This window comes from Grimontia marina, assembly GCF_900060185.1.
Taxonomy (GTDB): Bacteria; Pseudomonadota; Gammaproteobacteria; order Enterobacterales; family Vibrionaceae; genus Enterovibrio; species Enterovibrio marinus.
Window position 1 is genome coordinate 1 of the sequence record NZ_FIZY01000036.1, and the last position, 54,844, is coordinate 54,844.

Genomic DNA, 54,844 nt, shown 5'->3' on the forward strand with positions numbered 1-54,844 from the left:
ACAAAGCACACAAGGTTTATCCCTACCTGCTGCGTGATATCGATGTCACTTATCCAAACCAAGCTTGGGCGATTGACATCACGTACATCCCCATGGCGAAGGGGTTCCTGTATCTGGTGGCCATTATCGACTGGTATAGCCGCAAAGTACTGGCTTGGCGCTTGTCGAATACGATGGATACAAGCTTTTGCATTGAGGCTCTCGAAGACGCACTGCAACACTACGGGCCGCCCGATATCTTCAATTCAGATCAAGGCAGCCAGTTTACTAGCGCTGAGTTTACTCAGAGATTAATCGACCATGATGTACGGATAAGCATGGATGGGAAAGGACGCTGGGTCGACAACGTGTTCATCGAGCGATTATGGCGTAGCTTGAAATATGAGGAGGTTTACTTAAAAGCCTATACCACCCCCCGAGAAGCTGAACTTGAAATCGGCCACTACATGGTGTTCTATAACGAAGAGCGTAACCATCAGGGACTCAATGACCTTACTCCTGATGAAGCCTACTTCGGCAGGCAAAGATACGCAGCATGAGCGGGATCAAACACTTAAAAAATTAGCTTGTGTGTCCAACCAATGGGGTCCACTTCTCTAACGTTTCCGCAGTGACACTTTAATTCCATTCGATGATTCCCTGTATTCACCTTTCCATTCAAAAAGGTCGGTGATACATAACGAATACCGCACTAGTACGGCTCTTCGGTTACTGTCCAACAACTTTGCATACACTGTATGTATCAATAATGTTAATTTCTACAAATTGGCCCTTTCACACGATACTCCCAAAAGAGAAGGGGACTTTCAGCAATGTGGCTGAGCGCAAACTCTCAGCTCGCGGTTTTCTGGTAAAAATCGAATACCTTGAATGTGGGCTTATACCTATCTATTCGATTGAAAGGCAGCGCTTTTTCGAAGTAGAAGCCTTGGATATATCTCACGCCCATGCTTTTTAATTTAAGGTACTGGATATCTTTTTCTACGCCTTCAGCCACGCAGGTTAGTCCGAGGTCATTACACATGGTAAAGATGTTTTTGCAGATGTGATATCCCTTTTCTGATTCAATATTGTCGATCAGTGATTTATCAATCTTAACGGTGTTCATTGGAAGGAAAGTAAGCGTTTCAAAGGAGCTGTAGCCAACGCCGAAATCATCAAGTGAAATATCAAATCCACTATCGTGGAGTCGCATAATGTTAGAAATAGAACTTGGGCTTTTTACTGATTCACGCTCAATAATTTCGAACTCTACATTTAGCCCTTTTAGTTCATTGATAATTAATCCTATGGCTTTGTTATCAGTCATGGTGTCAGGGTGAATATTGATAGCAACCTTAGGGTTGAAACCGCTGAGTTGCCATATTTGATAGTGCTTTTTCAATTCTCTACATACCCAAAGATCAATGATGCTTGCTAAGCCTGCGAGTTCAAGTGACTCAAGGAAGAACGGGCCAGAGATTGTTCCGTCGTCCTTTCGAATTCTGAGCAGTGCTTCATAGGAACTGCAATGTTGATCAATGATATCGATTTTGGGTTGGTAGTGGACGGCGAGCTTATTTGAGCTTATGAAGTTGATAATTTTATCGACTTCCAGATTGGATTTGATGATTTTGGATTCTGAAATATTTGATTTAATCCCCTCGGTTGACTCCATCAGCTCTATCATTTCCAGATTATTTTTAAGGTTTTCAACGTGGTTTGAAGAAGACTGTGCCAATGAATATCGCTTGATAAACGGTGTGTAAACAATGATACCAACGACAACGAGCACCACTTGAAGGAGGAGGGCGCTTCCGTTACCTCCTGTGGCGATGAATGCATTGATAAATATCGGTGTAATCCAGGAAACCTGGTTGTTGACGAAAGTAATGCCGAAGAAGTCTAGAAAGAAGAAAGCGATAGCAATATTAAGCAGTGGAATGGTGATGAAGGGGATAAGTAGAAACCTGTTAAGGACAATGGGAAGTCCATAAATGAGTGTCTCATTGATATTGAAAATAGCAAATGGGAGCGAGATTTTGGATATTTGGGTGATATGTTTGCTCTTTGAATATATCAGTGCCGCAAGAATGAGTGATAGCCCTGCCCCTGAACCGCCGAATACGATGAATACATCATAAAAAGCTTGATACGAAACATTGTTAATAAGGATGTTATTGATGCTGTCGTTAGGCTCGATGATGGAGGGTGTGTTGGGACCGTGAGCCCCGAAAAACCAGAGAATTTGTGAGCCTAGTGTTCTTAGTGCCATAACCGACAAAAGGTCAAGATCCAAAAAGCTGAAGTTGATACTGCTTGCAATAGTTTCTAGCCCTTTCAACACGATTAAATAAGTCACAATCGAGAAAAAATAGATGATGACAAATGGTTTTAGGTGGAAAAAGACGTGACTAAGCTGACCGTTTGACAACTTCAGGTCTTTTTCAAATTTAGGGATGATATTGAACAGTACGATAGAGACGATAGGAATGATAAGCATAAAGAAAGAAACGCCAGCTTCATTCAGTAGCGATTGAGAGTTGTGAGCATTTATTATGGACTCAATGGTGATAAAAATAGCGAATGATAACGTGATGATAAATATATTGTTTATGTTATTGCGTTTTGAAAAGTGGAACGCGATTGATGTCATTAAAATGACGGGAAAGAAATTGCTCATGTAGCCTATGATTTTCGAGAGCAGTGCGTTATTGATAAATGACGAACTCAAGCCTGTTAAGAGTAATAGTTGGTTTATCAGAACGATAATGGAGGATATAACTAAATAGGGGACTGTGCTGATAAACGACTCTTTTATCGCCATGAAAAACACGTCTCTTCTTAATCTCTTGATTTTATCCACGATGCTTTCCCCAAACGATTGTCCTAGGTTGACCCTCCCTTAAGCTCAACAACTATCAAGCGGTTGGTCACTGATAGTTTTAGCTTTGATTGTTATGTTTCATATTTGAAGTTAAAATAAATTAACAATATGCATTTAAAAAGAGACAAAATTGTCATTTAATTTTACACATCGTCTTTGTTTGTACTTATTGTAGGTTTTGTCTTTTGGGGTTCGTATGGACGTGATGAGAGTGTAGTATGTGGTGCAGATGACAGAGCTCCATGACCGCATTCCAACGAGTGAGTTCACGACAGAGGAATAAGCATTGCTCACCCCTAATTTTTGTTCTCGCCGTTTGGAGATTCGTGTCTGTATTTGAGCTTAAACTATCTCAAAAAATACAGACTAAAGCTTTTATAGGGGCGGGAAAACAGTGGAATGTGCGTGAGTGGTAAGGGCCTTCATAACGAATAAAAAAGAATTGGAAGGCCCTGTCCGTTGTTAAGGTCATCGCGTTATATCGCGATCTTTCAAATACAGCGTAATTGCTTAGTGAACCGTTACCTTAACGAGTGAGTCCGGTTCCAACTCAATGTAGAAATTACCTTTCTTTAGTCCGTCAAGATACTTAACATATACCGACCCTTTTACCGGGCATTTCTTGTGGTACTGCAGTTGGATAAGCTCACCGTGTTTGTTCATGCAAATCATACAAAGCTCCTCAACTCACTTCTCTAAATTGTTTTTCTGCACGCTACCAGTATCCATTCGTTGTCGCTCGTCACTCCTTGTTACGCTACGTTGTACCGTTTTGTCTGAAGCAACGTACAGGCCAACTTTTCTAAGAGATTCCTAAAAAACAGATATATCAATAGGTTAATGTTCATCTGTTGACATATTTTAGTAGTGCCTAGGTTTACCGTCTTATTGCAAAATGATTTTCATAATGCAATTGCAAAATAGGCCTATAAGTGTGGTTAATTTCATTTAATTCAATCATTTGTGAAATTTATATTTGTGCGTGTATTTTCCTACATGAATAAAAAACGCCACCTTACATTATAGTAAGATGGCGTCAAGTAGAGAGATGGATGGTTAGAATCGATATGTGACGCCGACTGAGCCAAAGAGTTCACTGGCGTTGTAAAAATCGATGTTTGAATCTGTATTGTTGTAGCCTGCCAGAGTCACGAATGAAAGCGGCTGAACTTCAAATAAGTGTGCGTATTCGTAGGCTAGAAAAGCGCTGTATTCTCTGTCATGGCGGACTGCACCAAAGATAGGATGAGGTGCATCGTAATCGCGGGAATGGTATTTACCCGTTAGTACGATTTTATTGCGACCTGCGAAGCTGAAGTAGCTTAGTTCTCCACCGTAAGATTGGTGAGACATGGCGTCCCCGTCAGATTCATTATTCATATATATGAATGCTGGCGTAATGCCCAATCCTTTACCCAGGAATTGTCGGTAACTCAATTTGGAGTAGAAGGTGTCACCACTGCGTTTAAGGCTCTGCTGGTCATTAGTTGAAAGCCCAAGCGAGCGACCACTTTGTTCGTGTTCGATATCGGTTTGAGCGTAAGCGATATCCAGAGAAAGCATGGAACCGCCAATACGATCCAGTTGCAGACGGTATGCGTCGCCGGATTTTTCTGTCTTACTTCTAGGTGTTCCAACCGCAAATGGGTCTTTCCAGACATCTGTGGCTAATACAGTTGGTAGGTAAGAAACGGATACTCTTGTTCCTGAATCCAACGCTTGGCGGTAGCCCAATTCCATTGCAATGGTACCCACGGCGATATCGTCGCGGGAGGTACCCACGAAAATTTGCTTATCAAGTCCTTGCCCGAAGGTATATGACAAACCGCCAAGCACACCAAAGATAGAATCGGTTTCTTGGCTTCCCTCAGAATTGAGGGGAGCGTCCTTTTTAGCATGACCTTTGGTTGATAAATTGGAGTCAGTAGATGTCATCCCCCCGATAAAGGAAATTTCACCACTGAGCCCACCTTTATCGGCCAGTCCAGCATGTGCAGCAAAAGGGATAAGCGAAATACTGACGATAAGGGGCTTAGTTATTTTCATTCGTACTCTGTCCCTAACAGAATGTGTAGAAGTGCATATGTTAACAGAGTGAACGATACAAAAAACACCCAAAACCTTTCGTGTTATTGCAACTTTTACTCATGCTCCGATAATGTTTTGGTTGCGATCTCTGGTGAGTCGGGTTTGTCACGGTTGAATGCGTTCATGGGGCCATCAAGAGAGGTCTATCTTGCGGACGAGGTTCACTAATACGTCAATTTTGTTATTTGATAGCTGTCTGTAATCGAAATACGGACAGATAAATATAGGCAGCGACGGATGTTTGGCGAACTCATTGTTCAACCAGACGCATTTTTCTGAGAGGCCGAGATTTAGGGCATGAGTGCGTCCGGCAATGACGTGAATACCCCCATTTTTTGTTCTTTCTTCTACATCCCACTCACCAAATAAGAGCGCAGTTTTACTTTCGTTTTGTAATAAGGCCTGGTCCCTATAGCTTTGCCAGCTTGAAAAGCCTCTTGGCCTTAATGGCGATTGCTCTGGGAAAGCACATAACAATTTGGCGAAAACGTTGAAGACTTTTCGCCAGCCATTTCCGCCGATTTCTCCAAGTAATTTGATATCTCCAGCATCCAATATTTTGATACTGCCGCTTGAGGGCAGGTCTCCCCACAATGCTTCAGATGGCGGTGCTTTTTCTACATAGACGTTAATGCGGGCTGTTTTGTCGCCAAAGGCATAGTGATTCACATGATTTCCTATTTATTGTTTTGCACGAAATCGATAAAGGCTCGGTCGGCTAGAGATAGGTAACCATGTTTACGCCAAGCTATGGCAATGTCTAGTGTCACAGGCTGTTCGAAAGGAATGGGCGTTAATCCTGGCTCGTGATCGGTCACTAATTCAAGCAGCGCGGTGATGGCAAATCCGTGTCGGACAATATTCAGAATCATGGCTAACAGGTTCGTTTCAAATGAGAGTTGTGGAGAGATTTTGTGAATGGCACAAATCTGGTCGATGAACTCCCGGTGAAAATAGCCTTTCTTGAACATGACCAATTCTTCATTGAAGAACTCCTGAAAACTAATTGATTGTCTCTCAGCAAGTGGATGGTCTGTTGAAGTGACTGCCACCATTTGGGATGAAATCAGGTATGTCGTTTCAAGTGCTGGCGGAACATCCTGGTTGTGTATCACGCCAATATCCAACTCACCATCCAACAGCATTTGGCGAATCGACTGTGTCCCTGCCTCGACGACACTCAGTTTGAGATCGGGGTAACGGCTTTTAAAGCCCATTAGAATAGAAGGAAAGAAGTAAGAGCCAAGCATGCCAGGTACACCGACACGGACTTCGCCTTTTTGTAATCCCCGAAGTTCTGCCATGGCGGTATTGGCGTCTTCGACCTGTTGGAGTACGCGGTGGGCATGGGTTAACAGAACTTCGCCTTCATGCGTTAGGTGAACCTGGCGTTCATTGCGGTCAAACAGTGGAAGGCCAATGCTCTGTTCTAGCTTTTTAATTGCAATACTGAGCGCGGGCTGGGCGATGTTCAATTGTCTCGCGGCACGGGTGAAGTTCTTCTGCTCAGCCACGCAGGTGAAGTAGCGCAATTGGCGAATGTCCATTCCGACTCCTCATATTCGTCCTCTTGGAAGCTGTGCGCTCGTGAGGTAGCGACAAATCTAATGACTTGGTTATATATAAAAGATCTTACCTCTATATACTTAATATACTTCTTTTATCATAGGTGTATTGATAAGTTCACTGTGTATTGAGAAAAAACAGCGAAAAATATCATGATTGAATTACAGACTCCCGCATACAGAAGAGCTGCCTTCGCATTGTCATTTGGCTCTTTTCTTGTGTTCTGTAATCTCTATCTTTTCCAGCCATTACTGCCGGTATTTGCAGGCGCATTTGAAGTGACAGCAACCAAAGCCAACTGGCTTTTAGCCTCTTCAACATTGGGATTGTCTGTCAGCTTAATTCCCTGGGCAGTCATTTCTGAAAAAGTCGGGCGACGTCCGGTAATGCTATTCAGCTTGGTGTTAATGCCACTTGTTGGCGTGCTATCACTTTTTATTGATTCATTTTGGGGCTTGGTGGCGGTTCGAGGTTTAATGGGTATCGCGCTGGCAGGTTATGCTGCGGTTGCGGTGGCCTATATGGCGGATGAATTTAGTCCAAGAGCTTTGGTTGTTGCTGTTGGGGGATACATCAGCGCAAACTCACTGGGCGGAATCTTCGGTAGGCTTTCTGGCGGTACGTTAGCAGACTTTTTCGGCTGGGAAGGTGCGGTCGCTGCTATGGCTACATTCACTGCGTTAGGTATGGCTTTGGTTTATTACCTGCTGCCACCTCAAAGTCAATTTACGGCCTCACAAGACTCTGTCTTCAAGCAATTCCGCTGTATCGGGCGACACATTAAAACTCTGATTCTTTGGGTGGCGATGGTTGTCGGTGGGATCAACTTTGCGCTATTCGTGAACATCTATTCTGTTACTACCTTCCGCTTGCTTGAGGCTCCATTTGATCTGCCTGTTAGTATCGCTTCTGCCATTTTCATCTGTTATCTGGCCGGTACGTTAACTTCAACGTTGAGCGGCCGTTGGGCGAACCGTTACTCACCAATTACGGGTATGACTATCGGCACGTTGGTTACGCTAACGGGCGTACTCATTGCCAGTATTGAGCACTCGGCGGCAGTGGTCATTGGTCTTCTGGTTGTGAGCGGTGGTGCATTCTTCACTCACTCTCTTGCTTACGGGTGGGTCAGTCGGCGTGCTGTGCAGGGAAAAGCGACAGCGACTGCTTTGTATCTGGTTCACTATTACGTGGGTGGCAGTCTTGGGGGGTTCTATCTCATCGGATGCTGGGAGATGGGGGGCTGGCATGCCGTTACATTTGGTGCGTTGTCACTGGCTGCAGCAAACATTGTGTTGATTCAGTTGCTTGGTGCGAAAAACAAAAAGGTCTCTTTGCAGGAGCCTTGTTAATACCCCGCAAGACTTCGGATGGCTCAGTTCACCAATTCCAGCCAAGGACGCTTCTGGCCTTCTTCTATTAACTCATCAACTCGGTCATAGGTACTGCTTTGATCTCGGCCCGAATTTTTGGCTTTAAAGAGAGCTTGATCTGCTTGTTCAAGAATCACAGATAGGTCGTCGTCCTTGCAAAGGCTGGTGCTAATTCCAATAGAGATTGTCACTTTCAGGGGCTCTGACAAGCCTTCCACTTCGATCCGCATATCTCGAATAAGAGCCATAATCCGATTGGCAACATGTTGGGCGTTATCTGCGCTGCATTTTGGCAGAAAGAGAATAAATTCTTCTCCGCCAAACCGTCCGAAAATGTCACTTTTACGCTGCGTTTCCTGAACCGCCTGAGTGAATGCTTGAAGCACAATATCCCCGGCATGATGGCCGTATCTGTCATTGACGCGTTTGAATCTATCTAGATCCATCAATAGTACAGAATAAGGACGCGACTTGGTTCGTGTATTTTCAAAATCCCGTTTGGCCAGCGTGAGAAGCATCCGGCGGTTGTAGATACCTGTGAGAGGATCTAGCGTCGCGTGTCGATAAAGTCTGAGCATCATGTGTAACTTGGAAGTCTGCGTCCAAATGACCAGAAAGCCGATCACGGTCTGCAGCCAGTAAAGAGTAAACGTTTCGAAGGACAACAAAGCACCGCTCTGCGCATCAACATAAATTTGGGACACGGCGATAATTAGCATGACGCAAACTGACTCTTTCACTGTCAGGGGGAGAATGGTCAGGATCACCACATAAACAAAGGGAAGCAAGTTGTAGCAGTAACTGAAGGCATCAATACTGTGCGGATAACCTAGTGCATGGTTGGTCAGCATATAAAACAAATTTAGGCTGACAACAAGGGCAAAAATGGCATTTCGACAGGCATTGAGTGTGCTGCGTTGGCTTGTCAACCAACCAATGAAAAACAATACGGCAGAAAGCTTGAGACGGAGAATGGCAAGGGGAGCCGATGCTTGATCGAGAAGCAGGGCGTCAACAGGGATCCACAGAATGCACAATGCTGCCCACAGGTAGCAAAGGGCAACAATGCGGATACGCAAATAGGTTGCTCGGGTCGTACTAAAGGCTGATGCATGATGCTTGGCCGTTAGCAGTTCTCCCAACTGGGCTTTGTAATATGATAAGGACAATTCCATATCCCGGACGTGACTTCCTGCCTGTTGAAGTTTTAGGGTTTCTCAGAAAACTAACTGTTTTAGGGCAATATCTTGAACCACGTTCATATTTGCAGCTCCTATATAAAAACAGTTACATATTCATGCGGGTGAAAGCAAAATAATGGTCAATTTCTGTGAGCGTCTCAACATTTTAACGCACAAAAGGTATGGTTTTTATTCCCGAAAAATCTGAAAATTAAGAATTCAGAACGTTTGGGTATATAATCGGTGCTCATTTGATCTGGGTGATAGTAGATGTACGAGATTTTTAGCGCCGTAACGCTTGCTGGTGTGTTGGGGGCGCAAGCTGTTTTGACTTTAGTTCTGCTGAAAGGGGACATTTGTCCAGGGCAGCGAGGACGTTTGCATAAGGCTTTCTGGTTTTTGGTTGCAGGCTGGTCAATCACCATTCCTTTCTCGCCATTTTCAGCCTTACCTTTTATTACCCTAGGCTTTTTTTCCTTCCGTTCAAAGTCGGGTAAAACCCGCCAAACTGGCCCAGTTCCACTGTTGCATCTATCAAACGGTTTTGGCGTGTTGGCACTGCTGATGGCAGGTACCGAGCAAGGCTTGTTGGCAAGCTTAATGATGCTTTCTCAGGTTTTATTGGTAGGTGCCATCACTGCACATTGCCTGCTTGTTAGGGCACGTTCCCGTCTTCAGGCATTCCACCGTATCCTACCAGTGATTGGTGTTGTTGCGGCGATGCTTACTGCAGTGACATTGGCGGTAAGCAGCATGATGCTGGAACCGGAAGTTGCTAATTCTCTTGTTAACTCGGTGCTGGTTAGTCTTGGATTGGCAATGGCTGGAGTGTTGGTTTGGGCTTCTCATCTACTCCACCAGACAACGCCACATATCGCACAGCTTTGTGTTTCACTGGTGGTGATCGGGTGCGCATCAGGCGTGGCATTGTCGACGATGATCTAGTTGGCGTGGAAGCCGGAAAACTGGCTGTCTCAGCAACAATAAATAGGCACGTGAAGTGCCTTTTTATGGCCTGATTCTCTCTGGCGGGGGCAATAGTCGTTCTATGCTTTAGTTATGTATCCGCGAGGACTACCATCATGGAAATACATAACCTTGCTCACCTCGATAGCGCCATTATGTATGGCATTGTCAATGAAAAGCTTCGCCTCGAATGCTCTTCATTGGATGAATTAGTGTCACAATTTGATCTGGACTTACAGGAATTCCAAGCCAAAATCGATGCCATGGGGTGCTACTACGATCCGTTGGTGAATCAACTTCGCCAGAAATAGTCCTTAGGGGGCTGTTGGTCTTTGGTGGTTAAATTTTGTTCTCGCTATAAGCGTTTTAGGCGCGGCGAGGTGTGTGCCACCTAGTCATTCTAAGCAAATACACCTCAACAAAGCATAAAACGCTTAGAGTACGGGACGCGCAGTCGAACCCTTCGGGCAGCGTTTGTGGGGATTTTATGCAAGGCAGAGGCTTCGATGTGTAGCTCGCCTACATGAGAAGCTGATAACACAGCAGAAATTTCCCACAAACGCTGCAAAAATCATCACCAAAGGCCAACAGACTCTATAACTATACGCGCTTGATTCCTTCCAGGTGCGTGTGGCACTGATTTCGGGCTGTAGAAAAGAATGCCTGCAGGTAAGGACGCTGCGCCTCCTGGTTTCTTACGGCGGCAAACAAACGTCGCCATAGTCCTTTACCCAGCGGCCTGTCGACGACTAACCCTTGTCTTGAAAACTCACTGATTGCCCAATTGGGTAGCGCCGCCACACCAAGACCTGCCGTTACCATTTGAATCAGCATCAGGGTGTTATCTGCTGACTTAAAGTTGACGGGTTCTATGCCTGCTGGTTGCAAAAAGTGCTTAATCACATCCATTCTTTGGCGTTGAACCGGGTAGGTGAGCAATGTTTCACCGGCCAAATCTTCTGGCTCAATACGCTTTTTCTTTGCTAGCGGGTGGGTATCTGCCAACACCAATCGCATCTCGAAATCAAAGAGAGCTTCGTAGTGAATTTCGCTGCGCGGAGCGATATCTGAGGTAATCACTAAGTCTAGCTCGCCACCCGCAAGCGCGGGTAAAGGTTCAAAGCCAAACCCTGATGAGAAATCCAGCGTGACGAGAGGCCAGCTGATTTTGTATTCCTTGAGCGCGGGCATCAGCCATTGGAAACAGGAGTGGCACTCAATCGCCATGTGCAGCCGACCCTGAGCATCCTCTTTCAAAGCGGCTAGTTCGGTTTCTGCCTGAGCAAGTCTTGGCAGAACGTTATCCGCCAGTTTCAACAACACCTGACCCTCAGCAGTAAAACGTACCGGTCGGGTTTTACGCAGAAACAATGGGGCACCAATGCGTTGCTCTAAGTCCTTCAATTGATGACTCAATGCGGATTGAGTCAGACACAATTGTGTGGCGGTTGAGGTCAGCGACCCTGTATCTCTCAGAACCGCCAACGTACGTAAGTGTTTTACTTCTAGCATGAATTTTTCTCAATATCAGATTGAGCAATTTGAGTTTGTTTTATGCACTCTAATGAATCAGTGTGGACATGTAAACATCTGGACGGCTAAAAAAAGCAAAGTGCCATGACCACAACGCATATTCTTGGTTACCCTCGTATTGGTAACAAACGTGAACTGAAATTTGCACTCGAGCATTACTGGAAAGGTGAAATCAGCCAACAGGGATTGCTTGATGTGGGTGCAACTATTCGCCATCAAAACTGGCAAATGCAAAAGGACGCAGACCTTTTGGTGACTTCGCTGGTACGACTAAGTACTGCAAACCAGTCTGACTTTAGGCCATATTCCAAAACGTCATCGCAATGGTCATCCGGATTTGGATACCTTGTTCCGCATTGCCCGTGGTAAAGCCCCTACGGGTTGCAGTTGTGCGGCATCAGACATGACGAAATGGTTTAATACCAATTACCACTATATTGTTCCTGAATTCAAAAAAGATGATGAATTCAATCTGAGTTAGAGCCAAATTTTCGATGAGGTCAACGAGGCAAAAAGTCTGGCCACAAAGTAAAGCCTGTTATTATGGAGCCAATTTCTTATCTCTATCTGGGTAAAGAAAAGGAATCAGGCTTTAACCGTCTGGATCTGCTTCCTCGTCTACTTTCCGTTTATCAGAAGATTTTTACCAAGTTTAAAGCGCTAGGTGTTGAGTGGGTGCAGATTGATCGGCCATCCGTGAGGGCATGCCGCTAAAGGCGAGTGATTGGAAAACCTATCTGGATTGGGCGGTGAATGCATTTAAGGTCTCTGCAGCAAGTGCGGCATCGGATACACAGATACACACTCATATGTGTTACAGCGAGTTCAATGACATCATTGAATCGGTTGCAGCGCTCGGCGCAAATGTCATTACCATCGAAACCTCGCTCTGACATGGAGTTACTGCAGGCTTTCGAAGAATTCGCTCACCCGAATGAAATTGGCCCGGTTGTGTATTACATCCACTCGCCAAACATTCCCTCGGTAGAAAGCATTGTCGGGCTGCTAGAAAAAGCGCGTAAAACGATTCCTGAACAGCGTTTGTGGGTGAATCCAGATTGTGGCTTGAAAACTCGCAACTGGACAGAAGTTGAAGCTGCATTGACCAATTTGGTCGAAGCTGCAAGAAATGTTCGTGCCACTGCCCAATAATCCTATTAAGCAAAAATCCGAACCTGAATCCTGGTTCGGATTTTTCGTATTTATACCATCGAGTTTCCCGTATCGAACGCCCAATGCTGGCGGGATCTAAGATTATGTTCAACAATTAGTTAACACATAACAGGGACGATGAAGGGATGGCGAAGCGGGTTTTATATTCAACGATACTTACAGTCTTTGTTGGGCTGTTTTTTTCGTTCCTGGCTGCCATGTCTTTGTATCAGTCAGAACGACAGTCTATCGAACATGAAATCCAGAAAGATGTAGAGAATGCAGCGCTTTCGCTTGGACGTGAGCTTAACATCGGTATCGAGCTCATGTATGCCTTGAGAAATCAGATTGTGATGGATGAAGGCATTAATGAAAATGTGTTTGTTAGCCTTTCTCAGGCCGTCATGGATAGACACCCTAACATCCATGCAATGGAGTGGGCAGAAGTTGTCAACGAAAGCGATCGGGAACTCTATGAAGCAGAAGCTGCGTTGGAATTTGCCTTGTTTGAAATAGTCGAACTCAATGAGGAAGGTAATCTTGTTTCTGCCGTTCAACGCAATCGCTACTTCCCCGTCAGGTACATCCATCCTTATGAACTAAACCAAAACGTGTTGGGGTTTGATCTGGCATCCCGTCCTTCAATGAAGGACGCGCTGGAAATGAGTTGGTACCGAGGCGTACCCATTGCCACGCCTGCGATTCGCCTAAAAAGGGAATTTGAAGATCACAGTGGCTTTTTGATGTTGTTACCAGTGTTTTTTGGCGATCCTGAAACAGATGCAGACAGGGAAGACGCGTTACGTGGATTCTTGGTTGCTCTGTTTGATGTGTCCGATATCTTCGACTTGGCGATTAACAACACGGTTAAAGAATCGATTAATCTCGAGCTGGTGGATAAAGGCTTATCAGAGCAAAGTGATGTGATTTTTTCCAACGTCGTGGACTTGGGAGAGCCGCCCGTGGAAGCTTTGACGTATGAGTCTGACCCGATTTTCTTTGCCGGCCGCGAGTGGTCGTTGCGTGGTACACCTTCTGCTTCCTACGTTCATTCACGAATGAGCATTTTCCCGCACCTTATTTTCTTTATCGGTGTGTTGATATTTTCCCTACTTGCCTACCTATTGTACATGCTGCAACACCGCGCCTTGACGATTCAAAGGCGTGTGGATGAGAAAACACGAGAGCTTAGAGACGCGAATAAGAAGCTGGAAAAACTTTCCAAAAGTGACGGGCTCACAGGGTATTACAACCGCGATTATTTCGAGCAGACTGTGGAAGCAGAAGTCCGCCGGACTCAAAGGGATAATCTCTATATCAGCCTGATGATCATTGAAATTGACAATATGTCGAAGTACAACGCTAAACATGGCAGGGTGGCGGGTGACAAAGCGATACGCCTTATCGGCTCGGCGATTTCAGATACGATGAAGCGTCCCGGTGACTTGCTTGCCCGCTACAGCGGAGAAGCATTTGCCGTGCTTATGCCTAACACCAAAGATGGCGGGCCTTTGGCAGAGGCTTGTATAGAAGCAGTAAAAATCTTGCGGCTACCATTCGATAAAGAAGTGGGCTCTCAGATTATTTCTATTTCGATAGGTGGTGTCACTATCAATGATGCAAGGTCATTAGAAGTGTCTAAGGTGTTGGCCTATGGTGAGATAGCACTGGGGAAAGCCGTGGCCGAGGGAAGAGGTAAATTTCACTGGGTTTATATTCCCGAAACCATTCAGCCTCCCGGAGGAGGCTTTTAGAAACACCCGAAGTCGCTTACCGGGTGTTTGAATCACTGGTTAGTGGGATTAATTCACCCAGTCACGCAGTTGGAAAGACAATACGTGCTCGCCGTTTTCCAAAACCAGAGTTTGTTTGGTCAGCGTCACATCACTCCAATCGCTCAACACATTCGTCATGACACCTTCCAGTTTCATTGCTGGTTCAGGGCACGCCATCATGGTGCTTGCCATTTTGTCGATGCGGAATTTGTCGCCTTTCAGCTCTCCTTGACCAAAGTAGCGGTTACAACCACCATGGCCATTTGCAGTGAATGACTCACCAATTTCGAGGCTAGGTGCTGCAAAGCCTTCTGGCAGGTTCAGTGGTTGACCATCAACGCTTTCTAAAACCCAGTTGTGGTGCTGCATGTTTGCCTTAGACACTTCCATTGCGTCACCTTTGCCCGAAGTGCTGGTTGCACAGCCTGCCAGAATTGCTGGTGCGATCAGCATTGCGATTGCCATCTTTTTCATTATCAACTCCAGATTGATCTCTGAGTGTTTCTACATTTCGTCACGTAGAGACAGCGCCTGATTGGCTTGGTTCAATATTTTGGTTTCGCGATTATTATGAATCTTAGTTGCTTAGCAAGTCAGAAATCTGTCAAATCAGTACTAAATTGTGGAACTTGGACAAGGTTTGTTCGTTTTAAGAATTGTCTCAACGATTTGTTAACCTAAAGATCGATATTTTATAAATATCAGCCAGTTGGATCTGGTGGATTTTTAACGCAGAAATAAAAAATCCCCCGCTAGACGGGGGAATAATCCATCGCGATTGTTATACCAAAACAACCTGAAGATGCTCGTATTCAGAGGTCATTAATGCGTTCAATTCGAGGCAAATTTCATGAGGAATAGTCGTTCTATTTCCGTGGCTTTTAACCAAAATCGCCGTTTACATAACCACGGGTGCGATCGTCACGAGGATTGGCAAACAGATTAGCGGTTTCGTCATGTTCTACCAATTCGCCCATAAGGAAGAAGGCAGTGCGGTCAGAAATACGACGCGCTTGTTGCATGGAGTGTGTCACGATGACGATGGTGTAATTCTTCTTAAGCTCTTCCATCAAATCTTCGATTTTCTTGGTGGCGATAGGGTCGAGCGCTGAGGTTGGTTCGTCCATTAGAATCACCTCAGGCTCCATGGCAATGGTGCGGGCAATACACAAACGTTGCTGCTGGCCGCCAGAAAGGCCGAAAGCGTGGGACTTGAGGCGGTCTTTTACTTCATCCCAAAGTGCTGCACCACGCAGGCTTTTCTCAACCACTTCATCCAGTCTTTTCTTGTCAGTCACGCCCTGAGCGCGAAGACCGTACGCCACGTTGTCATAGATGCTCATGGGGAATGGATTTGGCTTTTGAAATACCATTCCCACCTTGATGCGGAGACTGGCAATATCGATGTTGCCGTAAACGTTCTCGCTGTCCATATCCAAGCGACCGTTAATTTTTACACCTTCAATTAAATCATTCATTCGGTTCAGGCAACGCAGCAGTGTTGATTTGCCGCAGCCAGAAGGGCCAATCAGTGCTGTGACTTTTTTAATTGGGATAGGCAGGGAAATATCTTTTAAGGCGTGGTTTGCGCCGTTGTTATAAAACAGGTTCAGGTTTTCGATATCGAATTTGTTTGCTGTGCTCATTGCAGTTGCAGTCATCATTGTGTTCTCTCCCGGGCTCAGTAAGTGGCCTTGCTAAATTTGCTGGCGATAATCTTGGTCAGCATGTTGATAAACAGCACGACAACAATCAGCACTGTCGCGGTGGCATACGCCTGGTTCCATTCGTGAATGGTGTAGAGCTCCTGGGTTAATTTGTAGAGGTGTACGGTTAATGTGCGGCCTGAATCCAGCGCACTTTCTGGGATACGTGCGACCATACCTGCTGTCAGAAATACCGGTGCAGATTCGCCAATTACCCGGCCTACACTCAAAATGATGGAAGTAACAATACCCGGCATGGCACTCGGTAGAATCAGTTTCCAGATAGTGTAGATTTTCGATGCGCCCAGACCATACGAGCCTTCTCGATAGGTTTGAGGCACTGCCATCAGCGCTTCTTCTGTGGTACGGATAATCACTGGCAGAATAAGAATGCTCAGCGTCAGTGCGCCAGACAGAATGGAGAAGCCAAGGCCAAGCACAGCAACAAAAAATGTCATACCAAACAAGCCGAAGATGATAGACGGGATACCCGCCAGAGATTCGGTGCAGAAGCGAATGACTTTCACGAGACGGCTGCCGACTTTCGCGTACTCAGTCAGATAAATTGCAGTCATGATGCCGATAGGGGCGGCGATAGCGATAGATGCGATAACCATATAAATGGTGGAGACAATCATCGGCCAGATACCTGATTTTTCGCCAATGCGGGTGTAATCACTGGTGATAAATGACCAGTCCACATATTGAAGGCCATTGCTCAGGATGTACCAGATAATCCAGAATAGGAAACCCACGGTCATTGCTGCTGCGCCCCAAACGGTAACCAGTGAAATTTTGTCTTTCATTTGACGGGTCAACATGGTCATTACCTCGCTTTTTCACAGTTAAGGTAAAGTAGGGATGCGTTCAGGATCATGATGAAGACCAGAAGTACGATACCTGTTGCGTAGAGAGCGCTGGCGTGGACACCTGATGCGTATGACATTTCCAGTGCGATGTTGGCGGTCAGGGTACGTGCTGTTTCGAGCAGACCGTTGGGCATAGCCGGTGCATTACCCATCACCATGATAATGGCCATGGTCTCACCCAAAGCTCGGGCGATACCAAGGATGACGCCTGTCATGATGCCTGAACGTGCAGCAGGCACCAGCAATTTGAAGGTGGTGAACATCGGCGAAGCACCAAGTGCCAGAGAGCCTTCTTTATAGGCCTTAGGTACTGCGCGCAGCGACGTTTCTGAGACAGCGATAACCGTTGGCAGAATCATGACGGCAAGAACGATGATACCTGCCAGTAGTGTGTTACCCGCTGGAACGTTGAAGATGTCCTGAATCATTGGAACGATAATCACCAGACCGAAGAAGCCGTATACCACAGAAGGGATACCTGCCAAAAGTTCAACGGCTGGACGGATGATGTTTGCCAGCCATTTTGGGGCAACTTCAGCGATAAATACGGCGGTTAAAACCGCGACTGGCACGCCCAGCGCTACAGCGCCTGCGGTTGATGCCAGCGATGCCACAATCATTGGCGCGATGCCGTAAAGGGCGGGTGGCAGCCATTCTGAGCCGGTGACGATACCGGTAACACCGGCCTCCTGAATAGCAGGGAGGCCTTCACGGAAAATAAAGAAGCCGATGGTCGCGAGAGACAACACGCCCAGCGCTGCAGCTGTCAGGAATAGCGTGCGAAAGATTTCTTCGCGCCAGTCTCGGCGTTTGCCTGTTCCCAGCTTACCCGCGGGGATTTGGATAGATTGTTCGGTTGCGATGGTCATAATTGCTGTCCTTTGTGTCACATGATGACAGTAGGGAAATGCTTAACTTCTTGAAAAGCGGCCTGATGAAAACCATCAGGCCAAGGGGTATCACTTAACTGGCACGTAGCCTTGGTTTGAAACGATTTTCTGGCCTTCTGCTGATACTACCCATTTGAGAAACTCGTCGGCCGCTGGAGAAGGTTTGCCCTCTTTGCTCAGTACCAGGAATGGACGAGCCACTTTGTAATCGCCTGCTGCAACAGCTTCAGATGTTGGTTTAACACCGTTTACTTTCACTGCTTTCAGTGATTCATCAATTGAACCCAGAGAGATGTAGCCAATTGCGAATGGATTGTTTGCGATGATAGTTTTGATAACACCGTTACCGTTACCTACCTGAGCACGTTGGGAGATAGCAGACACTTTGATGCCGTTAACTTTACGCTTCAAGCCCATGATGTCTTCGAATGCGCCACGGGTGCCTGATGCTGTATCACGGGTAACGACGACGATTGGTTTGTTTTCGCCACCAACCTGAGACCAGTTCTGTACTTCGCCACGGTAGATTTTTGCGATGTTTTCGATTGTCAGATCGTCCAGCGTGTTTGCGTTGTTTACCACAACCGCAATGCCGTCACGCGCAATGACAGTTTCTTTTAATGCAGACTCCTTTTCAGAGTCTTTCAGTTCACGTGATGCCATACCGAACATTGAGGTCCCGTTTTTCGCTGCTTTTACACCGGCGGAAGAGCCTGTTCCTTGTACTTCGATAAAAGTGTTGTTGTTTTGGGTATGGTATGTCTCAGCCAAAACTTCCATGACCTCTGTTACTGATGTCGAGCCAGATACGGTGATTGTTTCTTGAGCGGTTGCAGAATGAGCAACGAGCGCACCAGTCATACAAAGTGCCATGAGTACTTTTGATTTCATTATAGATTTCCTTAATCGTTGCCTTTCTTGAAGGACGTGTATGAGTCAACGATGGCAACTTTAGGTCTCTTTTATGACACTCATGTTTCAACTAAATTAAGCATTGATGACGGGGGAAGAAGTCAGAAATGGGACCTATGATTCTCTGGTAAATCATTAAATTAGTGAATGGGGCGGTCTTTTTTGGGGCAGATGGGTTGCTAGTTTTGGCTGGCTACACGCGAATTAACCAATAACGTTTCATTGAGCCAAGCGTCGGTCTGTGCAAGGTTCATTGGGCGGCCATACCAGTATCCCTGAATCTTGTCACATCCAATTGATACCAGATATTTTCCCAAGGCTTCGGTTTCTACGCCCTCCGCAACCACGCGGCAATCAAGGCTATGGGCCAGGTAAATAGTCGATCTAACAATGGCTTCGTGGTTACTACTGTAAAGAAGGTCAGTCACAAAACTACGATCAATCTTAATCTCATCGATAGGCATGTTGCTCAAAATCGACAGTGATGAAAACCCGGTACCAAAGTCATCAATACTAAGCGATACACCTAACTTTTTAATTTTCTCTAGCACAACACGCGCTTTAGCGGGATTTTGCATCATGCTGGTTTCTGTAATTTCCAGCGTTAACTGGGCAGGATTGACTGCGTAACGACTGATCAGTTTCGATAAATACGGTTCCAGTGAATCGTCTTCAATGTCCTTTGCCGACAGATTGACTTGAACTTGAGGAGTGATGGACTGGTCGCGCCAGACTGCCAGTTGGGCTAATGTGGTTTCCAGTACCCAATGGGTGATTTTTTTTATCGTATTGGTCTGTTCGGCGAGGGGGATGAAATCGTCTGGGCTCACACAGTAACCGTCGCTAAGAGGCCAGCGAATTAGGGCCTCGAACGTTGTGTTATGTGGGCTTTTCACATTCATGACTGGCTGAAAGTGCAATTCGAAATCCATGCTCTCCACGGCATTATGAAGCATGTCAGCTAGTTCTGTTTGGTCATAAAAATGGCTGGACGTGGAAGGTTCATATATTGCGTACGGTGCTTGAATACGTTTGGCGTTGTACATGGCGACTTCTGCGCGCTTGAGAATCTCTTCCGCATTACGGCTATGTTCTGGGTAAAGGGCGACACCTACTGTGTTCGTTAAGTTCACATCGTGATCATTGATCGTCAGCGGGTGGTCAAGATAGCTCTGAAGGTTCTCGATGTGCTTGGCAATATTGATGTTTTCAGGGTCGTTTAGAATCATGGTGAAGCGATTCTCGCTGGAGCGGGCGAGAAATATTTCATCCTGAACAAACTCTTTTAAGCGGGAGGAAAACTGGGCAAGCAGTACATCGCCTTTCTGGTGGCTGAAGACTTCATTGATGTTGTTGAAATTATTGATGTCAATGATGATAAGTGCAAAGCGCTGCTCAGAGATATTACACTCGATAATTTGTTGACCAATGGTTTTTAGTAAAAATCGTCGGTTCGGCAATTCCGTCAAAGAATCATGGGACTCGTTGTAACGCCGCTGAAATTCAACGAAGGCTATCCGCTCCATGCTTCGAGAAACCACACTGAAGATCATTACACAAAATATGCCACCGCCAAAAAAAACTGCAGCGACGATGAACTCGATGATTGTTGCTTCAGCCTGTCGAGACAGGAAGCCTACGAAGGTAACGTATCCCAAGACGAAACCAAGCATGACGGGAATAAAGCTGAATGTGGATGGGCGGCGATCTCGATGATATAGGGCGATCGAAGATTTGAGCGCCGAAATCAGGGCGAGCATTCCAAGTATGACAAGCACTATCGAGACGGTTTTTATCATCGTCCTATCACTTCGCCCGCTGTGAAATACTAGGGTCTATAGACATTTGGTGGTTAAGCCTTGCTGCAAAAACCATCACCAAAGGTCAGTTGACCCTTGCAAGGAATTAAGGCTGCCTTAATATGCTAAGGCAGCATAAGCTGTTATAAATGTAGTAGAGAATTTTCGAAATTGAGAAAAGTGTCAGCAAATCAATCTGGATGTGTTAGGTATTGCAGACAGGACAGGTTGGATATTTAGGCAGGTTGAAGTCGCGCCACTCACTGCTCAAGGCGTCGTATAGCATCACTTTTCCTGTTGGAGGGGGGGCGAAACCCGATAGAAGTTTGATGGCTTCTAGTGCCTGACAAGCGCCTATGATACCAATAACTGGGCTTAGAATACCAGCTTCTACGCAGCTTAAGGATTGTTCACCAAAAAGGGCGCTCAAACACTGATAGCAGGGTTCGTCATCAGAATAAGTAAACACTGCAATCTGACCTTCAAGGCGAATGGCTGCGCCACTCACAAGTGGCTTTTTCAATTTAAAGCACAGATGGTTTAGCTGATTCCGGGTTTCAACATTGTCCGAGCAGTCCATGACCAAATCGTGAGACTGTATTAGCTTTTGTAAGGCTTCGTCATTTAACCGTTTGGCTATGGTTTCAACCTTGGTGTGTGGGTTGATCTTACGAAGGCTGGCTGCTGCAGATTCCACTTTCAGTACGCCAATGGTGCTGTCATTGTGGAGAACCTGTCGTTGCAGGTTGGAAAGCTCTACGATGTCATCATCAATAAGGGTTATTTTTCCGACCCCCGAGGCTGTAAGGTACTGCGTGGCGGCGCAACCAAGGCCGCCAGCGCCCAACACCAGAATACTGCCTTTTTTAAGTGCTTCCTGACCGTCAAAGTCAAACTGACGCAGAATGATCTGACGGTTATATCTGAGTTCTTCTTCAGGAGAGAGAATATCCACGTTTTTCCTCAGTTGAGTACAGCGTTAAATGGTTCAATTGTGACGGTTTCTCCCACTTCCACATGACTGCGATCTTGCTCAAGTACTGCAAAACAGTTCGCCAGAGACAAAGAACTGAATGCGCCTGAACCTTGGTTGCCTGTTGTAGACACCAGCAAGTTGCCATTTTCATCCGTGCGATAAATCGCGCGTTGGTAATCGGCACGGCCAGGTACTTTCTTGAAGCGGGTTTCGGCCTTGGCTTTCAGTTTAATAGCTGGTTGCCATTGTGTATGACCAGCTAGTTTTGCCAGCAATGGCTGTACCAATACATGCAGTGTTACGAGCACAGAAACTGGGTTACCTGGAAGGCCACAGAAAAGGGAATTATTTACGTTACCAAATGCAAAAGGTTTACCCGGTTTGATAGCGATTTTCCAAAAACCGACTTCGCCTTCCTGATCCAGAATGTCTTTAGTGTAATCTGCTTCACCTACGCTGACGCCGCCGGAGGTCACGATGACATCTGCTTGAGAAGCTGCACTTAGGAAAGTCTCGCGAAGCTTTTCAGGACAATCCGGCACAACGCCAAGGTCAATAGCTTCACAATGCATTTTTTCCAGCATGGCACGAATGGTGTAGCGATTGCTGTCGTAGATTTCACCTTTGCCCAGTGTTTCACCAACCTGACGTAATTCGTCTCCAGTAGAGAAGAAGGCGACTTTTGGTCGACGTATAACGGTAACGTCAGCAATGCCAAGTGTCGCCAGCATGGGTACTTCACGCGGTGTCAGTAGGGTGCCTTTAGGAATCACGACATCACCCGCTTTAACGTCGTCGCCAATCGGGCGGATGTTTTGCTGTGGCTGGGCTGATGCAGTAAACGTGATCTGGTCGCCCTGAACCGTCGTTTGCTCTTGCATGATAACGGCGTCCGCGCCCTCTGGTACTTCTGCACCCGTCATGATGCGAATACAACTGCCTTTGGGCCATTCGCCTTCAAAAGGAACACCGGCAAATGACTTGCCTGCCAACGTCAGTGTATTTGATTCTGTCAGATCGCTGGTGCGAAGCGCATATCCGTCCATGGCTGAGTTGGCAAAGGGAGGCACGTTTAACGGTGAGCAGATGTCTTGCGCAGCAATGCGGTTTTGCGCATTCACGAGAGAGACCACTTCTGTTTCTGTGAGCGGCGTCGTGTTCTCCAGAAGGGTGGTAATGGCCTCAGAAACGGGCATTAATCCCGGCGTGTCGCAGCAATCCATATAAAAACTCTCTTTCGATTTTTGAATACTGTAGCCGATTACAAATGTCAGGTCATATGACGTAACTTTGATGCTTAGCCTATGATCTCTATTTAGAGATGTACATTAGGCTCTCGCAATCGCGGCAACGAGATTTATGTCAGAGCGTATTCCGCCCGGCTCATAGAAGAAAGGCGATATTATCGCAAACTTTGTGGGCGGAAACTAATGCCCACACGCAATTCGAGGTGTAATTTTCTTGGCATTAACGTTATGCTTCAAAATTCTGACAGTACATTGATCCTTGTCCTCAAAAGGCGAGTAATAAATAAAACTATAACATTGGAACGATCCGAGGAAAGACTATGACAGCATTGAACGATTCTGCAAAACGGGTCCGTGAGGCGCTGATAGCACGTGGCATTGAGACTCCGATGCAGGCCGGTTCGTCGATGACCGCCCAAGAGAAGAAAGAGAAAATCGAATACCACATGCGTGAGATTCTGACTGCAATGGATCTCGACTTAGAAGATGACAGTTTGACAGAAACACCCATACGCATAGCAAAAATGTATGTGGATGAGGTATTTTCCGGTCTTGATTACACCAACTTCCCAAAAATCACAGTTATCGACAACAAGATGGGCTGTGACGAGATGGTGCGGGTGAAAGACATTACGCTGACCAGTACCTGTGAACACCACTTGGTCACGATAGACGGTAAGTGTACTGTGGCTTATCTGCCTAAGAACAAGATTATTGGTCTTTCGAAGATTAACCGCATCGTGCGCTTCTTTTCCCAGCGGCCACAAGTTCAGGAGCGTTTGACCCGTCAAATCTTGGTGGCTCTGCAAACCTTGTTGGAAACCGATAACGTAGCGGTCCATATGAATGCTACTCACTACTGTGTGAAAGCGCGTGGTGTTATGGATGCGACGAGTGCGACGACGACAACTGCTTTGGGAGGCATATTTAAATCGAATGCTTCAACTCGCGCAGAGTTTCTTCACGGCATCGGCTAACAAATTTGGGTATAAAGCAGATCAAAAAGAAAAAGCGCCAATTGGCGCTTTTTCTGTCTCTACCGTTCCGGACTATTTCAGAACAGCAGCAATGCCTTTACATAGCGGGCCCATGTTTGAGCGGGTCATACCAGCAACGCTGATGCGACCAGAGCCAACAATGTAAACACCGAACTCTTCTTTCAGTTGATTCACTTGTTCTTTGGTCAGGCCAGAGAAAGAGAACATGCCGTTTTGACGTTCGATGAAGCTGAAATCACGGTCTACGCCTTCTTCTTTCAAAGTTGCTACAAACAGTTCGCGCATTGCTTGAATACGAACACGCATGTCTGCAACTTCCTGCTCCCACTCTGCACGCAGTGCGGCATCATTCAGGATAACAGTCACTACCGCAGCGCCGTGTGCTGGTGGGTTAGAGTAGATAACACGTGCAATGCTCTTCACTTGGCTGAATGCAGTTGCTGCTTGCTCGGCAGATTCACCGACCAATGTAAACGCACCAACACGCTCATTATACAGACCAAAGTTTTTCGAGAATGAACTTGCGACCAGAAGCTCTGAACAGCTTTCAGTGAAAATACGCAGCCCTGCAGCGTCTTCTTCAACGCCTTTTGCAAAACCTTGGTAAGCGAAGTCAAACAGAGGCAGAAGACCTTTCTCTTTCACCAGTGCTGCCAGTTGTTGCCATTGGCCAGCATCTGGGTCGATACCGGTTGGGTTGTGGCAGCAGCCGTGCAGAAGCACAACATCACCAGCGCTTGCGGTTTTCAGGTCTGCCAACATCGCGTCGAAATCCATGTCTTTGGTTTCTGCGTTGTAGTAGCTGTACTGTGCGACTTCCAGACCTGCCGCTGCGAATACGCCATTGTGGTTTGCCCAAGTTGGGTTGCTCACCCAAACTTTCACGTCGCCAAGCTGGCGTTTAATGAATTCCGCCGCCAGACGAAGTGCGCCAGTACCACCCGGAGCTTGTGCAGTTTGTGCACGTTTGTCTGCAATTACTGGAGCATCAGCGCCAAACAGCAGTTTTTGCACTGCCAGACCGTATTCAGGGGTACCTGGAATCGCCAGATAAGATTTAGTGGTCTCGTTTTTCAGCAGAACAGCTTCTGCTTTTTTAACGGTGGCCAGAACAGGGGTATTTCCGGATTCGTCCTTGTAAATACCTACACCCAGATTGATTTTCTCAGCACGGGCATCGGCCTTGAATTCTTCGGTTAGGCCCAGAATAGGGTCGGCGGGAGCCGCTGCAATTTTTTCAAACATCGTCGTTCATCCATGGCGTTAGTAACTTTCTTTTTTATAACATTTGACTGATCGTAATAAAACGGAAATTTGAGGATTTTTTACGTTTACTTATCACTTGGCTGTCAGAGGACTCCAAAACCCTTATTTTTCTATCTTTTCTTAAAGGCGTGATGGGGGACAGACAAGTTTTGGAGGAGTGACACAAAATCCTGAAACACGCATGAGAAGGGGAGTCGGACGTGCCAGAGAAGACGAAAACCTCGCGCACCAGATAAAGAAAAATTACAGACAAAAAAGGCCGCTTTCGCGACCTTTTTAAGAATCCAAAATGGATTAGAAGTTTGCACTACGTGGGGTGCGTGGGAATGGAATAACGTCACGAACGTTGCCCATACCTGTCACGTAAGATACCAGACGCTCGAAGCCCAGACCGAAACCAGCGTGTGGCACAGTGCCGTAACGGCGCAGGTCGCGATACCAGTTCATGTGCTCTGGGTCGATGTTCATCGCGCGCATACGCTCGTCAAGTACATCCAGACGCTCTTCACGCTGTGCACCACCGATGATTTCACCGATGCCAGGTGCCAGAACGTCCATTGCAGCAACAGTTTTGCCGTCATCGTTCAAACGCATATAGAAAGCTTTGATGTCTTTCGGGTAGTTTTTGACGATAACTGGTGCGTTGAAGTGCTCTTCTGCTAGGAAGCGCTCGTGCTCAGAAGCCAGGTCGATACCCCATTCAACAGGGAACTCGAATTTCTTGCCAGACTTGATCAGGATATCGATAGCATCGGTGTAATCCACCTGTGCGAAGTCAGATTCAACAAACTTCTCAAGACGGCTGATAGCTTCTTTGTCGATACGTTGAGCAAAGAACTCCAGGTCGTCACGGCGCTCTTCAAGCACAGCTTTAAACACAAACTTCAGCATGTCTTCTGCCAGCTTCGCTACATCGTCAAGCTCTGCAAACGCGACTTCTGGCTCAACCATCCAGAACTCCGCAAGGTGGCGGCTGGTGTTTGAGTTTTCAGCACGGAAAGTAGGGCCGAAGGTATATACCTTGCTGATTGCACACGCGTACGCTTCTGCGTTCAACTGACCAGATACGGTTAGGAAGGTCTCTTTACCGAAGAAATCTTCGTTGTAATCTACCGCACCTTTATCGTTACGTGGCAGGTTTTCCATATCCAGCGTAGAAACGCGGAACATCTCACCAGCACCTTCTGCGTCAGACGCAGTAATGAGTGGCGCAGAAACCCAGAAGTAACCTTGCTCGTGGTAGAAGCGGTGAATCGCTTGAGCCAGACAGTTACGTACACGTGCTACCGCACCGATTACATTGGTGCGTGGGCGCAAGTGGGCTACTTCACGCAAGTACTCGATAGAGTGGCGAGTTTTTGCCATTGGGTAAGTGTCAGCGTCCTCAACCCAACCAACGACTTTAACGTTAGTCGCTTGCAACTCGTATGCCTGACCTTGTCCCGGGCTTTCTACCACTGTACCGGTAACTTCTACAGAGCAGCCTGTGGTAAGACGCAATACTTCTTCCTGGTAATTATTCAGCTCATTAGGAACAACCGCCTGGATTGGGTCAAAACAAGAGCCGTCATAAATGGCAAGGAAAGAAATACCGGCTTTTGAATCACGACGTGTGCGGATCCAACCGCGAACAGTGACTTCTGTGTCTACTGCCGCTTTGCCGTGCAGGACGTCTGCTACAGGCACATAGTTCATAATTTGCATCTAACTCCGTTGAAGAATACCCGACGATCTGTCGTCGTCGGACTAGGATAATTCGCACTAGGACAAAAGAGTTTACCCGCATACCAAAGCTACCTCAAGATGCAGGTGTCATGAGGATTGATGGGGCGATGAGATCGAAGAAAAAAACCAACTGAGTTTGGCAGGTGGAGAGTTAAAGCAGTATTTGCTTTTCCTTTTCATTTTGAGGCTTGTGTTAACTTCATCGGAGTTGTCCCGCAAAAACAGGAAAATATTCAGACCTGATTCGGTTTGAGCTCAACGCAATAATTGAGTAGCATCACGACGAAAATAAAAAACTCAAGATCACAGGAACGCTAAAAATGCATACCGAACTGTTTAAAGAATTCATGTTTGAAGCAGCACACCGGCTGCCACATGTCCCAGAAGGGCATAAGTGTGGCCGTTTGCATGGTCACTCTTTCCTGGTTCGTATCTATGTTGCTGGTGAGGTTGATCCGCATACGGGTTGGGTGATTGATTTTTCTGAGATTAAAAGCGCGTTCAAACCTATTTATGATCGCCTCGACCACTATTACTTGAACGATATTGATGGATTAGAGAATCCGACCAGTGAAGTATTGGCAAAGTGGATTTGGGAACAGCTCAAACCTGAATTGCCAATCTTGAGCAAAGTGATGATAAAAGAAACCTGCACAGCGGGCTGTATTTATACTGGTGAGTAAGCATTGCGGCAGATTTTAGGCAATCGATAAGGGCCAAATTGGCCCTTTTTTTGCGCCTTGAAAAATAAGCAGTCTGCCTGCCTTTTTCAGAGAGTATTATCAGGCAATTTCCAGATACTTGTGTGTTTGAATCGAAAGACGCCAGTTTTTCTTTATGCAGGTTTCAATACAGAGTTTAGTTGCGCGTTCTTTTTGGCTAATCGGTTGGAGTGCAACTTCTTTGCCTGATAAATCAATGTCTTTGAGTAAATTATCCAGCTTCTCTATATCACTTTCTGTACCGACTGGGTGCTTGATTTCATTAGCTCGCTCTAGAGCTTCTATCAGAACCGGTAGTTTTCCACGCATATTGATCTTAGGAGAAACGGTCACCCAGGTATTTGTCGTGGCTTTCACGGCGTATGTACCACTGGTTTCAATCTGACAACGGTAATTGTTTGATTCCAACAGGGAGGTCAAAGGGATAAGGTCAAACATACAAGGCTCTCCGCCTGTAATCACAACGTGCTTTGCGCTATAGCTGGCTTGCAGGTGTGCAAGAATCTCTTCGGCGGAGACTTTAGTCCATAGCGGGCTATCGCCATTTTTGGCAATGATGGTGCCAAAATCCCGCTCGTCTGCTGGCAGTGTGTCCCAAGTCTGGCGTGTGTCACACCAAGGACAGCCAACCGGGCAGCCCTGAAGGCGAACAAAGACCGAAGGAACGCCGGTGAAGGTCCCTTCACCCTGAATGGTTTCGAATATTTCGTTGACTTTGTACATACCGCTAAAACAGTCATTGGTTTCAAAGAGGGGGCAGATTATGTCAGTTTAAACAGCGGCTGTCTTGACCTGAAATGAAGAGGAATAAGGGTTATAGATTGAAATGGTGCTAACTTGTTGATTTTATGAAATTGAGCGATTTATCGTTACGCTAAATCAATTTGCTCGTGACGTGGTTCACGACATTATCTCATGACGCTTCACAATTACTTCGCAAAGTAAAAAAATTCAATATTAAAGAATTTCACAGGGAGCATGGGATGATTCTCGCCCGGCCAGGACACATAGATCACATCAAGCGTAACAACGCTGGAGCAGTTTACAAGTTGATCGATCAGCTAGGGCCAATCTCCCGAATTGAACTCTCTAAGCGCAGTCAGTTAGCGCCTGCCAGCATTACCAAAATAACCCGAGAATTGATAGAGGCCCACTTAGTCAAAGAAACTGAATACGGCGAGCCTGCAAGTCGTGGGCGTCCAGCTATTGGTCTTGTGCTCAATAACGAGGGCTGGCAGTTTCTCTCAATCCGTCTTGGACGCGGATATCTGACACTGGCACTGCATGAATTGGGTGGTAATATCCTTGTAGAAGAGCGTCAGGATATTTTGGTTCTCGAGCAGGACTTGCTGCTTGAACTGATTCAGCAGCACATTAATCATTTTTTCTCTACCTACTCTGAGGTGGTTGATCGCGTCACTGCTATTGCAATTACCTTGCCTGGTTTAGTGAATAGCACTCAGGGCATTGTGATTCAAATGCCACACTATGACGTACACAATATGCCTTTGGGTCCAGTGATTCATCGGGCAACGGGCTTACCTGTGTTCATTGGTAATGATACCCGCTCATGGGCACTGGCAGAAAAGCTGTTTGGTAATGCTCGTGATGTCGAAAGCTCAGTGCTAATTTCGATTCATCATGGTGTTGGCGCAGGGATTATGATAGATGGCAAAGTTCTGGAAGGTCAGGTGGGCAACATTGGAGAACTTGGTCACATACAAATCAAGCCATTTGGCAAGCGCTGCTATTGCGGCAACAGCGGTTGTTTGGAAACGGTTGCTAGTTTGCAGGCGGTATTGGAGGACGCTCAAACCCTTCTTGACCAAGGCCATGACAGCGTGCTTCAGGACAAATCGTTAACCATTGATTCTCTGTGTGAATCGGCGGTAGCGGGTGATGGCGTGGCCGTGAAGGTGATTACTGAGCTGGGTCATAACCTAGGGCAGGCAATTGCCATTATGGTAAATCTGTTTAATCCCGAGCGAATTTTGATTGGCGGTGAGTTCAACCAAGCGAAATCTGTATTGTACCCAGCGATCATTGAGCGCATCCAGAATCAAACGTTGCCACATTACTTTGAGAATCTAATGTTGGAAGAAAGCTATTTCTATACACAGGCAACGATGCCAGGAGCGGCACTTGTAAAACGCGCCATGTATGACGGGTATTTATTGATGAAGGTGTTGGAAGGCTAAGTAGATTTTCCGAAGTTGAAAAAGGAGCCATCCGCTCCTTTTTTCGTTTATAGCGGATACCAGACGATGCCATTGTCGTGCGAACGTTTGGTTAATGCCAGCGCGACGCAGATAGCAATCATCACCAGCAAGCTCCAGTCTTTCAGCGCAAGAGGTCGGTCGTTATACCAGGTACGGGATTTATTGCGCCCGAAGCCGCGGAGGGTCATGGCATTAGAGATTTCGTCCGCACGATCTAAGCTGGAAAAAATCAATGGGATAAGGATATTTGCCACACCGCGAAAACGTGTCATCAGCGGGGCGTTTTTTGAAAAATCCACACCGCGTGCTTGTTGCGCATGCATGATATTGACAAAATCATTCTTCACTTCCGGTAAGTAGCGAAGTGTCAGACTTACGGCATAAGCAATTTTGTAAGGAACACCAATGCGATTGAGGCTAGATGCAAACTCTGTTGGATGGGTGGTAAACACAAATACCAGCGCTATTGGGAACATACTGAAGTATTTCAGCGTCACCGTAAGCAGGTAAAACAAGGTTTCTTGAGTGAGTGAATAGTTACCGGGTAACGCAATAATCTCTGTTGTGGTATTTGTCCAATCAGAGCCTTGCTGCGGTGCAACCAGGAACATAAATATTGCATTCATACTCAAAACACTTAAGGTGCCAACCAACAGGGGTTTGTAGACCTTAAATGCCACGCCTGTCATTTTCAGCAAGGTCAGACCAAGCAATACCATTGCCACAATAATACGTAGATCGAACGTAGTGAGAACTACTGTCACCCACGCCATAAATAAGGTAAATTTGGTGATGCCATTCAGCGAATGAAGTGGCGACTGGGAATCAATGTAGCTAATACCAAACTTCATTTTGGATGCCTTCATTTGGCGTTGCTCTCTGTCTCAATAAACTGCTGCATAAAACCGTTGATGTCACTGATGTTTGCCTGCTCTGCCAGCTCATACAAGCTGGTGGTCGTTAGGTTGGCTGCATCTAACAGCTGAGGCTGGCTGAACACAGCTGTCATCGGTGCATCAGCGGTCAATTTACTATCAGCAATCACGATAGAGCGGGTGGTGTTTTCAAGCACCAAGTGCAGGTCGTGAGATATAATCATCACGGTCACGCCCCGCTCTTTATTCAGTCGCTTGATGAAAGAAAGCATCGCGGTGTAGTTGCGGTAATCCTGACCCGCTGTCGGCTCGTCCAGAATCAGTAATTCTGGCTCCATCACCAGAATTGAAGCGATAGTGACACGTTTTTTCTGGCCATAGCTCAGCGCGTCAACCGGCCAGTGTCGGTATTTACTCAGGCCACAGAATTCAAGCACTTCAAAACAACGTCGCTCGATCTCGAGCTCATCCAATCCTAAGTGTTTTAGACCGAAAGCCACTTCATCCATGATCATGTGATGGGAGATCATGTGATTAGGGTTCTGCATCACCACGCCGACTTTTTTGCTTCGTTTAAAAATCGAAAGCTGGTTGAAATCCTGACCGTCAAAAATGATGCTCCCTGCATCTGGCGCCAATACACCCATGATCAACTTGGTAATCGTGGACTTCCCCGAACCATTCTTACCCAGAATAGATACCAGCTCACCACGATGAATGGTGAAGGAGATGTCTTCGAGCGCGTTTTTCTCACCGTCGTAGGAGTAGGTGAGGCCGTCTACGATCAGCAGTGGTGAGTCGTTTTTCTCCAGACTTACAATGCGTCCAGCACAGGTTGCCCAACCTTGTAGTTGCTGTTTGAACCGCTCCACGGGCAGTGCTGACAGATAGGCAGGAGAGTCTGACTCAGCCAGCACACAACCAGCATGTTTTAGAGCAGAAAAGTACAGTGGCTGGCGGATACCATGGGTTTCAAGCAGGTCTGACATCATCAGCGCATTAGGTGTGGTGTCAGCCACGATAGTGCCGTTATCCATCAGGAGGACACGGTCGACATGCTTGGTCAGTACATCCTCCAAGCGATGTTCAATGATGATGATCGTTTTACCGGTATCACGGTGCAGTTGGTCGATGATTTCTATAGTGCGTTTTCCCGTCTTTGGGTCGAGGGCAGCAAGTGGCTCATCGAACAGAAGCACATCGATATCGTCGACAAGTACACCGGCAAGAGAAACGCGTTGTTTCTGACCGCCGGATAAATCATGTGGTGCATGATTGAGCAGGGCTTCCAGCTCAACCATCTGGGCGGTGGCTTTCACAATTGGGTACATCTCTCCAACCGGAACTTGCTGGTTCTTCAGTGCGAAAGCTATGTCTTCACCGACAGTTAGGCCGACAAACTGGCTGTCTGTATCCTGCAAAACGGTACCTACTTGCTTGGTGTACTGAACAAGTGACATTGAGCTCGCGCGCCTGCCGTCAATGAACAATTCCCCAGAAACGTCGCCTTCTACGGAATGAGGGATCAAACCGTTGATACATTGACCCAGGGTGGATTTACCACTACCGCTTGGGCCGATAATCAGGACTTTTTCACCTCTCTCAATGCGAAGGTTGATATTCTTTAGCGTCGGGTTTACCAGCGCGTCGTAACGAAAGCTGAAGTTCTTAAATTCGATGGTCATGAAGAATGTCAGGCCTCAGTGAGGTTACGGCACTGGCTGTTGCGCTTGGCGACAGACTGCAGGATGAAATAGCCGACCACTGACACGAGCAAAGCGTTACCTGCGGCAATGATGCAAAGCTGGATAATCACCTTGGTGAAAGGTTCTGCATACAAAATAGTATCAAGGAAGGCTGAGCAGCCGTAGCCAATCACATTGCCGAGCAATGCTAAAAGCGCAAACAAGAAGACATCTGGCAGTTTGAAATGGCCGTACTTGAGGCGTTTTTTGGTTAGAACAGGAAAGAGGCCGATGATCATACCGACGATACCCGATCCTAAAACCCAGGTCAGCCAAACTCCCCAACCAGCGAATAGGTCAGTGACCCAATGGCCAATAAAGCCAACGAAGAAGCCAACTCCTGGGCCAAAGAGGACGCTGAAAAGCGCGAGAATTGCCATGGCAGGCTTCAGTGTGGTGTTGGCAAAAACGGGAATACCAAACATAGGCAAACCATCGATGCCGTAGAGTGCGGCACCGATAGCAATGATAACGACTGTTTTTGCAGAGAAATTCATAGATAACCTTTCGCACCCGGCTAATCGAAGGCCAGCCAGGACGCTCCGTAATGCAATTGTTTTAAGTTGCTCGCAAAAAATGAGGCGGGATTATATAAGATAAAATTCGAGAAAGGAAAGCTATCAGTCTAGACGTCTAAACCTTTCTGTAAACCAAGGTAGACGCTTGACGAAGTGTTGACCGGAACGAAGTTGAGAAAGGCTCGAAGACTAAATCAAAAAAGGCGCCTAAGCGCCTTTTAGACAGAGATATAGAGGAAGTTTACAGTTTACTTAGCCAGTTTTTCCAATACCGCTTTACGTTCTACTTCACGGCAAGCTGCAGCAGTAAACACGACGTCAGTCGAACTGTTCAATGCGGTCTCTGCAGAATCCTGAACCACACCAATAATGAAGCCCACTGCGACAACCTGCATCGCCACGTCATTCGGGATGCCAAACAGGTTACATGCGAGAGGGATAAGCAGTAGGGATCCGCCTGCTACGCCGGATGCGCCACATGCAGAAACAGCCGCAACGATACTCAGCAGAAGTGCCGTTGCTAAATCTACTTGAATACCCAGTGTATTAACCGCAGCGAGCGTCAGCACTGTGATTGTAATTGCTGCGCCGCCCATGTTGATGGTTGCACCCAAAGGAATCGACACCGAGTAAGTATCCTTGTCGAGTTTCAAACGGCTACACAGCTGCATGTTAACAGGTATGTTGGCTGCCGAACTGCGGGTGAAAAATGCGGTCATGCCACTTTCACGCAGACATTGGAGTACCAATGGGTAAGGATTTGAGCGTGTTTTGAAGTAAACGATGATCGGGTTAACCACCAACGCAATGATTGCCATGCTTCCAAGTAGGACAGCCAGCAAATGAGCATAACCAATCAGTGCTTCAAAACCGGTTTCCGCAAAGGTTTTAGCGACCAGACCAAAGATACCCAGCGGTGCCAGTTTGATGATGTTGCGAACGATAAACGACACGCTCTCTGCTACGTCACCGAAAACGGTTTTCGTGATGTCATTCGCGTGGTGAAGGGCAATACCCAAACCAATTGCCCAAGCCAGAATACCAATGAAGTTACCATTCATCAGCGCATGGATTGGGTTATCAACGATGCTGAATAGCAGGGTAGTAATAACCTGAGCTATACCCTCTGGTGGCGCTACTGCAGTGTCAGAAGTGGTTAGCGTTAGTTCAGTCGGGAACAGGAAGCTCATGGTCACCGCTGTCAATGCAGCCGCGAAAGTACCAACAAGATAAAGGATTACGATGGGGCGAAGGTGGGTGTGTTGCCCTTTGCGCTGGTTAGCAATAGATGCTGCAACCAGAATGAATACTAGAATTGGCGCTACCGCTTTCAGCGCATTAACGAAGAGTTCACCGAGAAACCCGACGGCTTTGGCGCTTTCTGGCGAGAAGCTTGCCAGTGCTACACCCGCAATAATACCAATCAGAATCTGGACAACCAGACTTGTATTGGTAACGCGGGCTAGGGGGGATTGTGTTTGCTTCATTTTATTCTCACTTCACTGTGTAAGGGTCTTGGGGGCCCATAACCGACAACGCCTCAAACGTTATTACGCTCAAGGTAAAATGGGTATAAATCTGTTAACGCGAGGTTAGCGAACGGATTAAATCAGGATGGCTGGCGTTCTGTAAAGTGAAAATTAACATAAAATACGATACTAGATCGCGTTTGCGTTATTATATAACGATATGTGTGTATAGGGTAATGTAAAATATTGTATATCAAAATGTTTGTTAGTTGTTAATGGTGACAGTAAAAAAGCGCCCCAAAGAGCGCTTTAGATACTTAACTAATGGATTCGCAACAGTACATTCTTCTAATAGATGACATGTCCAACTGTGTTCAGCAATTGGCTCACGCCTTTTGTAAAGTGAAGCGGGGCATCAGCCACGGTGTAGCAGAGACAACCGTCATAGGTCTGCGGCGTATGGTGGTTTGTGCTATCCAGAATAATAAAGTCTCCGGGCACGTATTTATCATGCTCATCCTCAAAGTGTCCACTTAGTAATAAAGTGACTTCCATACCTTTATGCGTATGGCTTGGAACACTGCCGTTCATACCGATGTGCAGTAGGCTGGCTCTTGTGTCGCCCTCGTTCAAAGGAAGTCTGGCGCGACTGATTGAACCAATAGAGCTCCAACCCAAGTGATGGTATCGACGTAGTGAAGTTGGCAGATTATATCGTTCGCCTGCAACCTCTATCTCAGACACAGGTGAAGCGGACACTTTAGTTAATGGCGGACTTTCTCCGTTAATAATGGATACCAACATCTCGCTGAAAATATCTTCGTGGGCACCTTGTTGCTCGGTAAAGGCATCGTCATTGAATGCTGCGTCGGCTGCTTTTTCTTCGTATTGAGCAAGTTTTTCTGCACAGCAGGAGCACAGCTCGCAGTGAGCCGCGACGGCGATAGACATTGACGCCGGTAATACACCCGCAGCGTGTGACTCTAGTAATGCTTCAGACGGATGGTACTTAATCATTGTTTACCTCCAAATGACTACGCAGTTTTTGTAAACCCAATCTTAATCGCGATTTTATGGTGCCTAGGGGCACATTAAGCTGATCTGCGAGTTCTTGGTGTGTCAGTTGTTTTAGATAGACGCCTCTTACTACCTGCTGTTGTAAATCAGGGAGAAGGTCAATATAGGAAAGGAGCAGTGTCTGAATTTGCTCTTGCAGCGCTTCGTCTTCTTGGTCACCGACCTCTCCATCGATAAGCGGCCAAATGTCTCCGCTCAAACAGTCCTCTCTGTTGCTTTTAACTTTTCTGAGCATGTCAAAGCTGACGTTGCGCATGATAGTGAAAACCCAGGTTGACGCTCCACCTTTTGAGCCATCGTAAAGGTGTGCTTTTCGCCAGACCAATATCATGGTCTCCTGAACCAATTCCATCGCTTGGCCGTCGGCTCGAAGATGACGTAGGCCATAGGCACGAATTTTCGGTGCAAAGTGGCTGAAAAGACATGCAAACGCTTTGTCATCTCTGTTCTCTGCAACGCGTATAAGTAACTCCGCTAGGTGCTCAGGAGTAGGTGTAGACATAGATGACCGACTGTTTGAAGGTTTCTGGTTGCCTGAATTATAAGTGCTTTCGACCAGTTCCATGATGATTGTGTCCTTTAAATGTCTTATCAGTCGAAACGAATTAGATTTGATTTCGGATCACTAATACATCAAATTTTTTCTTCGCTAAGCAGTAGTGAAATAAATTGTTTGGCCTCTTGAAGGTCGTGTTGTGCGAGAAACCATTGACGTTGGTTGTTTGCGAGAGGAAGGATTTCCAACCAACGCTGGCAAACCCATAACATGTCGTCAAACCTGTGCTCGCTGTTGTACTGAGAGGCATGCTCGGGATGTGCTTCGAAGAGATTTTCAAGTGCTGTCCCGAGCTCGCCGGCACCTTCATTTTCATTCCAGTCAGGGAGTACTTCGGTATCGCTAATCCAAAGTCCATCTTCTTCTTGTCCGATATTCGCGAGTTTGACACGTGATATACCACGGATAGTGACACCCAGCAGTCCGTCGGGCAGAGTTTCAAAATCAACAATCTTCACATGCGTACCGAAACGACAAATTGCATCACCGTCTTTCATTGCAAGCACGAATCCGCTGTCATTTGCCATCGACTCCTTGACTAAGCGCACATAGCGTGGCTCAAAAATTCGTAGCTTCGTCACGCCGCCGGGAAGCAAGAAAAGTGGTAACGGGAAAAGACCTAACTGCATTGAAACCTCCATAAAATCACTTAGAAATTTACGTAGGTTCCAATCCGCGCGATCACCTTCGCCTATTCTTTGCTATCGAAAAAGTCAGCAAGACCGGTTTGAATGGCATCAACCAATTGCTGCAGTTGCACACCGCTCATGTCATAGGGAGGCATGATGTAAACCAGTCGGCCGAACGGACGGATCCATACCCCTTTGTTAATAAAGTGTTTTTGAATAATGTCGACATCGACTGGAGAGTGGGTTTCTACGACACCAATAGCGCCCAGCCAACGCACATCTTTGACATGCTGCATTTCAAGTAGAGGAGGTAGTATTTCAGCCAGCCTAGTCTCGATAGCATGCACTTTTTCCTGCCAAGGAGTGTCTTGGAGTAACTGAAGGCTGGCGTTGGCCACAGCACTGGCGAGAGGATTACCCATGAACGTTGGGCCATGCATAAAGCAACCTGCTTCCCCGCCACACACAGTGTCTGCTACATGCTCAGAGGTGATGGTGGCTGCCATGGTCATATAGCCGCCCGTTAAAGCTTTACCCAAACAGAGAATGTCAGGTTCGATATCGGCGTGTTCGCAGGCGAAAAGCTTGCCTGTACGGCCAAAGCCAGTAGCGATTTCATCACAGATTAAAAGAATACCGAACTCGTCGCACAGTTCCCTGACGCGCTTGAGGAACGTTGGGTGATAAATTCGCATCCCACCCGCACCTTGAACGATAGGTTCAAGGATCACTGCTGCTATTTGCTTTGCATTGCTTTCTAACTTGGCTTTGAAATCGACAATATCATTTTCGTCCCACTCATCGTGGAAACCGCATTGTGGGGAGTCTGCGAAAATATGTTCCGGCAAGAAGCCTTTGTAAAGCTTATGCATTGAGTTATCAGGGTCTGTCACTGACATGGCTGCAAAACTGTCGCCGTGATACCCGTGGCGAAGTGTCAAAAACTTCGCTCGGCTTTCCCCTTTTGAATGCCAATACTGCAGCGCCATTTTGAGTGCGACTTCCACAGAAATAGAGCCTGAATCACACAGAAATACTTTCTCTAGCGAAGGCGGTGTCATGGCTACCAGCTTTTTACACAATTCGATCGCTGGCTCGTGAGTGATGCCACCAAACATCACGTGAGACATGTTGGCGAGCTGAGAAGTAACAGCTTCATTCAATGCAGGATGATTGTAGCCGTGAATCGCCGCCCACCAAGACGACATGCCGTCAATAAGCTCGGTGCCATCTTCCAGATAAATGTGAACGCCTTCCGCCCGGCTAACGGGATAACACGTCAACGGGTTAATGGTGGATGTATAAGGGTGCCAAATGTGATTGCGGTCGAATGCGATATCCATGCTTAAAAAGTATCCAGATGTAAACCATAGAAAGTGTTTGCTGTTGACATTGTAAAGGGCGACCTTAGACTGGACAAGTTATCGTTTAATCAATTTGAGGAAAGACAGGTGGACGTTCGCCATAATTGGACTGTCGAGGAAGTGCAGGCCCTTTTTGAAAAACCTTTTATGGATCTGATGTTTGAAGCGCAGCAGATTCACCGACAGTACCAGCCCGCTAACCAAGTGCAAGTCAGCACACTGCTTTCCATTAAGACTGGTGCGTGTCCTGAAGACTGTAAGTACTGCCCCCAGAGCGCACATTACCGGACAGACGTTGAGAAAGAGCGTTTGTTGGAGGTAGAGCGTGTTCTGGATGCAGCGCAAAAAGCGAAGAACTCAGGAGCGACGCGATTCTGCATGGGTGCAGCGTGGAAAAACCCTAAAGAGCGTGACATGCCTTATCTGAAAGACATGATCAAAGGTGTGAAGGGTATGGGCCTTGAAACCTGTATGACACTTGGCATGTTGAGTTCGGACCAAGCGAATGAACTTGCGGGTGCGGGTTTAGATTACTACAACCACAACTTGGATACCTCGCGCGAGCACTACAGCAACATTATTACTACCCGTACATTCCAGGATCGTCTGGACACGTTATCTCATGTTCGCGGGGCGGGCATGAAGGTATGTTCCGGCGGTATCATCGGCCTTGGCGAGAGCAAACAAGACCGCGCTGGTCTGCTTGTCGAGCTGGCGAACCTTCCACATCACCCAGAAAGTGTGCCAATTAACATGCTTGTTAAGGTCAAAGGCACGCCAATGGAAAGTGTCGACGACGTTGAGCCTTTTGACTTCGTTCGTATTATCGCTGTAGCACGCATTATGATGCCGAAGTCTGCTGTTCGTCTCTCTGCAGGTCGCGAAAACATGAATGAACAGATGCAAGCCATGTGTTTTATGGCGGGTGCGAACTCGATTTTCTATGGATGTAAGCTACTCACCACGCCAAACCCAGATGAAGACTCAGATATGATGCTCTTTAAGAAGCTGGGCATTAACAGCGAGCAGGCCGTTCAAAAGCCAGATCAGGTTCAGGAAGAAACGCTGTTGACTCAAGTGGCTGAACGCGTAGCTTCTCGTCCTGGCAAAGACGACCTCTTCTACGAAGCGAACGTTTAGGAGTGCGCTTCGATAATGCGTGAACAGTGCCAGCTGCAAAGCCGTATCGAGCAGAGGCTCGAAGCGCGGCGGCAACAACGCCTTCACCGTCAGGTGGCTGCATTCAGCCACCGAAACGGACTGATAACGGACAGCGACAATCGCCAGTTCGCGAACTTCTCGGGTAACGATTACCTTGGCCTCGCCCAGGACGCATCCCTTATCAAAGCATGGCAAGAAGGACTTTCCCTTTATGGCGCGGGAAGCACAGCTTCGCCATTGGTAACCGGCTTCTCTAAAGCTCACCAGTTCTTGGAAGACAAGCTTTGCAATTGGCTTGGCTTTGATCGGGCAATATTATTTAACAGTGGTTTCTCTGCCAATCAGGCGGTGATTTTCTCTTTGCTAGAAAAGGGAGATTTACTGCTTCAAGACAAGCTTAATCATGCCTCTTTAATGGAAGCAGGGATGCTGTCTGAAGCCACTATGAAACGCTTTCCCCATAATGATGTGATTAAACTTGGCGTGCTTCTCCAGAAAGCGGGGACTCCAATGCTGACAGTCACAGAGGGCGTATTCAGTATGGATGGTGACCTGTCACCACTGGCTGATGTGAAAGCACAATGTGACGCTCACGGTTCATGGCTGATGGTGGACGATGCCCATGGGTGTGGGATTCTTGGCGAAGATGGTCGGGGTAGTAGTAATCATACAGGTATTAAACCTGACATCCTTATCGTGACCTTCGGTAAAGCCTTCGGGATGATGGGCGCGGCGGCACTTTGCAGCGAGAGTGTCCATGATTATTTGACACAATTTGCCCGTCACTACGTCTATTCAACCGCGATGCCGCCTGCTCAGGCACATGCTTTATCACATGCTGTGGATATCATCAGCACACAATCCTGGCGTCGAGAAAAACTCGCATCGCTCTCTGAGCTCTTCCATTCTTTGTTAGCCGACGCCTCAGAAGTCATTCCTACGATAACGCCAATCAAACCCGTTGTACTAGGCGATGTAGAACGTATGCAAGTGGCAGCAACATCGCTTAAAGCATCTGGTTTTTGGACGGGGGCGATTCGTCCACCGACAGTACCAGCCAATTCCTCCCGCCTTCGAATCACGTTGTCAGTCAATCAAAGTGAATCGCAGGTGAAAGAGTTAGCAGCGACGCTGAGTCAGATTTTGCAGGAGGTATCATGAGCCAGGCTGTCGATTTTCAGCAGGATGCCCTTGCGATGTTGGATGAGGAAAAGAAAGCCATTAAAGACGCCTTCAGTAGGGCAGCGAAGACCTATGACAGCTGCGCTGCGTTTCAGCGTCGGGTCGGTCACCTACTGATGGAAATGAACACGGACTGGCAAGGTAAAACAGTACTCGATTTGGGATGTGGCACAGGTTATTTCACCGAACAGATGCTCACATTGGGCGCTGACATGGTCGCGCTTGACCTTTCTGACAAGATGCTCGAACAAGCAAGGGTTCGTTGTGGCGATAGCGCGAACTATATTTCAGCGGACGCTGAGTCATTGCCATTGGCAGACAACAGCATTGATGTAGCGTTTAGTTCACTGGCATTACAATGGTGTCATGACCTCTCGGTGCCACTAAGTGAGTTGAAAAGGGTGGTGAAACCAGGGGGTAAGATCCTCTTCACTACTTTGCTTGAAGGTTCGCTTGAAGAATTGAAACAGGCTTGGCGAAAAGTTAATGGGCAGTCTCACGTTAATACCTTTTTATCGCACAAGCAGGTAAACATTGCGCTCGCTCAAGCTCACTGCAACCACTACCACATAGAATGTAAGCCGATTACGGAGTATTACCCCTCGGCGTTGGCACTGATGAAAGACCTTAAAGGGATTGGTGCTACGCACTTACAAGAGGGAAGAAGTGCGGGATTAGTTGGTAGACGTGCCTTTATCGAATTGGAAAGCGCCTATGATGCTTTTCGAAATGAAGATGGCACTGTCCCCGCTACGTATCAGGTTTGCTTTGGAGCTATAAGTAATGAATAAAAGCTTTTTCGTCACAGGTACGGATACTGAAGTTGGAAAAACCGTCGCATCAATGGCGGTGATGCAGGCCGTCTCCAAGGCTGGCTATAGTGTGGCTGGTTACAAGCCTGTGGCTGCAGGCAGTAAGGAAACAGAACAAGGTCCAATGAACTCTGACGCCATTCGTCTGCGCGAATGTACGACAGTAGAAGTTAGCTACGCGGATGTGAATCCGTGTCTTTTGCATGCGGCTTGTTCACCGCATATTGCTGCTGAATTGGAAAATGAAACTGTAGACTTCAATCAGTTATCAGAGGGCTTGAAACGCCTTCAGTCACGTTCAGACTTCACCTTGGTTGAGGGGGCAGGTGGTTGGAGAGTCCCGGTCACCTATGACACAACACTTGCTGACTGGGTTGTAGGTGAGAAACTTCCGGTGATTTTGGTCGTGGGCATCAAGCTGGGATGTTTGAATCATGCTTATCTGACCGCAGAAGCGATTCGTCGTGATGGTATTGAAATCGTGGGTTGGGTAGCGAATCGTGTGAATCCGGGTACAGAGCATTATTGCGATATCGTGAAAACGCTGGAACACCACTTGAAGGTGCCCAAGCTTGGTGAGATCCCTTATATGCCATCTATTAAATCACGTGATTTAAGTGGATACATCGACATTGCGCCACTGGGTTTGTAAGTACCTTGTAGAGAAAAGAAAAGCCAGCTAGATAGCTGGCTTTTTTGGAACTTGTTTTGGAGCTCATTTGCTGTCTTCTGGCAGCAAGCCCATCAGCGATTGCTGAACATCGGACACTTCTTTTAGCTTTTGGTTTTCGTCGTCGGCAAGCCCTAACTCGGCACAAGCTTCATCGAAGCTCATACCCAAGTGACAGCAAAGGATATCGATCGCCATACGATAGTTTTCTTTGTCAGCCATCATTCTCTCTCCTTAGAATCGCGTCCCTGCTGGGCCACAATGTGTGCCTTTTAGCATTTCATCCTTGTGCGTAAGTTATTCCTCTATGGCGACAAATACAACTCGACAAAAGTCTAATACCCTAGTCGAACATCCCTGAACCATAGCCTGTTTACGCACGACTTAAAAAATAGCATGTGGCGTATGTTTGCAATGACTTGCGTTTTAAACTGTGCTCCTTCGCAAATAATGTGTTTTGGGAATGTTAATCGAGCACACAGTGCACTGAGTTGGCTCATTCAGGCAGACTGTTTGTATTCAGTTGCATTCTTGCCAATGAGTATTTCGAAGGTAAGCTGGTAGATACAAGGACGAAGGGGCAGTTGACAGCATGTCGTTGTTTTCTAGAAACATATTCAAGGAAAAAAAGCCAAGGGTGTATCTTGACTCGATTTTTGTCGTACCTAGAGAAAGCCTTATATCCATAGATGAGTGGGGAATGTTTTGGAAAACAGAAAATTTTGAAAGCTCCATTCGTAAAGAGCTGGAAGAGATTTTCAATTTACCTCACGTATCGTCAGCTGAGAATGTGAGTGGTAATGACCTTGGTTTACAAGTGGCCGTCGTTAGCTATAGAGGTGGTGAGTTTTTAGACTTTACGATGCCTTCTGCTCACGTTCCCATTTTCTGGAGACCTAAAATCGAGGTTCATTCTAGGCTGTATTTTCTGAAAGACTACAAGACCTTTAAAACCTTCAAAGTTGTGGAAAGATATTCCTGGTCTGACTTTACTCGACGCACATTAACCATTAATGGCCTTCTACTGAGGTATAAGCCCCTGTATAACAACAAGGATATAGAAAGTTTACTTGTGAAAGCGTGTTTTGAGCTAGTCGGAAAAATGAAATCATCTCTATGATACGATAAAGAAATCATAGCTACTCCAAAGCACATGACGTAGATGAATAATTTGGCTTCCTGATGGCGCGCGAGTGAATGGTTTTTCTTTTGACTCCATGACCAAAAGAACAAAAACAATAAATTTTTGTGATTTATGTTTTAAATTGTTACACAGGCTTGTTTTTCCGTATTTCGACCCTACTATTCGAGGAGTATCCCCAAGCTAGCTGAGGCTACTATAACCAGTGTCTTGAGCTAGGTTGAGGAATACGCTTTCATGATTCGGAGATTATTGACGCAATGAAACGCATCGCATTATTTCTGATGACAAACTTAGCTGTACTGTTTGTCTTCAGCATCGTATTAAACATCGTATATGCAGTTACCGGCATGCAGCCAGGCAGCCTGTCTGGCCTGTTAGTGATGGCAGCACTGTTCGGTTTTGGTGGTTCCCTGATTTCGTTGATGATGTCGAAATCAATGGCACTGCGCTCAGTGGGCGGGCAGGTTATCGAACATCCCCGCAATGAGACTGAGCACTGGCTGATGAGCACAGTGAGCCGTCAGGCGCAGCAGGCCGGCATCGGTATGCCAACGGTTGCGATTTACTACTCGGACGACATCAACGCTTTTGCAACCGGTGCGAAGCGTGATGACTCGCTGGTCGCGGTCTCGAGCGGGCTATTGGAAAACATGACCCGTGATGAAGCAGAAGCGGTATTGGCGCATGAAGTCAGCCATATTGCTAATGGTGACATGGTGACCATGACCCTGATGCAAGGTGTCGTGAACACCTTCGTTATCTTTATTTCCCGCCTTATTGCTGGCGCCATTAGTGGTGTGAACAACAGCGATGAAGAGGGTGAAGGTGGCGGCAGCTTTATCACTTACTTTATCGTATCTTCTATTCTGGAAATCTTGTTTGGCCTGCTGGCAAGCATCCTGACCATGTGGTTCAGTCGTCACCGCGAATTCAAAGCCGATGCAGGCTCTGCCAAGTTGGTAGGTAAAGAGAAGATGATTGCAGCGCTGGAGCGCCTGAAAGTGAGCCATGAAAGCCGCCTTGAAGGTTCAATGATGGCTTTTGGCATCAATGGCAAGAAGTCACTGAGTGAATTGTTCATGACTCACCCTCCGCTTGATAAGCGCATAGCATCACTGCGTGCGGGCGAGCATCTGTAACAGGTATTCGTCCTGACTATGATAAAAACGCCCCCTTAATTTAAGGGGGCGTTTTTTTATCCCCCTCATTTTCTGTTAGAAAGATAATCATCAGCTAGATTTCAAGAAAACGCAGAAGGATAGAGGAAGATGAATCCAGTTGGTTGGTTTGAAATCGCAGTCAGCGATATGGACAGAGCAATGGCATTTTACGAAGAAGCGTTAGGCTTGACGCTAAGCAAACAAGAAGTGGGCGGATTGAGTCTCTTCCTTCAGGCGAGTTGACTGACGCTGTACTTTTTGATGGCGGTGACGACACCTGAAAGGGGCCGCGGTGATCACAACGCCAGTCAACCTCGCAAGATCCGACATCTTCAGGTTGTTTGGGTTTAACGTCACATTTAAGCGACAAGTTGGAAGAAATCTGGCTTGGCGGTCACGTTTGTGACCGCTTTTGCTGAGTGGTTATTTTTTAGGCGCTCTCAATGTGTTGAAATGACAATATATACATGAAAACACCGTACATTAAGTCTAATAAACCAGTCAGCACCGACGGCATGTCGTATAACAAAGGAATCATGGAAGACTGATGCTTAAGGCAATTAAATTTGTCATCTACAGTGCTATCTTGCTAGCGCTACTCTCGACAGCTGTATTTTACGGCGCGCTTACGCTCAGCCTTCCAGCCTTATCTGGCAGTACTTCTACCGACAGCATAGATCAAACCACTTATCTTCAGCGTGATGACTTGGGCACAGCAATCATCATCGCCCAGAATCGATCCGATGCCTCTTATGCGTTAGGCTTTGCCCACGGGCAGGACAGGTTCTTTCAGATGGATTTATTGCGCAGAAACGCTGCAGGTGAACTTTCAGCACTATTTGGAGAAGCTGCGCTCCCAGTTGATGAAAATCGCCGGTTCCATCAGTTTCGTAAAAGAAGCGAAGATACGCTTAAGCGACTACCCGAAGCGGACCAGCGGGAGCTTGAGATATATTCCAACGGTGTGAATGATGCGCTGGCACAGCTCTCCGTGCCACCCTTTGAATATTTGGTTACCAAGACCCAGCCTTTACCTTGGAAGCCGGAAGATTCACTGCTGGCGATATTCAGCATGTATCTGGATTTACAAGGAAGAAGCCTCGAAAGGGATTTGCTAACAGATGCCCTGTACCATCAATTCGGGGATGATATCGCTGAGTTCCTGCTCCAGCCCTCACCGTTTCAGGCTGCCTTGGATGGTTCCATAATTAAGATAAAGTCAAAGCCTGTTCCCGAACTACCTTCTTCTTTGTTGGAGACATCTCAGCGCGTCGAGATAGAAAAGTCTATTGCTGTTGGAAGCAATAACTGGGCAGTGGAAGGCTCATTAACGCGCAATGGTAAAGCCATGCTGTCAGATGACATGCACCTTGGGCTGGCTGTTCCTGTTATCTGGTATCGCACCCAGTTAAATATCCAATCTGGTGATGATTTGTTGCAGATAACGGGTGTCAGTTTACCCGGGGCACCTGCGATTGTGGTGGGTTCCAATGGTCATGTTGCCTGGGGGTTCACCAATGGTTATATGGATACAGCAGATTGGTATCGCTTAAACCCGAAAGATAAAACCACACTGGAAACAGAAACCATTCCCCTCAAGGAGGGAGAACATAAGTATTTGCTGGAGCAGAGCGAATTTGGTCCAGTCCGTGTTATCAACGGACAAAAATATGCGTTGAGTTGGGTTGCACACCGTGACTACGCCGTCAACCTCAACTTGATGAAGCTTGAACAGACAACAACGGTACAGCAGGCGCTTGATACCAGCAAAACGACAGGGATTCCGCTACAAAATATGGTGCTGGCGGATTCTGCAGGAAACATTGCCTGGCAAGCTACAGGAGCCCTCCCAGACAGGAGGGAGCCATTCGCACGACCTGAACCTTCAAATAGATATGATAAGCGTTGGCTGCAAAGTGCAAAGGATGTTCCTTATGTTGTGAACCCAAAATCGGGAAGGATATGGACGGGCAACAGCAGGGTAGTGGGTGCTAAAAAAGATAAGCGTTTCGGGAATGGGGGTTATGCACTTGGTGCGAGAAGCGCCCAGATTAAACAGCGTCTTATGGAGAAAGCCACCTTCGACATCGAAGACTTCTACGCGATTCAGCTAGACAACGAAGCCATTTTTCTCCAGCGATGGCATGGATTGTTACTGGGGGTGTTGGAGCAGGATACTTTGCTGTTCCAAGAAGATATTAAAGTACTTAATGACTGGCATAATTGTGCCTGCGAAGATTCTGTCGGCTATACCTTAGTCCGAAAGTACCGTGATGCACTGATTGATAAACTGTTTGCGCCGCTGGAAACCAAACTCGAGGAACAGCACCTATCACTCTCCCTGATTGAACGACAAATTGAGCCAGCCCTATGGCAGTTAGTCTCGGACCGCCCCGAATCTTGGGTGCCGAGTGAGGTAGGTGACTGGAATAAGTTTCTCGTGGCACTTTACCTTGAGATGCGTGAAAGCCTGATGATCGAAATGACAGGGCATGCTAATGGCTCCCTCCAAGCACTGAAATGGGGAGAGGTAAACCAACTAAAGGTTCAGCATCCATTCAGCCGTCAGCTCCCTGTTCTTGGTAATATTCTCGATATGCCGTCAGTGCAAGGGTTTGGTGATCGCTTTATGCCAGCAGTACAAGGGCGAACTTTTGGCGCTTCTCAGCGTCTGATTGTTCAGCCGGGGGATGAAATCAATGGTGTTTTAACGCTTCCAGGTGGGCAGAGTGGTCATCCATTATCGCCTTTTTATCGTGAAGGCTTTGAATCTTACATCAACAATGCACATACACCACTGCTCCCTGGCCCTCCTGTGCAACAAATATTATTTAAGCCTAATTAGACTTTAATTATCATTACAAATTATTGGTGGTGGTTATCAGTGAACACCGAATGATGAAGAAATTAGAATGAATGTCGGGAGATTTTACATCTTATTTCATGTCGGAAATGATTGATATTTAGTAATAATTTCACTGTATGTTAGGATATTCTGTCCTCAAGAATATTATCACTTACCCCATCCATCTGTAAAAATACAAGTAAATGTGCGTGTCAATATCTGGACTTATTTAATTATTGAAGTGTTGATCCATTTTTATTTCACTAACTTTCTTCGATTAGAAAAATATGAATATTCTCATTTGTGTGTCGGGTGGTCTTAAAAAGAGTCGTTTCATCATGAGTGACGTTCAAGATTGCCCGGGCAACTTGAGGGTATTCGATATGCAATTTGATTCTTTTTCTCATGCATCGCGCTGGCTTGACCTAGCGACATTTGGTCCAAAGAAAGGCGAAGCAAACAGTCTGATAAATAAACGCGCTAAAGATTGGTATGACGAACAAGTTTCTCTGCCAGCGACATCCCACTTAGAGCAATGCCATAAGCAATTTGAGGCGCAGGGCTACGGTAAGATGCCATCTAAGGCAACCCGTGTTAGAGCCTGGCTGGATATCGCGTTTAACTCGAAAGACCAACTGCGACAGCGTGTCGCCTATGCGCTCTCCCAAATCTTTGTTGCTTCAGACCAAGACTCGAACCTTGCGAACCACGCACCGGCAATAGCAAACTACAACGATCTGCTTTGCCAGCATGCGTTTGGTAACTATCGTGATTTGCTGAAAGATGTGTCACTGTCACCTGTAATGGGGCAGTACCTATCTATGGTTGGCAACATGAAAGGGGACTCGGTGAGTGCCCGCCGTCCTGATGAAAACTATGCCCGTGAGATCATGCAGCTCTTTTCAATTGGGCTTTATCAGCGTGATCTTGATGGTACATTCTTCCTTGATGGCAAAGGAAAACCGATTCCTTGCTATACGGAAAAAGACATTCAGGAATTGGCGAGGGTCTTCACCGGTTGGAACCACAGTGATGATGCACTAATGCACCCGATGGTGAACAAAAGTGCTGATCATGACCGCGGTGAAAAATGGGTCATGGCTCATCGATTCCCTAAAGATATGCCAGCAGAGCAGGAAATGGATAAGGTCATCGAACTGTTACTGCATCATCCGTCTACCGCTCCAAATATCTGTCATGGCCTTATTCAACGCATGACCACCTCTAACCCGTCACCAGACTATGTGCGACGAGTAGCTGAGGTGTTCCTTGATAACGGTATGGGTGTGACGGGTGACCTTAAAGCGGTTGTGTGGGCAATCCTAACTGACCCCGAAGTCTACTCTGCGCCACCATCGAACATGAGTAAAGTTCGAGAGCCTTGGCTGTCTTTGGTTGCAATCTATCGCGCGCTGGATGTTAAACCAGGCGGTGGAAGTGAAGTGGTGGAAACAGATTTGGTTTACTTAAAAACCTGTAATCAATATCCGCTGGGTTCACCATCTGTATTTAATTTTTACCTTCCGGATTATTCACCAAAAGGTGTGGTGAAAGACAATGGCCTTGTTGCTCCAGAGCTACAGATTGTCGATTGGTCGCATATTATTTATGTTCACAACTTTATTTATGGACTTCTCCGCCTGAATCTTCAAAACCTTAATTCACCACTTAGAAAAGAGCTTTATATCGATGTGGAAGACTTTAAGGCATTGATTGCTAAAAAGGATATTGAAGGTTTCGTACAGACAACATCAGAACGCTTTTTTAATGGTGAGATGCCTTATTCACTGAAGGAATCACTTTATAAACAATACAACGGCATGGATCTTAATCCTGGTAAATGGGTACAGCGTTTATTGTTTATTGCTCTGGCATCACCTTATTTCCATGTTCAGGAGAACCGCGCATGAAACTGACAAGAAGACATTTCATTAAATCTCTCGGTGCAGCGGGCGCGACGGTGGCCGCACCAATGAGCTTTAGCGTAAAAGCAAATGGCGCAGAAGACTACAAAGCACTTGTTTGTGTATTTCTGGCTGGTGGTAACGATTTTTTCCATCAGGTGCTGCCTTTAGACAGTTGCAATTACAATAAATACGCATCATCTCGTTATTCGATCGTTGTTTCGCAAAGTATGGTAAACCCTTTGCACATCAAAGATGCTAATGGCGCACGATTTGGCCTACATAAGAGTATGACTCCACTCATGCGCTTGTTCGAAAGAGGCAAAGCGAATTTTGCGATCAACGTAGGTCCACTGTTGGCTCCTGTCACACAAAGCGACATTGTATCTAACCGTGCTGACCTGCCTCCATTCCTTTTTGCGCACAACAAACAGCAAGAAGTCTGGCAGCACAGCTGGATGGGACAGGGCTATAGCGAAAATGGCTGGTTGGGGATGTCTATGGATGTTCTTTCTCGAAGCAACGGTGGCATGCCGAATGCGTTCTATACAGGTCCGAATAGTCTGTTAGATGCATACAACACCGACAAAATCTTCGTTAACAGAAATGGCTTTGAGTCATTAAATATGCTTCAGAACGCCGCGATGCGATCGAGCTACGAAAATAACGCGAATCAATACTACGATTCGCCACTGACTGCAGGCTATGCAGACGTAGTGAAGCAAGCGATGTACGCACAAGATCAAATGAGCCCGATCGTCGCGTCCATTCCAATGGACAAGCGCATTCCTGCTACCAGTCTTGGCATGCAACTTCGCGCGGTTAAGCAAATGATTGAGGGGGCGCGGATGCTAGGTCATAACCGACAAGTGTTCTATGTGACACTCGGTGGTTTTGACACTCATGATAATCAGGTGCGTCGCCAGGACGAGCTAATGAAAGAGTTTGCAGAGGGTATTGCCGCGTTTTACACCTCGCTTGAGGAAGAGGGGTTGGAAGACAGTGTATTGACCTGCACCTTGTCAGAGTTTGGTCGCACTATGCACGATAACTCACGTAATGGCACTGATCATGGATGGGGTGGTGGTCACTTCCTGTTTGGTGGAGGTACAACCTCGAGCACATGCTTCGGTACATATCCAGATTTCACCCGAGGTGGACAGGATGACAACGGAGAGGGGCGCTTCATCCCTAAGATTTCGCACGAACAGTATGCAGCACATGTGGTTAAATGGTTAGGGCTGAACAATGCAGCATTGAATACGGTGTTCCCTAACCTGTACAAGTTTGGTGGAGCAATGGGAGAGGCTACTGTGGTAGCCCGCTGAAGTTATTTTAGCGAGTCATTTCCAAAGCCCGCAGATGCGGGCTTTGTGCTTCTCATATTCAACAAAGAGAATAAAGTTGAAATTTATTATGTAGTAAAGTGTTGGGTTTTTAATGCTTTGTGTCATGTTGAAATGGATTCATTTTACAAAATGCCATACCATTTACGTTCATTGATCACGATATAAGGGAAGAGAAATGAGCGAAAGCTGGGATGATTTGGCCGCAGGGTGGGACGAAAATGAAGCGGTCATAGTGTATTCAGAGAAAGCTTTCAGCTCCCTTTGCGAACTGATCAATATCAAGGATGCAGATGTTTTAGACTTCGGCTGTGGTACGGGCCTTCTCACGGAAAAGCTCTCTCCAGAAGTCGCATCTGTTACGGCCATAGATCCTGCATCAAGGATGATCGCCGTTCTAGATGGGAAAGCGCTTTCTAACGTAGTCACTATCGTGGGTATTGTCGACGAGGCTTTTGTGCGTGGATGCCGGCAAGCAAAAAAACGGTTTGACGTGATTGTTGCTTCCTCTTCACTCGCGTTTGTTCCTGATTATCCTGAAACCATTGCGTTGCTGACCATGTTGCTTTCCGATAAAGGTGTTCTTGTTCAGTGGGACTGGGAGAAGAGTAGTGACTCGGGCGTTGGATTTTCAGCGAATGAGATTGAAGAAGCCTACGAAAATGCGAGTCTCAAAATGGTGTCTTTGTCGAACCCATTTAGTATGGGAGACATTCGGGTGATTATGGCGGTCGGGCAACGAATTGATGGCTAAAGCCGCGAAAAATTGCGGCTTTAGCCAGTCATTAAGCCGCCTGCGGCGAGTCTTCAATCGCTACGCGGTTAGCGTTCCAGCTCAACATCAGGCCCAGCAACACACTTGCACCAGCACCCATCATCACCGCTGATACCGTCAACAGACCTTGGAATGCCAATGCAGATACCACGGCACTTGCTACGAAACAGATCATCGTCTGTAGGAAGTTCAGCAGACCTGCTGCTGTCGCGCTACAGGATTTGAATTCTTCCAGTGCTTTGTTCACCACGATTGGGTAAATTGCCCCGTTTGCTGCTGCCATGAAACAGAATGGGATCAGTACAGGCCATATGGTGGTCAGGTCGCTCTGCCAAGACACCACGAAAATAACAGAAACACTGGCGATAAAGAGCCCAACAAACCACGGAAGCATGGTAGAGCTATCAAACTTGTTCAGCAACGCGCGACAGCTGTAACCGCCTACGATGAAAGCGATGGTCTGAGGTACATAGCTCATACCGATATCAGCACCGCTGTAACCCATTTCCGTCATTACGAATGGAGAACCTGTCAGCCATGCAAAGAATGCTGCAGAACAGCCGGCGAATACCAGCATATTGCCAACAAACTTGCGCGAGCTAATGATGTTCTTGTAATCACCAACCAGTTTTGCACCCAGCTTCTCGTCGCTGCTTACCACTGGCGCACTCTCAGTCTGACGTAAAGTAGCGATAACCAGCATGGCGCCCAGAGCAACCAGCGCGATGAAAATGCTTCGCCAGCCAAACTGAGATTCCAGTGCCGCACCTGCCAATGGTGCAAGGGCAGGGGATAGAGCGACCAACGGCATGATAGTGGCAAATACGCGCTGTGACGTTTTGCTGTCGTAACGGTCGATAACTACCGCTTGCCAGATCACAGAAGCAGAACATGCTCCCAGCGCCTGGACAAAACGTGCGGCCAAGAATACTTCAATGCTTTCAGCCATAAAACAGGCAGCTGTGGCAGCACTGAACAGCGCCATACCGCCAACCAGCACTTTGATGCGGCCGATACGGTCAGAGAGCGGACCATAAACGACTTGGCCCAGCGCCATGCCCAACAGGAACACGGTTAGCGACAGGCCAATCATGGATTGAGTTGTACCCATCTCAAGGCGGATGTTTTCAAAAGCGGGCAGGTACATATCAGTCGCCAGAAAACCGAGCATGCTCAGGCCAGCAAACCAAATCATTGTTGTCATAGGAACAGTATTTTTCATTTTACTTATACGTTGTTGCAATATGCGCGCAGTCTACTGCTAGCGAAAAGCACTGTGAAACGCTAAAATTTCCACACTGCTATCAAAAAATTTGATTCGTATGTTTTCTTATCAAGATCTGCAAGTTATCGATGCTGTTGCACGCCGTGGCAGCTTTTCTACTGCAGCCGAAGAATTGCACAAAGTTCCTAGTGCGGTGAGCTATACCGTCAGACAGATGGAAGAGAAGCTTGCTGTGAATTTATTTGAGCGATTACACCGCTCAGTCAAACTCACGCCCGCTGGCGAGTTCTTTGTGCAACAGGCTAGAGACTTGATCAAACGGATGGATGATATTCGCGATCAAACCCAGCGTGTCGCCAACGGTTGGACGCGAAGCGTTTCTCTGGCGCTTGATAACGTGGTGCGTGAAGATCGTGTCGATTCATTGGTTCGGGACTTCTACGATGCTTTCCCTGACGTGGAATTACTGCTGACGATGGAAGTGTTCAATGGCGTATGGGATGCTCTGGCTTATGACAGGGCGGACATAGCCATTGGGGCAACTGCTGCGGTACCAGTCAGCGGAAACCTGAGCTATCGTGATATGGGCATCCTCACCTGGCGGTTTGTGGTTTCGAAAGACCACCCTCTAGTGGCAGAACCTGAACCTCTCAGACATGAACAACTGCTGGCTTACCCTGCAATTTGTCTTGAAGACACCTCCCGCATTCTTCCCAAACGTGCTACCTGGCTGCTCGACAATCAGCGTCGCCTCACTGTACCTAACTGGCACAGTGCGATTCAGTGTTTTCGTTCTGGTCTTGGCATTGGGGCCATGCCTTCACACATGGCTAAACCGTACCTCGAAAATGGTGAATTAATAGAAAAAACGTTAGTGGAACCACCCGCAAAAAGCCCATGTTGTATTGCTTGGCGGTCAGACAAAGAAAATCCAGCAGTGAACTGGATCTTAGATTATCTTGGTGATGCTGAAAAAGCCCACAAAGAATGGCTGGAGTGAACCCATTAACTTTGCTCCACCAATGGATATCCCGCGGAAGACCACTGGGTAATGCCTCCCTTTAGTGAGCTCACATTGTTGAAGCCCATTCTCTTCAAAGATTCTGTTGCTAAAGCTGAGCGTGCACCTGAACGACAGTAGAGAACAATAGGGGCGTTAGAAACATCTTCTACTTTTAAGGTGTCGACGAGGTATGCAATGATATTCATTTCCAGTGTTCCTCTGGGAATAGGATACGAGTTGGAGATAATTCCACCCTCTAATTCTTGGGGCTCTCGCACATCAATGAGAACTACTTCGTCAGCACTTTCGCTGAGTTGCTTTGGTGATATCTCTATGATTTTTTCTTTAATAACATCGACGAATTGCTGACTGGTTAAGAGCATAGGTTTTTCCTTTCACAATATTTGATTGAATACAAAAACGGTAGAAATGATCATTAGGAGCGCTCCAAATAAACGAGTCATGTATGTTTGGGGAAAGAAAGTGCGAAGCCTGCCTCCAAACAACACGCCGATAGCGCCTAAAAGAATGACCTGAGTTAAATCTGCCCAACGAAGTGCGAAGAACTGGTCTGGGGAAGATGTCAGATAACCAGTCAGGCCAAAAATGGCATTGAGGGTAATGAGTATTAGGCTTGTTGCGAGTGCTTCATCGAACTGTAAGCCAGCTGCCAAAATCAATGCTGGTACAATGAGAAATCCACCGCCGACCCCTACGAAACCCGTTAAGAATCCGACGAAACCACCAACGATAAATATCGGAAAGAGGGTGGTTGGTGTTTGCTTTATCTTTGGCGTTCGGGTAGAGAAAAGCATTTTTCCCCCCGCGATATACATGAAAAAAGACAGGACAATCAGTTGTGTTATGACAGGTGCGTCGACTGCTGCATCAGCGCCCAAATAAGCGCCCAGAACACTAGGTACACCGAAGGCCAGCAGGAGACGAATGTTGATGTTTTTGGTGAAAGGATTCTTCAAAGAAGATAAGAGGCTAAGGACACCAACCACAATTAGGGATGACATAATCGCTTCTTTTTCTGGCATTCCTGTACCGTACACCAGCACCGGTATTGTAATAATGGCGCCTCCCGAGCCTAAAATTGCTAGTGAGAAACCAATAAAAAGTGCTCCGAGCAAAGCCATTCCTTTGTCTCATTACATAGTAAAAGTATTGACGAGACACTAAATGATGGGGGGGAAGTTCAACAACGTATGAAACGTTGTTTGCTTGAAAAGGGATTGTTTGCCGCTTGATGTTGACTAAGTTAAAGGGGTGCTCACTTTGCCGGATATAAGCCGGACCTAACCATCAACAGTCCCCTATCAGAAGCTCTTAAAACCATGCGTGTTATCTATTGTTATCTTTTATCAGTACCCCGCTGCGTATTTCGGTGATTGCGATCGCTCGTTTCGGTTTATTCCGATCACCTGATCCTGCCGTTTTTCTCTCTTCCTATTTTTACGCTAAGTGATCGGATTGCACCAGTTTTCTCATAGATTCTCCGCCCAGCTCTATGCGGTGGCTGTTGTGGACCAGCCTGTCTAATAAAGCATCT

General features: G+C 46.7%; 51 protein-coding genes and 1 pseudogene. 21 read left to right on the top strand and 31 right to left on the bottom strand.

The features are described 5' to 3' along the window. Nucleotides 1-539, top strand: a 539-nt coding sequence (locus tag GMA8713_RS17020; RefSeq protein ID WP_062705098.1) for an IS3 family transposase, incomplete at its 5' end; no start/stop codon positions are given. 293 nt (nt 540-832) lie between these two features. Here the strand turns inward: GMA8713_RS17020 and GMA8713_RS17025 are convergent. From GMA8713_RS17025 to GMA8713_RS17040, 5 genes are all read right to left on the bottom strand, one after another. Then, nucleotides 833-2,845, bottom strand: a complete 2,013-nt coding sequence (locus GMA8713_RS17025; RefSeq protein ID WP_062712545.1) for an EAL domain-containing protein — start codon at nt 2,843-2,845, stop codon at nt 833-835. Between the two features lie 531 nt (nt 2,846-3,376). After that, nucleotides 3,377-3,538 carry a hypothetical protein gene (locus GMA8713_RS27760; RefSeq protein ID WP_002535001.1) on the bottom strand — a complete coding sequence of 54 codons (162 nt, stop codon included), beginning with the start codon at nt 3,536-3,538 and terminating at the stop codon, nt 3,377-3,379. A gap of 384 nt (nt 3,539-3,922) precedes the next feature. Next, nucleotides 3,923-4,912 carry a DUF2860 family protein gene (locus tag GMA8713_RS17030; RefSeq protein ID WP_062712548.1) on the bottom strand — a complete coding sequence of 330 codons (990 nt, stop codon included), beginning with the start codon at nt 4,910-4,912 and terminating at the stop codon, nt 3,923-3,925. 174 nt (nt 4,913-5,086) lie between these two features. Then, nucleotides 5,087-5,623 (bottom strand): DUF6942 family protein, encoded by a 537-nt coding sequence (locus GMA8713_RS17035; protein WP_157515662.1) that lies wholly within the window; start codon nt 5,621-5,623, stop codon nt 5,087-5,089. An 8-nt stretch (nt 5,624-5,631) separates the two neighbouring features. After that, nucleotides 5,632-6,501 (bottom strand): LysR family transcriptional regulator, encoded by an 870-nt coding sequence (locus GMA8713_RS17040; RefSeq protein ID WP_062712555.1) that lies wholly within the window; start codon nt 6,499-6,501, stop codon nt 5,632-5,634. A gap of 171 nt (nt 6,502-6,672) precedes the next feature. Here GMA8713_RS17040 and GMA8713_RS17045 point away from each other — a divergent pair, with 171 nt between their 5' ends. Then, complete coding sequence (locus GMA8713_RS17045) at nt 6,673-7,872, top strand: MFS transporter (RefSeq protein ID WP_062712558.1); 1,200 nt, start codon at nt 6,673-6,675, stop codon at nt 7,870-7,872. A gap of 23 nt (nt 7,873-7,895) precedes the next feature. Here the strand turns inward: GMA8713_RS17045 and GMA8713_RS17050 are convergent, their stop codons facing one another. Beyond that, a complete protein-coding gene (locus tag GMA8713_RS17050) occupies nt 7,896-9,068 on the bottom strand; it encodes a GGDEF domain-containing protein (protein ID WP_062712561.1) in 1,173 nt (390 codons plus the stop codon). A gap of 276 nt (nt 9,069-9,344) precedes the next feature. Here GMA8713_RS17050 and GMA8713_RS17055 point away from each other — a divergent pair, with 276 nt between their 5' ends. Further along, nucleotides 9,345-10,019 (top strand): HI_1241 family integral membrane domain, encoded by a 675-nt coding sequence (locus GMA8713_RS17055; protein WP_062712564.1) that lies wholly within the window; start codon nt 9,345-9,347, stop codon nt 10,017-10,019. Nucleotides 10,020-10,156: 137 nt separating this feature from the next. Further along, entirely contained in the window at nt 10,157-10,351 is a 195-nt protein-coding gene (locus GMA8713_RS17060) for a DUF4250 domain-containing protein (RefSeq protein WP_062712567.1), read from the top strand. Nucleotides 10,352-10,640: 289 nt separating this feature from the next. Here GMA8713_RS17060 and metR read toward each other — a convergent pair whose 3' ends face one another. Next, nucleotides 10,641-11,552 (bottom strand): HTH-type transcriptional regulator MetR, encoded by a 912-nt coding sequence (metR, locus tag GMA8713_RS17065; RefSeq protein WP_062712570.1) that lies wholly within the window; start codon nt 11,550-11,552, stop codon nt 10,641-10,643. Nucleotides 11,553-11,657: 105 nt separating this feature from the next. Between metR and GMA8713_RS26895 the strand changes: the two are divergent. Together GMA8713_RS26895 and GMA8713_RS17085 are read left to right on the top strand one after the other, a co-directional pair. Then, nucleotides 11,658-12,725, top strand: a pseudogene (locus GMA8713_RS26895) (hypothetical protein). Nucleotides 12,726-12,871: 146 nt separating this feature from the next. Then, nucleotides 12,872-14,479 carry a CHASE domain-containing protein gene (locus GMA8713_RS17085; protein ID WP_062712583.1) on the top strand — a complete coding sequence of 536 codons (1,608 nt, stop codon included), beginning with the start codon at nt 12,872-12,874 and terminating at the stop codon, nt 14,477-14,479. Nucleotides 14,480-14,527: 48 nt separating this feature from the next. On the opposite strand, the gene GMA8713_RS17090 is transcribed toward GMA8713_RS17085, so the two are convergent. From GMA8713_RS17090 to moeA, 8 genes are all read right to left on the bottom strand, one after another. Beyond that, on the bottom strand, nt 14,528-14,974 hold the full coding sequence (locus GMA8713_RS17090) for an META domain-containing protein (protein WP_062712586.1): 447 nt from the start codon (nt 14,972-14,974) through the stop codon (nt 14,528-14,530). 407 nt (nt 14,975-15,381) lie between these two features. Further along, nucleotides 15,382-16,146 (bottom strand): phosphate ABC transporter ATP-binding protein PstB, encoded by a 765-nt coding sequence (gene pstB / locus GMA8713_RS17095; protein WP_232314468.1) that lies wholly within the window; start codon nt 16,144-16,146, stop codon nt 15,382-15,384. 35 nt (nt 16,147-16,181) lie between these two features. Next, nucleotides 16,182-17,027: a phosphate ABC transporter permease PstA gene (gene pstA / locus GMA8713_RS17100; RefSeq protein ID WP_062712648.1), complete on the bottom strand. Its 846-nt coding sequence runs from the start codon at nt 17,025-17,027 to the stop codon at nt 16,182-16,184. Between the two features lie 5 nt (nt 17,028-17,032). Further along, nucleotides 17,033-17,944 (bottom strand): phosphate ABC transporter permease subunit PstC, encoded by a 912-nt coding sequence (gene pstC / locus GMA8713_RS17105; RefSeq protein WP_062712590.1) that lies wholly within the window; start codon nt 17,942-17,944, stop codon nt 17,033-17,035. Nucleotides 17,945-18,034: 90 nt separating this feature from the next. Beyond that, nucleotides 18,035-18,856 carry a phosphate ABC transporter substrate-binding protein gene (locus GMA8713_RS17110; RefSeq protein ID WP_062712591.1) on the bottom strand — a complete coding sequence of 274 codons (822 nt, stop codon included), beginning with the start codon at nt 18,854-18,856 and terminating at the stop codon, nt 18,035-18,037. A 200-nt stretch (nt 18,857-19,056) separates the two neighbouring features. Next, nucleotides 19,057-20,676, bottom strand: coding sequence for a putative bifunctional diguanylate cyclase/phosphodiesterase (locus GMA8713_RS17115; protein ID WP_062712593.1), 1,620 nt, complete (start codon nt 20,674-20,676; stop codon nt 19,057-19,059). A gap of 205 nt (nt 20,677-20,881) precedes the next feature. Continuing rightward, nucleotides 20,882-21,631, bottom strand: a complete 750-nt coding sequence (gene moeB / locus GMA8713_RS17120; protein WP_062712596.1) for a molybdopterin-synthase adenylyltransferase MoeB — start codon at nt 21,629-21,631, stop codon at nt 20,882-20,884. A gap of 8 nt (nt 21,632-21,639) precedes the next feature. Continuing rightward, complete coding sequence (gene moeA / locus GMA8713_RS17125) at nt 21,640-22,875, bottom strand: molybdopterin molybdotransferase MoeA (RefSeq protein WP_062712597.1); 1,236 nt, start codon at nt 22,873-22,875, stop codon at nt 21,640-21,642. A gap of 344 nt (nt 22,876-23,219) precedes the next feature. Between moeA and folE the strand changes: the two genes are divergently transcribed. Then, nucleotides 23,220-23,876 (top strand): GTP cyclohydrolase I FolE, encoded by a 657-nt coding sequence (gene folE / locus GMA8713_RS17130; protein ID WP_062712598.1) that lies wholly within the window; start codon nt 23,220-23,222, stop codon nt 23,874-23,876. 72 nt (nt 23,877-23,948) lie between these two features. Here the strand turns inward: folE and GMA8713_RS17135 are convergent, their stop codons facing one another. Both GMA8713_RS17135 and asnS read right to left on the bottom strand, forming a co-directional pair. Then, nucleotides 23,949-25,142 carry an amino acid aminotransferase gene (locus GMA8713_RS17135; protein WP_062712599.1) on the bottom strand — a complete coding sequence of 398 codons (1,194 nt, stop codon included), beginning with the start codon at nt 25,140-25,142 and terminating at the stop codon, nt 23,949-23,951. Nucleotides 25,143-25,457: 315 nt separating this feature from the next. Further along, nucleotides 25,458-26,858: an asparagine--tRNA ligase gene (asnS, locus tag GMA8713_RS17140; RefSeq protein ID WP_062712650.1), complete on the bottom strand. Its 1,401-nt coding sequence runs from the start codon at nt 26,856-26,858 to the stop codon at nt 25,458-25,460. A 350-nt stretch (nt 26,859-27,208) separates the two neighbouring features. Here asnS and queD point away from each other — a divergent pair, with 350 nt between their 5' ends. After that, nucleotides 27,209-27,571, top strand: coding sequence for a 6-carboxytetrahydropterin synthase QueD (gene queD / locus GMA8713_RS17145; protein WP_062712600.1), 363 nt, complete (start codon nt 27,209-27,211; stop codon nt 27,569-27,571). 99 nt (nt 27,572-27,670) lie between these two features. Here queD and queE read toward each other — a convergent pair whose 3' ends face one another. Continuing rightward, nucleotides 27,671-28,333: a 7-carboxy-7-deazaguanine synthase QueE gene (gene queE / locus GMA8713_RS17150; RefSeq protein WP_062712601.1), complete on the bottom strand. Its 663-nt coding sequence runs from the start codon at nt 28,331-28,333 to the stop codon at nt 27,671-27,673. 260 nt (nt 28,334-28,593) lie between these two features. Between queE and mlc the strand changes: the two genes are divergently transcribed. Next, complete coding sequence (mlc, locus tag GMA8713_RS17155) at nt 28,594-29,808, top strand: sugar metabolism global transcriptional regulator Mlc (protein ID WP_062712602.1); 1,215 nt, start codon at nt 28,594-28,596, stop codon at nt 29,806-29,808. A gap of 47 nt (nt 29,809-29,855) precedes the next feature. Here mlc and GMA8713_RS17160 read toward each other — a convergent pair whose 3' ends face one another. The 8 genes from GMA8713_RS17160 to bioA form a co-directional block, all read right to left on the bottom strand. Next, complete coding sequence (locus GMA8713_RS17160; RefSeq protein WP_062712605.1) at nt 29,856-30,695, bottom strand: energy-coupling factor transporter transmembrane component T family protein; 840 nt, start codon at nt 30,693-30,695, stop codon at nt 29,856-29,858. Continuing rightward, nucleotides 30,692-32,389: an ABC transporter ATP-binding protein gene (locus GMA8713_RS17165; protein ID WP_062712607.1), complete on the bottom strand. Its 1,698-nt coding sequence runs from the start codon at nt 32,387-32,389 to the stop codon at nt 30,692-30,694. The genes GMA8713_RS17160 and GMA8713_RS17165 overlap by 4 nt, the downstream gene beginning before the upstream one ends. Nucleotides 32,390-32,397: 8 nt before the next feature. After that, nucleotides 32,398-32,946, bottom strand: coding sequence for an ECF-type riboflavin transporter substrate-binding protein (locus GMA8713_RS17170; RefSeq protein WP_062712609.1), 549 nt, complete (start codon nt 32,944-32,946; stop codon nt 32,398-32,400). Between the two features lie 269 nt (nt 32,947-33,215). Beyond that, nucleotides 33,216-34,454: a serine/threonine transporter SstT gene (gene sstT, locus GMA8713_RS17175; RefSeq protein ID WP_062712612.1), complete on the bottom strand. Its 1,239-nt coding sequence runs from the start codon at nt 34,452-34,454 to the stop codon at nt 33,216-33,218. A 330-nt stretch (nt 34,455-34,784) separates the two neighbouring features. Continuing rightward, nucleotides 34,785-35,453: a ChrR family anti-sigma-E factor gene (locus GMA8713_RS17180; protein WP_062712613.1), complete on the bottom strand. Its 669-nt coding sequence runs from the start codon at nt 35,451-35,453 to the stop codon at nt 34,785-34,787. Further along, complete coding sequence (locus GMA8713_RS17185; RefSeq protein WP_062712615.1) at nt 35,446-36,078, bottom strand: sigma-70 family RNA polymerase sigma factor; 633 nt, start codon at nt 36,076-36,078, stop codon at nt 35,446-35,448. Before GMA8713_RS17185 ends, GMA8713_RS17180 begins: the two co-directional genes overlap by 8 nt. Nucleotides 36,079-36,146: 68 nt before the next feature. Continuing rightward, nucleotides 36,147-36,698, bottom strand: coding sequence for an LON peptidase substrate-binding domain-containing protein (locus GMA8713_RS17190; RefSeq protein WP_062712617.1), 552 nt, complete (start codon nt 36,696-36,698; stop codon nt 36,147-36,149). A 62-nt stretch (nt 36,699-36,760) separates the two neighbouring features. After that, entirely contained in the window at nt 36,761-38,041 is a 1,281-nt protein-coding gene (gene bioA, locus GMA8713_RS17195) for an adenosylmethionine--8-amino-7-oxononanoate transaminase (protein ID WP_062712620.1), read from the bottom strand. A 108-nt stretch (nt 38,042-38,149) separates the two neighbouring features. Here bioA and bioB point away from each other — a divergent pair, with 108 nt between their 5' ends. Genes bioB through bioD form a run of 4 tightly spaced genes read left to right on the top strand, consistent with a single transcriptional unit; the run spans nt 38,150 to nt 41,869 of the window. Then, nucleotides 38,150-39,202, top strand: a complete 1,053-nt coding sequence (bioB, locus tag GMA8713_RS17200) for a biotin synthase BioB (protein ID WP_062712622.1) — start codon at nt 38,150-38,152, stop codon at nt 39,200-39,202. 15 nt (nt 39,203-39,217) lie between these two features. After that, a complete protein-coding gene (locus GMA8713_RS17205; RefSeq protein WP_062712623.1) occupies nt 39,218-40,384 on the top strand; it encodes an 8-amino-7-oxononanoate synthase in 1,167 nt (388 codons plus the stop codon). Further along, nucleotides 40,381-41,196 (top strand): malonyl-ACP O-methyltransferase BioC, encoded by an 816-nt coding sequence (gene bioC / locus GMA8713_RS17210; RefSeq protein ID WP_062712625.1) that lies wholly within the window; start codon nt 40,381-40,383, stop codon nt 41,194-41,196. Before GMA8713_RS17205 ends, bioC begins: the two co-directional genes overlap by 4 nt. Further along, nucleotides 41,189-41,869 carry a dethiobiotin synthase gene (bioD, locus tag GMA8713_RS17215; RefSeq protein WP_062712627.1) on the top strand — a complete coding sequence of 227 codons (681 nt, stop codon included), beginning with the start codon at nt 41,189-41,191 and terminating at the stop codon, nt 41,867-41,869. Before bioC ends, bioD begins: the two co-directional genes overlap by 8 nt. A 63-nt stretch (nt 41,870-41,932) precedes the next feature. On the opposite strand, the gene GMA8713_RS17220 is transcribed toward bioD, so the two are convergent. Further along, nucleotides 41,933-42,112 carry a hypothetical protein gene (locus tag GMA8713_RS17220; protein WP_062712629.1) on the bottom strand — a complete coding sequence of 60 codons (180 nt, stop codon included), beginning with the start codon at nt 42,110-42,112 and terminating at the stop codon, nt 41,933-41,935. A 367-nt stretch (nt 42,113-42,479) separates the two neighbouring features. Between GMA8713_RS17220 and GMA8713_RS17225 the strand changes: the two genes are divergently transcribed. The 7 genes from GMA8713_RS17225 to GMA8713_RS17250 all read left to right on the top strand — a co-directional run bounded on the left by GMA8713_RS17225 (nt 42,480) and on the right by GMA8713_RS17250 (nt 51,040). Further along, complete coding sequence (locus tag GMA8713_RS17225; RefSeq protein ID WP_062712631.1) at nt 42,480-43,007, top strand: hypothetical protein; 528 nt, start codon at nt 42,480-42,482, stop codon at nt 43,005-43,007. Nucleotides 43,008-43,288: 281 nt separating this feature from the next. Further along, the gene (gene htpX / locus GMA8713_RS17230; protein WP_062712633.1) at nt 43,289-44,170 is read left to right on the top strand and encodes a protease HtpX; all 882 of its coding nucleotides are present in this window, start codon (nt 43,289-43,291) and stop codon (nt 44,168-44,170) included. 129 nt (nt 44,171-44,299) lie between these two features. Further along, a complete protein-coding gene (locus GMA8713_RS26900; RefSeq protein WP_084387767.1) occupies nt 44,300-44,434 on the top strand; it encodes a VOC family protein in 135 nt (44 codons plus the stop codon). 304 nt (nt 44,435-44,738) lie between these two features. Continuing rightward, nucleotides 44,739-47,036 (top strand): penicillin acylase family protein, encoded by a 2,298-nt coding sequence (locus tag GMA8713_RS17235; protein ID WP_062712635.1) that lies wholly within the window; start codon nt 44,739-44,741, stop codon nt 47,034-47,036. Nucleotides 47,037-47,374: 338 nt separating this feature from the next. After that, nucleotides 47,375-48,946, top strand: coding sequence for a DUF1800 domain-containing protein (locus GMA8713_RS17240; protein WP_232314467.1), 1,572 nt, complete (start codon nt 47,375-47,377; stop codon nt 48,944-48,946). After that, entirely contained in the window at nt 48,943-50,268 is a 1,326-nt protein-coding gene (locus GMA8713_RS17245) for a DUF1501 domain-containing protein (protein WP_062712637.1), read from the top strand. The genes GMA8713_RS17240 and GMA8713_RS17245 overlap by 4 nt, the downstream gene beginning before the upstream one ends. A gap of 196 nt (nt 50,269-50,464) precedes the next feature. Next, a complete protein-coding gene (locus GMA8713_RS17250) occupies nt 50,465-51,040 on the top strand; it encodes a class I SAM-dependent DNA methyltransferase (RefSeq protein WP_062712639.1) in 576 nt (191 codons plus the stop codon). A gap of 31 nt (nt 51,041-51,071) precedes the next feature. Here the strand turns inward: GMA8713_RS17250 and punC are convergent, their stop codons facing one another. Beyond that, entirely contained in the window at nt 51,072-52,283 is a 1,212-nt protein-coding gene (gene punC, locus GMA8713_RS17255; protein WP_062712641.1) for a purine nucleoside transporter PunC, read from the bottom strand. Nucleotides 52,284-52,383: 100 nt separating this feature from the next. Between punC and punR the strand changes: the two genes are divergently transcribed. Beyond that, complete coding sequence (gene punR, locus GMA8713_RS17260; RefSeq protein WP_062712643.1) at nt 52,384-53,286, top strand: DNA-binding transcriptional activator PunR; 903 nt, start codon at nt 52,384-52,386, stop codon at nt 53,284-53,286. A 5-nt stretch (nt 53,287-53,291) separates the two neighbouring features. Here punR and GMA8713_RS17265 read toward each other — a convergent pair whose 3' ends face one another. From GMA8713_RS17265 to GMA8713_RS27405, 3 genes are all read right to left on the bottom strand, one after another. Next, the gene (locus tag GMA8713_RS17265) at nt 53,292-53,672 is read right to left on the bottom strand and encodes a rhodanese-like domain-containing protein (RefSeq protein ID WP_062712644.1); all 381 of its coding nucleotides are present in this window, start codon (nt 53,670-53,672) and stop codon (nt 53,292-53,294) included. 12 nt (nt 53,673-53,684) lie between these two features. After that, nucleotides 53,685-54,431, bottom strand: coding sequence for a sulfite exporter TauE/SafE family protein (locus GMA8713_RS17270; protein WP_062712646.1), 747 nt, complete (start codon nt 54,429-54,431; stop codon nt 53,685-53,687). A 316-nt stretch (nt 54,432-54,747) separates the two neighbouring features. Next, nucleotides 54,748-54,844, bottom strand: a 97-nt coding sequence (locus GMA8713_RS27405) for an ATP-binding protein (protein ID WP_062713704.1), incomplete at its 5' end; no start/stop codon positions are given.

Bases quoted from the DNA above. Each gene is read 5' to 3' on its own strand.
- GMA8713_RS17060 (WP_062712567.1), top strand. From the start codon at position 10,157: ATGGAAATACATAACCTTGCTCACCTCGATAGCGCCATTATGTATGGC.
- queD (WP_062712600.1), top strand. From the start codon at position 27,209: ATGCATACCGAACTGTTTAAAGAATTCATGTTTGAAGCAGCACACCGG.
- pstB (WP_232314468.1), bottom strand. From the start codon at position 16,146: ATGAGCACAGCAAACAAATTCGATATCGAAAACCTGAACCTGTTTTAT.
- GMA8713_RS17085 (WP_062712583.1), top strand. From the start codon at position 12,872: ATGGCGAAGCGGGTTTTATATTCAACGATACTTACAGTCTTTGTTGGG.
- htpX (WP_062712633.1), top strand. From the start codon at position 43,289: ATGAAACGCATCGCATTATTTCTGATGACAAACTTAGCTGTACTGTTT.
- GMA8713_RS17265 (WP_062712644.1), bottom strand. From the start codon at position 53,672: ATGCTCTTAACCAGTCAGCAATTCGTCGATGTTATTAAAGAAAAAATC.
- GMA8713_RS17270 (WP_062712646.1), bottom strand. From the start codon at position 54,431: ATGGCTTTGCTCGGAGCACTTTTTATTGGTTTCTCACTAGCAATTTTA.
- sstT (WP_062712612.1), bottom strand. From the start codon at position 34,454: ATGAAGCAAACACAATCCCCCCTAGCCCGCGTTACCAATACAAGTCTG.
- GMA8713_RS17245 (WP_062712637.1), top strand. From the start codon at position 48,943: ATGAAACTGACAAGAAGACATTTCATTAAATCTCTCGGTGCAGCGGGC.
- GMA8713_RS17220 (WP_062712629.1), bottom strand. From the start codon at position 42,112: ATGATGGCTGACAAAGAAAACTATCGTATGGCGATCGATATCCTTTGC.
- asnS (WP_062712650.1), bottom strand. From the start codon at position 26,858: ATGAACTATGTGCCTGTAGCAGACGTCCTGCACGGCAAAGCGGCAGTA.
- GMA8713_RS17205 (WP_062712623.1), top strand. From the start codon at position 39,218: ATGCGTGAACAGTGCCAGCTGCAAAGCCGTATCGAGCAGAGGCTCGAA.
- GMA8713_RS17180 (WP_062712613.1), bottom strand. From the start codon at position 35,453: ATGATTAAGTACCATCCGTCTGAAGCATTACTAGAGTCACACGCTGCG.
- GMA8713_RS17250 (WP_062712639.1), top strand. From the start codon at position 50,465: ATGAGCGAAAGCTGGGATGATTTGGCCGCAGGGTGGGACGAAAATGAA.
- bioA (WP_062712620.1), bottom strand. From the start codon at position 38,041: ATGGATATCGCATTCGACCGCAATCACATTTGGCACCCTTATACATCC.
- GMA8713_RS17185 (WP_062712615.1), bottom strand. From the start codon at position 36,078: ATGGAACTGGTCGAAAGCACTTATAATTCAGGCAACCAGAAACCTTCA.
- GMA8713_RS17160 (WP_062712605.1), bottom strand. From the start codon at position 30,695: ATGAAGGCATCCAAAATGAAGTTTGGTATTAGCTACATTGATTCCCAG.
- metR (WP_062712570.1), bottom strand. From the start codon at position 11,552: ATGCTAGAAGTAAAACACTTACGTACGTTGGCGGTTCTGAGAGATACA.
- GMA8713_RS17050 (WP_062712561.1), bottom strand. From the start codon at position 9,068: ATGGAATTGTCCTTATCATATTACAAAGCCCAGTTGGGAGAACTGCTA.
- punC (WP_062712641.1), bottom strand. From the start codon at position 52,283: ATGAAAAATACTGTTCCTATGACAACAATGATTTGGTTTGCTGGCCTG.
- punR (WP_062712643.1), top strand. From the start codon at position 52,384: ATGTTTTCTTATCAAGATCTGCAAGTTATCGATGCTGTTGCACGCCGT.
- GMA8713_RS17170 (WP_062712609.1), bottom strand. From the start codon at position 32,946: ATGAATTTCTCTGCAAAAACAGTCGTTATCATTGCTATCGGTGCCGCA.
- mlc (WP_062712602.1), top strand. From the start codon at position 28,594: ATGATTCTCGCCCGGCCAGGACACATAGATCACATCAAGCGTAACAAC.
- GMA8713_RS17030 (WP_062712548.1), bottom strand. From the start codon at position 4,912: ATGAAAATAACTAAGCCCCTTATCGTCAGTATTTCGCTTATCCCTTTT.
- folE (WP_062712598.1), top strand. From the start codon at position 23,220: ATGACAGCATTGAACGATTCTGCAAAACGGGTCCGTGAGGCGCTGATA.
- bioC (WP_062712625.1), top strand. From the start codon at position 40,381: ATGAGCCAGGCTGTCGATTTTCAGCAGGATGCCCTTGCGATGTTGGAT.
- GMA8713_RS17235 (WP_062712635.1), top strand. From the start codon at position 44,739: ATGCTTAAGGCAATTAAATTTGTCATCTACAGTGCTATCTTGCTAGCG.
- GMA8713_RS17190 (WP_062712617.1), bottom strand. From the start codon at position 36,698: ATGCAGTTAGGTCTTTTCCCGTTACCACTTTTCTTGCTTCCCGGCGGC.
- queE (WP_062712601.1), bottom strand. From the start codon at position 28,333: ATGTACAAAGTCAACGAAATATTCGAAACCATTCAGGGTGAAGGGACC.
- GMA8713_RS17225 (WP_062712631.1), top strand. From the start codon at position 42,480: ATGTCGTTGTTTTCTAGAAACATATTCAAGGAAAAAAAGCCAAGGGTG.
- GMA8713_RS17115 (WP_062712593.1), bottom strand. From the start codon at position 20,676: ATGATAAAAACCGTCTCGATAGTGCTTGTCATACTTGGAATGCTCGCC.
- GMA8713_RS17045 (WP_062712558.1), top strand. From the start codon at position 6,673: ATGATTGAATTACAGACTCCCGCATACAGAAGAGCTGCCTTCGCATTG.
- pstC (WP_062712590.1), bottom strand. From the start codon at position 17,944: ATGACCATCGCAACCGAACAATCTATCCAAATCCCCGCGGGTAAGCTG.
- GMA8713_RS26900 (WP_084387767.1), top strand. From the start codon at position 44,300: ATGAATCCAGTTGGTTGGTTTGAAATCGCAGTCAGCGATATGGACAGA.
- GMA8713_RS17090 (WP_062712586.1), bottom strand. From the start codon at position 14,974: ATGAAAAAGATGGCAATCGCAATGCTGATCGCACCAGCAATTCTGGCA.
- GMA8713_RS17110 (WP_062712591.1), bottom strand. From the start codon at position 18,856: ATGAAATCAAAAGTACTCATGGCACTTTGTATGACTGGTGCGCTCGTT.
- GMA8713_RS17040 (WP_062712555.1), bottom strand. From the start codon at position 6,501: ATGGACATTCGCCAATTGCGCTACTTCACCTGCGTGGCTGAGCAGAAG.
- GMA8713_RS17055 (WP_062712564.1), top strand. From the start codon at position 9,345: ATGTACGAGATTTTTAGCGCCGTAACGCTTGCTGGTGTGTTGGGGGCG.
- bioD (WP_062712627.1), top strand. From the start codon at position 41,189: ATGAATAAAAGCTTTTTCGTCACAGGTACGGATACTGAAGTTGGAAAA.
- GMA8713_RS17165 (WP_062712607.1), bottom strand. From the start codon at position 32,389: ATGACCATCGAATTTAAGAACTTCAGCTTTCGTTACGACGCGCTGGTA.
- GMA8713_RS17240 (WP_232314467.1), top strand. From the start codon at position 47,375: ATGAGTGACGTTCAAGATTGCCCGGGCAACTTGAGGGTATTCGATATG.
- GMA8713_RS17135 (WP_062712599.1), bottom strand. From the start codon at position 25,142: ATGTTTGAAAAAATTGCAGCGGCTCCCGCCGACCCTATTCTGGGCCTA.
- moeA (WP_062712597.1), bottom strand. From the start codon at position 22,875: ATGGATTGCTGCGACACGCCGGGATTAATGCCCGTTTCTGAGGCCATT.
- GMA8713_RS27760 (WP_002535001.1), bottom strand. From the start codon at position 3,538: ATGATTTGCATGAACAAACACGGTGAGCTTATCCAACTGCAGTACCAC.
- pstA (WP_062712648.1), bottom strand. From the start codon at position 17,027: ATGTTGACCCGTCAAATGAAAGACAAAATTTCACTGGTTACCGTTTGG.